Origin of the sequence: Arthrobacter endolithicus, from assembly GCF_026627425.1 — a bacterium.
Classification (GTDB): Bacteria; Actinomycetota; Actinomycetes; order Actinomycetales; family Micrococcaceae; genus Arthrobacter_M.
Genome location: NZ_JAPNLH010000011.1, coordinates 57,672 through 115,342 on the forward strand (window position 1 = coordinate 57,672; position 57,671 = coordinate 115,342).

A 57,671-nucleotide genomic window follows, 5' to 3' on the forward strand; every position below is an offset into this window, starting at 1 on the left:
CTTTGGCATAGTAGCGGCGGTGTTCTTTACTCTCGCCATGATGCGCATCATGGCGAAAAAGGCGTCGCACCTAGATGTTTTGGTTTTATGTGGTGCCGCCATCGCTATCACCTTATCTGGCTCCCGCACCGCTATAGTCGCGGCTGGCATCGCAGGGGTGATCCTACTCCTACGCGGAGGTCACCTTGGCAGAAAAGTTGCGGTACTGATGGCCGTTGGCGCAGCAGTTGTTGTGGTCATCGGCCTCCAGCCTGGGCTCTTCGCGCGTTACTCCGTGAATGACATCGCCTCCACGGGAGGTGCTGGACGGTCCACGATGTGGGATTTGGCCGAATCTCAGATGAGCGAGCTGGAGTTTGCTTTCGGAACTTCCACGTACCGGCTGACTGAGGGCTGGCTGGGAATTGTTATGCAAATAGGGATTCTCGGAATAGCCCTACTATGCGTCGCTGTGGTCCTAGTTGCAAGGAAGCGGCCAGCGATGAAACTCCCCCTACTGGTGCTCGTCGCCGGCGCCATCATCGACTCCACTTATCAGGTATTCCCGACCTGGTTCCTCGTTGCCGCGCTTGCCGCTGCCGAGCCATATGGTGGCAGCAAGCGTGAAGAAGCCGGCGTCCACATGCCTACGAGAACTCTTACTCCGAGCCGCAGAGCTTTAGTGCCTGATCCGTAAGGAGCGCCGACGTTACTGCAGTAGACATGTCGCCGTAGCCTATGACGTTGGGATGGGTGTTGTCCACAGTCAAGAACTCTAGGGCGTGCCCCGAGTAGCCCCACCGTTCCCTTAGGACGACGTAGGGCTTTCCCTTTGGCCTTGTAGGCTGGGTTGTAGCCGTCGAGGGTGGAGGACAGCAGGGCGGCTCGGCAATGCAGGAAGGTCCGTCCCCGCAACTATTCGAAAGTGGACCGATCGGCCAGACTTCCGAAGCAATACGGAAACCTGTCGAGTAGGCTGACTGTGGGCTTACGTCGAGCAGTACTTGGACCGTTCTGGGGTATGCGCCATCCATTCCAGCTGCGCCCGGGGGTTTCATCGAAGCTAAAGGGGTGTTGTTTTGCCAGTGTCGGCGGGATCGTAGAGCGTTACCGAGAACGCCTTAGCAACGTTTCCCGGGTGCGTCCGGCGCCTCGGCCATCTGCATGTCGAATGGGTGAGCGCCATAGTGCGGCCCTCTCAGGGGAAAGTGGTCAGTACTTGTTTTCGGGTGCCAGCCACGGCGCGTACCGCCGCAGCCAGACATTCACACCAGGGATGGCGAGGATGCGCGTGACGAGGGCAATGAGCACAGTCACGGCCCCCAGCGCCCCGTTGAGGGCCAGGAACACCCATCCCGGTACATACCCCTCATAGGGCTTCAGTGTCTCGATGATGATGGGCAGCACGCCATTCAGCAGTGGGACCAGGGCGACGACTGCAGCGGCGACGGCCAAGCGCCAGGATGGCAATGGCTGCTCTCATCGGAGCTGGATAACCTGGTCGGGATAGATCAGGTTCGGGTCGATGCCGGGATTCGCGGCTAGGAACGTTCCATCGGCACGCCGAACTGCTCGGAAATGCCGCTGAGCGTATCGCCCGATTCAACAATGCATGACGGCGGGCCCGCCGGGGCCGGCGCCGCTTGCTGGACGAGCAGTTCGTCGGGAATGTCGATGGACTGGCCCGGCACGATCCGATAAGGATCAATGCCCTGATTCACCGTCATAACCTGATCGACGGTCAGCCCGTAATGGCCGGCGATGTAGGTCAGAGTGTCGCCGGGGTCAACGATCCAGTATTAGCCGAGCGGTGTTTCCCGCGGTGCTGGACGTGGAGCAGGCGTCGCGGACTGAGGTACAACGGGCGTCGGGTCTACGCCCTTGAAGCGCTCCACGATGCCCCATGAGTCCTCAGTGTCATAGACGGCCGCCGGCACGCCGCAGTCGTCGCCCCAGTACAGGTCAACGATGCTGACGTCGATGTGGTCGCTGTGCGCGCTCGTGCCCGCTCAAGGCTGCCGCTGCCAGCCGGTAAGGTTCCCGGCGATCATTGGGCGCTGGCCCTCGGCTTCAGTGCCCATGTCATGGATGAGGTATTGGAACTTGCTACTAGCCTCGGTGCGCAGGTACTCGGCTAGGGCGCGGCCATCCGGCTCATTGATCGAACCATCAATGTAGGTGCCAATGTCGTAGCCCATGACGACGCCGGCCTGATTCGGGTTATGCCCGGTGAAGTTTGCGGACGGATAGCCGGTGATGAATCCCTTATCGGCCTGCCCGTTCGGCCATACCTTTATCTCACGCTGCAGCTCGAGCAGCGACTTCGCGGGCCGCTGGTAGGCGACGTTCATGTTGCCCATTACTGGTTCCTTCTTTCGGGCATAAGAAAAGCACCGATGATGGCAGGGCTTAGCCTGTATCCACCGATCGGGTTCGGGATTTGGCTGATGCCTAATTTTTGTTGAGTTTTTGATTTTGGGTAGGCGGTATCGGCTGGCCTCGCTGCCGTTCGTATTCCACTCTTTGGGTGCTGTGTTGCGCCGGAGTCGGCTGGATGGAGGGGGTCCTATGCTGCTCGCGGCGGGGCGTGGGTGGCGGTGAAGAGTTGCTGCCACGCGGTTTGCCAGGGCCATGAATCGGGCAGGTGGAGCTGGATTCTTCGAGCGCTGGAAGCGATGCGTGCCGGGACATTGATGAGTTTGGCCCGGATGGTCCCGGTCCGTGCCTTTTCGAACGAACCCTTGGCGAGGATCCCGGCGGTGCGGGTGAGGTTGTAGGCCATGACCGCTGAGACCAACCAGGCAGAGTTCGCCGCGAAGTTCCCGGAGGGTAGATGGGCTAGGGCGCTGTCCTTCATGTCGGCATTGACCCGCTCGATAATGGCATGTTTCCGGTGGGTTTTGTCCGCTGCGACCGTATTCAATGTGTCGGCTGTGGCCGTGGTGAAGAACGCGTGGAAGCGGTGCGTATCGAACAACGTGGGCTGGCCTTCGGCGGCTTTCGGGTTCAGCTCGGGGATACGCCGCACGACCAGGCGCCCGGTGATCCGTTCGGCTTTTTTGCGGGAGCTGAACGCGGTGAATCCGGTCTCAGCGACTTCCGCTGCGGATACCCAAGTGTCGGCGTCTTCGTCGTAGACGCGTTGGTGTACTCGATGGGTTTCCACGCGCTTTCGGTGATGGTGGTGATGGCGCGTTTGACGGCAGGATCCAGGCGTACGGTCACGGAGACCTCGGCCCCGCCAGCCAAGGCGGCGGCCACGGCGGCGTGGCCGTAGTAGGCCGAATCGAAGCGGCACAGCACCTTCCCGGCGGCGCCGGTGCCTTTGAGGGTGGCCAGGGCGTCGGTGACGAACCTCTTGGCGCCGCGGGCTGAGTTACCGGCGCCATCCTTACCCTGCCATCCAGCCGGTCCGGGAATAGTGGAGCCAGCGCCATTGATGCCCGGAGCGCCCTGGTCACCCTTCGGTCCCGCTAGCGGCTCGGTGGGATTCTGCTGGACTTGGGTAGCTTTCGCGCACAAGTGGCGGTCATCCACCAGTAAACTGCCGTTGGATGAACAGACCCGCTTGATGTCCTGCGCGAGCGTCTGCGAGTTCGCCTGAGCCGTGTTCTTGTCCTGAATGAACGTGAACTGCAGCCAAGCCCCGGCGAGCACGCCCAGCAGGACCAGGCAGACCATGAGGAACATCAGCCAGCGCGGCGGCAGTGCCTCGCGGGTACGTGGCTCGTCACTAAGATGCGTCATTCCGAACCGCCTTTGGGCTTGTTCCGTAGCCGATCGTTCTCTGTCTCGGCCTTGCGTAGATCCTCGCGGAGCTCCCGGACCTCATCGCGCAAGGTCTTGTTGTCCTCGCGGAGTGAGGCCCGCGTCTCGGCCTCGAACTTGCGGCAGAGCCGGTAGAAGCCGAGGGCGCTGCCGCCGGAGAGTACGGGGAATGCACGCCTTGCGGGTCCACATTGGTGTCCTCCAGGTTGGATAGTTTTTCAATTTGCCTGCAAAGCGCCAGCGGTGTCTGCGTAACCCTGCGCTGCAGTCCTTGGCGTAGACTTACGTTGTTTTGCTGGCATTGCACATTGGGGGATCTATGAGTGGGCATGGACGTGTTACGGGTAGGGAAGATCGCTCGTATTCCCTGGATGGGCTACGCGGTGTGGCGTCCCTTGTTGTTGTGCTTCATCATTCGCTTTTGGTGTTGCCTCAGTTCGCGAACGCGCACTTCGGCGGCGTGGTTCCGGCGTCGCTGGGCTGGTTTGTTTACTCGCCGATTCACGCTGTTTGGGCCGGTTCTGAAGCTGTGTATGTGTTCTTCATCCTTAGCGGGCTCGTACTTGCGCTCCCTGTAATCCGGGGTAGTGGGTTTGAGTGGCGCGCTTACTACCCGAGCCGCCTGCTTCGCCTTTATTTGCCGGTTTACGCGGCTCTTGGGCTGGCGGTTCTTGCGGCGGTCTTGTTGCCGCGGGAGATGACGCCTGCGGATAGCGCTTGGATGCGTATCCATGATGAGCCGCTGGGCGCGGGCCGTGTGCTGCTTGATTCGCTGCTTGTTGGCGGGACGTCTAATCTACTCACTCCGCTGTGGTCGCTCCAGTGGGAGGTTATTTTCTCACTGTTGTTGCCGGTCTACTTATGGGTCGCTGTCCGGTTTTCACGGTACTGGATGCTTCTTGGTGCCGGATCTTTGGCGCTCTCGTTTACTGGAGTCGCCTTGCATGTTGATGCTTTCCGCTTCTTGCCGATGTTTATGCTAGGTGCGTTGATAGCGGTGAAACTTCCCGACTTGCGCAACGGGTCGGCCAGAATTTCTACTCAGTTGTGGTGGGCGTTCCTTACCGGCGCTATTGTCTTACTCACGGCCCGTTGGACTTTGGGTGAAGTGCCCGCCGGTCTAATGTTTCTGCCGGCAATCCTAGGGGCCATTGGGATTGTGGTGACCGCCGCGAGCTGGCCGGATGCCGCAAGAATCCTTGAACGTCCTGCCGTCCTAATTCTTGGCCGCATATCATTCAGTCTCTACCTGATACACGAACCGGTTGTTCTGGCCGTCGCGCAACTATTGCCGCATGAGATGCTGGCCTGGACGCCGGTTCTGGCCGTGCCTGTATCCGTTGCGGTCGCGCATCTATTCTTCCGACTCATCGAAGCGCCATCTCACAAGCTTTCCCAGATGGTCAGGAACCGTCTGCGCCAGCAGCGGAGGAATTCGCAGCTGGCGCTATAGGCTGACCCATTTACGTTGCTGCTACAGAAGCGGCAGTGTTCGGGTCAATCGGGGAGCGGTTTTCCTCAGTGAGGCCGTAGTACCCGGACCCATAGGTTCCCCGCTATCGGATCACGGCTGCGGAGTTGTTCTTGATCCAGTTGTGCGAGGTATTGTAGCCGCCGATGTCGTCCAGAATGGACTGCACAAACCCGGTGATGCGGTTGTTCTGGACACGGTGAAAGTACGACGGCGGTAGGTGCCAAAGCGACCGGCGTTAGCAGGCGGAGGAGCCGGGGGGACTGACGATTCTGCCGAAGGGCTCCAGAATACATGGTCCAAGGCTACCGTTCGGTAGGACCTCGACCCCAATTGCGGAACGCCAGAGTCTTGAAACCCCGCCCGGTAGCCGCTACCCCAAAGGAGCCGTCGGCGCTCCAATGCGCGCTATCTTCCCGCGGAGTATTTCCGCGCATCATTGCATGACAGAATGGTTCGGTGACCCAGGGAAGCAGGAGTGTGAGCCGCGCCAACTCGGACAGCCGACTTCGGACGCGGGCAGTCGGCGCGGTCGTTGTGCTAGTTACGGCACTATTCGCCTCTGGGTGCGGCGTCGGAGGCGACGTGGTCCAGACGCAAGTCCCGCCTTCTGCAGCTTCGCCGTCACTCGCTCCTGCGGCGACCGTCCCAGCCATTGCGGTACCCCTCCCTGGTGCTGCAGGCACCAACGCACCTTCCACAAGTCCAGATACCGACGCTGCTTCTGCGATGCAACTGTCAGTAGAGAAGGCTTTAACAAAGCTGTCCGAGGTCTCTCCGCAGCCGGAAAGCGGGCAAGTGCAGGCCGCTCTTACTGGGGTAGGAATCTTGCCGGCGATGACAGAGGTCTCGGCGAGTCGAACGCCGACTGGTCTCAAAGCGGACGGGGTTGAAGCTGGCGTGCTCAGCGGTACGCAATGTGTCATGGCGAAAATTCGTGACGGCCAAGTCTCCGTCGCCGTCCTGCCGGTACTTCCCAGCGGCAAGTGCTTCGTCGGCAGCGCCCGCTAGTCCTTAACGAGCTGTCCCTTCAGCCGTCGCTATTTAGTCAGGAGAGCCCATGCCTCAGATGCTTCTATCCCGGAGCGCTGTTACTGGCAGCAGGCGCAAGGCCTCGCCACCGCGAACCCGTACTTCGGCTGTGCAGGTTATCGGCGAACTGATCCTGACCTTCGGTCTAATTGCCCTGCTTTTTGTTGGTTGGGAGTTGTGGTGGACCAATTTGACGGCGGGAGCGTCGCAGAGCGCGGCGGTTGAACAATTTGCCCGCCAGGCCCCGGTACCAACGCCGGTCAATCCCTCGGTCCCGCCGCTGAAGGTGGGCGCCCCGGATTACGGCACTCCTCCGGCCTTGCAGGAGCCAGCACACGGTAAGACTTTTGGCATCATTTACATTCCGCGATTCGGCGACAACTACAGCCGGCCCTTGGCAGAGGGCACCAGCACTGACGTCTTGGACACCCTTGGATTAGGACATTATGGGAATACTGCCATGCCGGGGGAAGCTGGTAATTTTGCCGTCGCCGGGCATCGACAGACGCACGGCGCGGTCCTGGACAACATCCATACACTGGCACCTGGAGACAAGATCTACATTCAAACCAAGGATGCGTTTTACACGTACGCTTTCCGCAATGAAGAAATAGTTCTGCCGTCCCGGACGGACGTGTTGCTGCCGGTACCAACCCAGCCGGGGGTCCAGCCGAAAGAGAGCTTGTTGACCATGACTAGTTGCAATCCGAGATTCGGCGCGCAGGAGCGGATAATTGCCTACTCCGTGCTGGAATCATGGCAGCCAATATCTGCGGGAGCACCGGCAGCGATTGCCGGGCAAGTGGCTGCTCTGGCGGGGAGGGGCTGAGGGTGTACGCGTGGTTGTTCCGTCAGCTGCCCGGACCGCTCTGGTTGCGGGTCTTTAGCTCATTCCTGCTGCTGGCCGGGGTCTTGGCACTACTACTCCAGGTCGTCTTCCCGTGGTTGTCCGGGGTCACTCATTTGACGGACTCGACAATCGGCAGCGAGACAGGAACTGGACAGTAAGCGGCTTGCCGTGGGTTTTGCGATCACCGCGCCATCAGTGAGGCTGGTTAAACAGAGGTGCCCGGGGCCATTTGGCCCCGGGCACCTCTGTTCGACTAGAGGGCTATGCAGCCACTTCGGTGCGGCTGCGGCGGCGGGAAACTACCACGGTGGCAGCACCCGCGGCGAGTGCACCGACACCAACGACCGACCAGATCAGCACGCCGCTGTCCATACCGGTGTAGGCCAAATCGGTGCCGTTGGCCGCGCCATTCACAGCGGAGGCCTTAGCCGCATCGGCTGAGGTGCCGACTGCAGTGACAACCTTTACGACCTGGCTGACAGTGACGCCCGACGTCCGACCCTTGGCAGTCAACGTGTAAGTGCCGGTCTGGTCCAGCGTGACATTGACGGCAAAGCTGCCATCCGCTGCTGCCGTGGCGGTCAGCGAAACGGGGGCGGCCTTGATGATCATCGGAACGGCCATCGACATGCCCCCGACGGATCCAATGGCGCCACCGGCTACCGGGCTGGACATAGTGACCGTTACGTCAACGATTTCACCGGGCGTGAAGCCGGTGCCGCTGAAAACGAAGGCCTGTCCAGGTGTAACGGTGCTCGCGGAGACCGTGGCACTGGGTGCTGAAGGATAGGTCGGAGCAGCCTGAGCGGCCATTGGTCCGGCAGAGAGAGTCAGGATGCCAGCAAGAGCTACTGCGGCAAGAGTTTTTTTCAAAGCTATTTCCCCGGTTCTATAAGTGATGTCGTCGCTAGTCCCCCCAGTGAGACCGCGATCTATAAGGACAGTATCAGGTGATTATGGTACTTTCCAACAGCTGTCCCCTTCTGTTACCAGAGTTTCATCCGTGAGACATGTTGGGCAGTGTTGTTCGCGGAAATTTGCGTCACTGGCAATTGGCGGCCTTCTCATCGGGCAGCACCACGTCGCTAAGTTTTTCGATGGTCGGCGTGACCTCCAGCTGAGCGTGATCCGTCTGCACCACCTTGGAGAAGTCGACCTCAATGGTCTTGGACTCACCCGGGGCCAGCTGCACCCGGACCACCGCGACTGGCCGCTCGGCGTGGCTGAACGACCCCAGACCCGCCGCTTGGCCGTCGATTCTGGCGGCCTGGGTCCGGGCCAGAGCCGGCCCGTAGGTGACCACATCGGTAGCAACACTGCCCAGTTCAACTCCGTAGAAGCCGTCGCCCGTCACATACTTCGGCAGGGACGTGGCCGCATCCAGCGGCGCTGTATTGGTCATCTTGATCCGCGCTGTGTACTGCGCATACCCGTTCGCGGAGCAGCGCTGTACCAGCTGCACTGTGCGCTTGACGTAGTAATCCATCTTGGCGCCCGTGCCGTCGTTGAAGTAGACACCGAAGCCAGCCGCCGGAACGCTGGGGCCGGAAACTGCTCCGCTGATGGTCTGTCCGTCGATCAACTGCTGCTCATCGCTCGAAGCAGACCACAGCAGCACGCGTCCCTCGGTCACCGAGGTGGCGAGAACTTTCGCAAGGTCCTCGGCGGAACCGTTGCCTGCCGAGAAGGCGTCAAAGACCTGCTTGGCCACGATGGAAAAGTAAACGTCCTGCTGGGCAGGATCGGCTATTTTCGCGTACACATCGGACAACATTGTTTTGACGAGGTTCTCGCTGGTGATGCGGGAGGGCAGGCCGGAGACGCCAACCTTGGCAGGCAACTCCGCGGCCACGTCCACTGGACCCGTCACCGAGAGGACCTGTGACAGGGCGACTGGATCAACCGAGATCACACCGTCAATTTCCTGCCCCGGAAAACGCTGCTCCCACATGGCCTTCGCCGCCTTGGCGGACGTCGGGAAATCCGGCGTTAGATTAACATCCTGGATGAACGAGCCGAGCCGGTTCGTGTAGATGCTCTCCTGGGCCGGATCCACGGCGATGGGAGGCTCGAATGCACCCAGTGTGGAGGCCGAACCCTGCCCTGCCAGTTCGATCTTGCCGTGATCAGCCCGAATAATGGCCAGCGCGCCGGGGATCCCGCCGGTGGCCCTGATCTCCGCGCTGTTCTGAATGAGTAATAGGTAATTCCGCGGGCCGTCTGCCCCCATCATGGGCGGAATCAACGTGGCGGCGCTCGAAGCAACATTTAGAGCCTTGCGGACCTCGTCAAGCTGCGTCTTGGCACCGGCCAAGGGCCCGGATAGCTGGGGGAGCAGGGCCGTGCCATCGATGCTGGCCAAACGGTCGTAGGAGAGCTGGACAGTGTTGGCGGCAGAAACGACGCTGGGAGCGGCTTTCTTCAGCGGCTCCAGGCTGACGGCGCCGTTCACAGGTGTCAGGGACTTCCGGTCCAGGGAGGCGAAGGCGTCCACCATGGGAGCGCCGGCCAGCCGAATGACGTCATCCGCCGTAACAGCCACCTCGGAAGCGGCGGAAAAGTTTGCCCCTAGCCAGGGGAGCCCGCTAGCGGCCTTCCAGAGCGGGTCGGTACCGGCCGCCCGGGCCGCGGCAGTATGGGTTTCGAGCTCCCCGATGGTTGCTGCTGCGGCCGTTTGATCCTGGTTCATGAGTTCCGTCTTCAACTGCGGCAGCAGCTGGGCCGTGGCTTGAAGATTGTCCTTGAGCTGACCCGCCCGGAAACCCAGCCACGCGCCAGCGCCACCGACCACCACGACAAGGACGACGACGACGATGCCTACTCGCAGCTGCTTCTTGCGGCGGCGCCGCCGCTGGCCAGCAGCCGGCCGCGTCCCATGTCTGCTGGGACCAGTTTCCTCCGGGGACGATTCTGATTGGCCGTCCAGCACCGGTGAATCCGCCACGTTACAGCCTTCCCACGCCACAGTAAGTCCAGCCGGCGGCGTGCACGGCGCCGAGGTGTTCGCATTCGATAACTGAGACGGGCATGCGTGAGACCTTTCAGGGCTTACTTCGAGAGTTTATGGGCCTTGGGCCGCGAAAATCGGCTGGGCTGTAGCTCGAGGGTTCACACAGCGCCGGTGCCGGCGAATACGGCCTTGAAGGTCTTGAAGAGAATGACCAGATCAGACATCAGAGACCAATTCTCCACATAGTACAGGTCAAGCCGGATGCTTTCTTCCCAAGTGAGGTTGGACCGTCCGCTGACTTGCCAGAGGCCACTCATACCTGGTTGAACATAGAGCCGGCGGCGGGCGTCATCATCGTAGAGGGCCACCTCGCCATCGCGTTGGGGCCGCGGACCCACAAGACTCATACTTCCTGTGAGCACATTTATCAACTGTGGAAGCTCATCCAGCGAGTATTTGCGCAGAACGCGGCCAAGGGGCGTTATCCGTGGATCGTTTTCGACCTTGAACAAGGGCTTGGCTGCTGAACCTTGTGCCAGAAGGAGACCGCTGAGCTGAAGGTCAGCGTCCATAACCATAGACCGGAATTTGACCATATGGAAAGTGGTGGCTCGAAGGCCTACGCGCTCCTGTGTATAAAAAATTGGTCCGGGACTCGACATTTTGGTCAGCACAGCCACTACGGCAAATGCTGGTGACGCGAGGAGTAAGAGGAATCCGGCTCCCGTTATGTCGAAGGCGCGCTTGGCAACCTTTTTTCCGCCGGTAAGTTTCGGCGTGGACACATGTATTAGTGGGAGCCCGGCTACCGGCTGCGTATGGATCCGGGGTCCGGCAATGTCGGTGAGTGCCGGAGCCAGAATCATGGATACGTTCAGCGCCGCGAGTTCCCAGCCCAACCGTCTCAAATCCAAGGGGCTTAGGTTTACGCCAGCAGAGATAGCGACTGCGTCGACGCCAGTTCTTCTGATGGCCGCGACTATGGACGTAACTGTAGCTTCGTGGCCAGCTAGAGGAATGTCGAGGCCACCAGGCAGTTGCACAGTTTCCGAGGGTCCGGGCAGATACGCGGCAACGGGAGAATACCCGGCAGAAGGCCTGCTATTCAGCGAACGGGCCAAATGTTCGGCCGCGTATGGACCCCCTATCACCAGGACCTTCGAGCTGCTGGCACCCCTGCCTCGCTCCAGGCTGAGATGCTGACGAATGAACCAGCGGCAGAGCAGGAGACCTCCAAGTCCAGCAGGCAGGGCAAGACCCACGAATCCCCGTGCAGTATCAACCTTGAAAGTGTAGGAAAAAACAGCAATAAGACCGAAGAGCCACAACGAAGCCGATGCAATTCGTTTGTATTCATCCGATCCCGAGCCAAGAATCGTTGGGTTTCGGCTACCCCAAGCACCCAGCATTACCCACCACACCACGGCCAGCGCTATGGCGAAGACCGCATAGTTCCAGGTGGTGTCCTTCGTGGCGAACCCGTCACCGATACCGAAGCGGATCAGGAATGCACCCATTACAGCCCAAACGGCTACACATGCATCAACGATTGTGAGGCGCCGAGTATATTTTCGTCGCCAGTCCAGCTTTTCCCCCACTACTTACCCTTCTATTCGTAGGCGGGCCCAGTTGCCCCACTTGTACAGATTTATAATTCAAATCTCCCGCCACCGCTGTACGCAATGATGCTGTCAATGGCCGGTAGCAACTGGTCGGCCATCCGCTGCCAAGCCGCTTCGTTCTTTCGGTACGGATCCACGACGTCGCTGTCACCGGTATTCTTCGAAACGAGCTTTGCCCTTACTGCGGTGGCATGTTCCGCGGCCCGGCGAAGCCGGTCCAAAGCGTTGCCCTCTGGCAGGCCGGCGGACGGCGGCGGCACGTGGCTTCCGCTGCCAGATTCAAAGTTCCGCAGAACGTCGGGCGCACTTTGACCGGAGAGGACTGCCCGTGCTGCCCGCCGTAGTTCTGGGGTCATGCCTTGGAAAGGCGTCGGCTGTCTCTGTGGAGAATGAAGCTCGGCAGTAATCCTGGAGAACTCACGAATCGTAAAGGTTCTACGCAACATGGCCGGGTCGATGTCCAGGACCAGCCCGCGATGGTGAACTGCCATGGTCAGTACCAGATCCACCCCCGCCAAAGTGGCCGGTGTCAGCTGGCGGGCAGCAAACTCATCCGCACGCCCACCCATTCGGCTTATTAGGGCAGCGGATTCAGGCTGCATTGGCTCTCCGACCAGAGCCCCCGTTCCGGCGCTGCGAACGGAGAAGGCTCCGGGTTGCAGCGCATCAAGTCCGGACTGTAACAGGCGTTCTGCTACCGGAGACCTGCAGATATTGCCGGTGCAAACGGTGAGGATGCGCAAGGGCTTGGACACAGCAGCATCAGTTCCCGCGGCGCAGGCTGGAAGCCAGATCTCGGTCGCTTGACTTTCGAGTCACCTGTTTTTTACTGCTTACGACGTGGTCCGGCCGGTAATCATAGTAGGAGTAGGTGCCGTGCTTTATTTCCTCGCGGTTTAGCGCCAGGCCCAAAAGTTTAGCGTCCACGGCATTAATGTTGCTGATGGCCTGACTCAACTGTTCCTTGTGGACATGCCCATCGGTACTGATGACCAGCAGAATGCCGCTGACAGCCGCGCCCAACACGGCAGGATCTGTCACGGGCAGCAGCGGTGGCGAATCAATGATGATGACGTCATACTGCTGTTCCATTTGCCGGATCAGGGCGTGCATGTTGGGTGATCCCAGCAGCTCGCTGGGGTTGGGTGGAGTGCGACCGGATGTGAGTACGTGCAGAGATTCTTCCGCACCCCAGGTCTGCAGCGCGTCTTCGGCTGTGACCCGACCGCTCAGTACAGTCGTGAGACCTACCGAACTTTCCAAGCCGAGCATATTTGCTATCCGCGGGCGCCGGAGGTCGGCATCCACCAATAGCACTTTGCTGCCGCTTTCGGCGAGCATGATGGCGAGGTTGACGGCGGTGGTGGATTTCCCCTCACCCGGAATCGTTGAAGTTACGACGATCGACTGTGACCCGCCTGAGATGTTGGTGAATTGCAGGTGCGTGCGCAGCTGGCGGAAGCTCTCGGCGCGGGGGCTATAGGGGTCCTGCTGAGTGACGAGCGGAGCCGCAGCAATGCCATCCTCGGCGGCAAAGCGCCCCAGCACCGCGGCGGTAGTTATCCGCTCGATGTCTTCGACCGTCCGAACCCGGGTGTCCAAGACCTGGCGGAGAACTGCGACACTCAAACCAAGAAGGAGGCCGACGACGAGACCGAGCGCCAGATTGAGCGGCACCTTGGGAGACGAGGGGGATATCGGCTCGGTTGCCGGCTCTATTGTGCTGAGCTTGACGACGGAGCCTTCCTCAACCTGCTGGACGGCCTGCGTGAGGCTGTCCGCCGTCGAGTTCGCTATGGCTGCAGCCAACTTGGGGGTCGTATTGGTGACTTTGATGTCTATCAGTACGGTTTGTGGGGGAGCGCTGGCCGTGACCTGGCTTTTTAGACCTTCTGCAGTTAGGTCCAAGTGCAATTTATCGATGACCGGCTGCAGTACGCGCGGACTGGTGGCCAAGTTGACGTAGGAGGTAACTCGCTTTTCCGAGAAACTGCTGCCCTGGATCAGATCCGTCGGCGAGTCCGTGGACTTCACCGAGACGAACAACTGCGTCTTGGCGTCGTACTTAGGCGTTTGAAAAGCTGTATAAGCGCCTGCGACGGCCAGTCCGAGTAGTGCCACGGCGAGGATCGAAATCCACCGTTTCCGGATCAACCGTATGTAATCGCTAAGCTCCACGTCAAAAAACTCTCAGTTAGTGTCTTCAGGCATGGCAAATTGAGACAGGATGTATCCATCAAATGCAGTGAGCCCCCGGTATGCAAAAGATATCACCCTGAGCCCATGGTCCTTGACCACGCAGCATCCAGGTCGCGTAGGCCGCGCAGCCATGATATTTACAGTTGAACCAGTTTGAGTGCCTATAGGCCGACGGGTCACAGTTCGGTATCCATCTCAGCTTCGTCCGCTGGGCTTTCAAAATTCCTCAACATTCTCCACTCTTTGCAGCAGGTAGCCAGGGGGCCCTGGGCCCCCTGGCTACCTGGGGGCCCTGGGCCCCTGGCCAGGGCCCACCGCAAAATCGGAATTCGCGGGGTCAAATCGAGGATCCGTCGTCATATCTGTTTCAAATGACAGGCCCATGAGCCCGTCTGGCGTGGAAGTCCCCAGCGCCTGGTCCGTCACCGTCACAGAAATGGACGTGATCGGGTTCGTCGCCGCCGCAGCGGCCCGATGTGATTCGATCCGACGCCAAAAGGCCTCCGGACTTAATTCGTCGGCACCGCGGTCTCATCGGCGGCACCGAGGCACTTGCGCTGCGCTGGAATCTTCGCCGCGGCGCTGGAGAGCTGGGCTAAGACCGTGCTGGACGGGATCTTGTCCGGATCCAGGACCACCTCGGTGGCGGGCGTGCGTCCGTACGTGGTCAGCGTCCATGCCGACGCATCCTGCTTAATGATCCAGTCCACGCCATTGACGCCCACGCAACGGTCCGTCGTCGGCCCCGGGACAGCAACGCCGCAGCGCAGGACCACCAGTGACGGGTCTCCCCAGGCCGCGGTGGCCTGCGTCGTCGTCGGGCGAAGGGCGGCGTCGCCCAACACATCCGGCAGCGCAACCATCATCGGTGCGCAGGCCGGGTTCGCCGAGTCTTGTGCCGCCGACACTTCCACTGCCGGAGTACAGCTGGAGAGGGCGACGACGGCGCCCGCGGCCATCGCCGTCAGCGTCAGCAGCCGGGGGAGCCGGAAGGACGGAAAGTAGGCGTGCCGGTGACCGGTGCGGACGAGCTGGAGCATTCTTCAAGGCTACCGCCCGCCGGACGGGTCAAAATGCGGTCGGGGCTAGAGGGCCGGCACCAGCTACTGCTACCGGCCGTACGTCTCGGCGGAGCTGGGCTGGCTGGGTGTTCGCCGCTTCGTCCGCCTCACCAGCCAGGCGATGACTGCCCCGATCGCTGCCCCCAAGGTATTAACGGCGACGTCCGCCACGCTGGCGGTGCGGCCGCTGAGGAAAAGCAACTGGGCCAGTTCAATGCAACATGACGCGGCACATCCGATGATGACGGCGGCCCACCAACGGCGCGGCGGGAGCATGGATGCGATGAGGAAGCCAAACGGAATGAACAGTACGACGTTGGACGCCGATTCCACGAAGACGTAGTCGACCCAGCCGGGGATGCCGTGCTCATGCAGGAACTGCAGCGTGTCGTCGAGCCAGCCGTCGAGGGGTTTGTCCACGTGGCTGGGCCAAAAGACAATCAGAGCCAGGACGAGGAGATACACCCCGAGGACTAGGTGGGGGGTCCGGGTGCGCGCGGGAAGGGTTGATTTGGCCACAGGATTAAATGTAGTGCTCAGGAGGAAAGTCAGTGGGCCGTTATACGGTTGCCTCATGACGTTACGAGTAGGGGAGCTCTCCGAATCCGGGCTGTTGGCGCGCATTTTTCCGCTGCTGGAGGGCAGCGCGTCGGTGCTGTTGGGGCCCGGCGATGATGCGGCGGTGGTGGCGGCCCCGGATGGCCGAGTGGTGGTCTCCATCGACACGCAAGTCCAGGACCGGGATTTCCGGCTGCAGTGGCCTAACGGTTACGCCTCCACCGGGTACGACGTGGGCTGGAAGGCCGCGGCACAGAACCTCAGCGACATCAACGCGATGGGCGCCGTTCCCAGTTCACTGGTGGTCAGCCTGACGCTGCCGGAGACCACGCCGGTGTCCTGGGCGGAAGGGCTCGCGGAGGGGCTGAGTGCGGCCATCCGGGACCTGGGGGCCGCCGATTGTTCGGTGGCCGGCGGGGACCTTTCCGGGGGCAGCGAAATTGTGGTGACGGTGGCGGTGCTGGGCTCGCTGCAGGGCAGGAAGCCGGTGCTGCGCTCCGGGGCGCAGCCCGGCGATACGGTGGCGCTGGCCGGGACCGTGGGGCATGCGGCGGCGGGTTGGGCCGTGCTGGAAAGCGAGGCCGACGGCGGCAACCCTCCCGGGGCGCTCGCCGAACAGTTCGGCGGCCGGCAGTTCGACGCGGACGGCGGCCGGTTCGACGCCCCCAGGTTCGACGGCCCCAAGTTCGACGGCCCCAAGTTCGACGACGACGGCGCCCATCCCGATGTCGTCGCCCTCTTTTGCCGTCCCCGGCCGCCACTGGCTGCCGGCCCGGCAGCGGCCCTCGCCGGAGCTACCGCCATGCTGGACATTTCCGACGGGCTGATCCGCGACGCCGGGCGGCTGGCCGGAGCGAGCGGCGTGTCGCTGGACCTGGACCGGACCGCCCTGGCCGAGCTGGCGCGCCCGTTGGCCGGGACCGCGGAGTTGCTCGGCGCTGATCCGATGGACTGGGTGCTCGGCGGCGGAGAAGACCATGGACTTTTGGCCACATTTCCGCCCGGCGTAACGCTCCCGGAGGGCTTCACTGCGATAGGCTCGGTAATGCCCGGCGGGCAGACAATCGAGTCCGCACCGTCGGTGACAATCGCAGGGATAGCTGCGGATACCGTGGGATGGGATCATTTTGCAGTCTAAAATTGCCGCCAACGCAGCTGCCGTCCGGCGCTGGCTGGCCAAGGCCGAAGAGACGCTGGGCAACCACAGCGACCGGCTGAACGCAATTAACATTTTCCCGGTGGCGGACGGGGACACCGGGACCAACCTCTACCTGACCGTGCGCGCTGCGTCGGCCGCCATCCATGACTTGGAGCTGGCAGATGTGGGCGCGGTGCTTGCCGTGGCCGGGCGTGCAGCAATGGAGAGCGCCCGCGGCAATTCCGGGACGTTGTTCTCGGTGTTTCTCGCAGCCCTGGCGGAGCCGCTGATCGGGTCTACCCGGCTCAGCGCGCCGCTGCTGGCGGCCGGTCTGCAGCGTGCGCAGATCCGGGCGTGGTCCGCCCTCAGCGAGCCATTGCCGGGCACCATGCTCTCGGTGCTGGAGGCCAGCGCCGATGCGGCATCAGCGGCGGAAGCGGCGCAGCACGGCGATGACAGCAACCATGCCCTGGCCTTGGCCCTTGATGCTGCGGTGCAGGCCGCGTTGAATGCGGTGGTGCAGACGGAGAGCCAGCTGGTTCCACTGCGGGAAGCAAAAGTGGTCGACGCCGGCGGAGTAGGCCTGCTACTGGTGTTGGATTGCCTGCGCTCGGCGGTGCTGGGGCAGGAACTGGACGCCGAGCTGGTGGACGGGCTGTCCGGTTATGACGTGCAGGATCCGCACATCCACGCGAACATGCCCGAAATCCGGGGCGTTGAGATTATGTGCACCATTAGTCTTTCGCCGTTAGCGGCCGCCGGGTTGCGGATGCAGCTCGACGAGCTGGGGGATTCGGTGATCATGAGCGCACTGTCTGCGGTGGGCGAGCTCGACGGCGGTTACCGCTGGCGGCTGCACGTGCACGTACCCGAATCCGGTCCCGCGCTGGAGCTGATCCACGCGGCCGGGGATCCGATCAACGTCTCCGTGATACAGCTGAGCGCCATCGACCGGGACGCCGAGGAGGCAGCCCGGAGTGCCACGGAAGGTACGGAATTTCCGGCAAGGCCTGCCAGCTCTGTCCTGTTGCCCGAATCCGTTTTAAGTCCCGATACCCATGAGCTCGGCTGACCCGCTGCCGCCGTCGTCGTCCCCGACCGGAGCGCAGCCGACCGGTCCGGCAGAGTTTGCCCTGCCGCTGGACCGGCTGATCGGCAAGGCCTCCGCCACCAGCCTGGAGAAGCACCTGGGGCTGACCACCGTAGGTGAGCTGTTGAACTACTTCCCACGGCGCTACCTCAACCGTGGCGAGCTGACGCCGATTGACAAGATTCCGGTCAATGAGGACGTCACCATCATGGCCCGGGTGCTCTCCGTGACCAAGCGCAGAATGCGCGAGCGCAAGGGCTTCATTACTGACGTGGTGGTGACCGACGACACGGGCGCGCTGGCCGGCCTGAAAATCAGCTTCTTTAATGGATTCAAGGCCGAAAAGGAGCTGCGGCCCCGTGCGCTGGCGCTGTTTTCCGGCAAGGTCACCGTTTACAACCACGCGCGCACTCTGACCAACCCGCTCTTCGAGCTGCTCCCCGATGATGAGCTGGCCGGGCACGAGGCGGAATTCCATGCCCAGCGGCCCCTGCCGGTCTATTCCGCCACGGCAAAGCTGCCGAGCTGGAAAATTCAGCGTGTGGTGGAGACGGTGCTGGCCACGGTGGACTTCAGCCGGCTGCGCGACCCGTTGCCGCTGGAGATTGTGCGCCGGGAGAAGTTCATGGATCTGGAGGATGCGTTCCGCCAGATCCATTCGCCGTCCGAGCCCGGGGACTGGCAGCGGGCCCGGGACAGGTTCCGCTACCAGGAGGCCCTGGTGCTGCAGACCGCCCTGGTGCGGCGTAGGGCGCAGACGGCCGCGGAGGAGGCCACCGCGAGGCGGGGAGCGGCGGACGGGCTGCTCGCGGCCTTTGATGCCGCACTGCCCTTCACCCTGACCCCGGGGCAGCAGTCCGTGGGCGATGTGCTGGCTGCGGAACTGTCGGTGGACCATCCGATGAACCGGCTGCTGCAGGGCGAGGTGGGTTCCGGCAAGACGGTGGTGGCCCTGCGTGCCATGCTTCAGGTCATCGATTCCGGCGGCCAAGCTGCCCTGCTGGCTCCCACCGAGGTCCTTGCCGCGCAGCATTACCAATCGATCCGGGCCATTTTAGGTCCACTGGCCGCCGACGGCATCCTCGGCGGCCTGCTGGGCGGGGCTACCGGCGATGCCATTGGGGATGCGAACGGTGATGTGCCAGCCGGAACGCAGGTCACGTTACTGACCGGCTCAATGCCGGCCGCAGCACGCAAACGGGCCCTGCTGCATGCCGCGTCCGGCACCGCGGGAATCATCATCGGCACCCACGCACTGCTGTCGGATAACGTGCGGTTCTTTGACCTTGGCCTGATCGTGGTGGACGAGCAACACCGCTTCGGTGTGGAGCAGCGCGACGTCCTGCGCAACAAGGCACACAAGCCCCCACACCTTTTGGTTATGACCGCCACACCGATTCCGCGGACCGTTGCGATGACGGTCTTCGGCGATCTGGAAATGTCCGTGCTGCGCGAACTCCCGGCCGGCCGCGCACCAATTTCCACCCATCAGGTGGGGCTGGTGGAAAATCCCGGCTGGGTGCGCCGGATCTGGAGCCGCGCGCGGGAGGAGATCGACGCCGGCCACCAGGTGTACGTGGTCTGTCCCAAAATCGGTGACGACAGCGACGGCGGTGACGACGGCGGCGGCGATGCCGACTACGAGCGCGGTGACGACGCCGGCTACAAGGGCGGCTATGACCGCGACGGCGATGCGGAACCGCTGTTGTCCGGGGTCCCGACCGGGCGGCAGGCGGCCTCCATCGACGGACGAAATTCAGCGGGACGCCCGGTTAACGCGTCGCGACCGGACCTCGCCGAGGTGACCGCCGTCGTCGAACAACTCCGCACCGAGGCCGCCCTGGCTGGCACCCGGATCGAAGCCCTGCACGGCCGGCTGGACACCGAGGAAAAGGCCGACACCATGGCCGCGTTCGTCGCCGGCGACGTCGATGTCCTGGTCTCGACCACCGTGATCGAGGTGGGCGTGGACGTGCACAACGCGACGATGATGGTCATCCTGGACGCAGACCGGTTCGGCATTTCCCAACTGCATCAGCTCCGGGGCCGCGTAGGCCGCGGGGGACTGCCGGGAACCTGCCTGCTGGTGACCGCGCTGGAACCGCCGCACCCCAGCCGCCGCCGACTGGACGCCGTCGCCGCCACCACCGATGGCTTCGTTCTCTCGCAGGAAGACCTCAAGCTCCGCCGCGAAGGAGACATCCTGGGCGCCTCGCAGTCAGGCGGCCGCTCCACCCTGCGGCTGCTGCGCGTGCTGGCGCACGAGGACATCATCGCCCAGGCCCGCGAGGACGCGGCGGAGATTGTGCGCAAGGACCCGCAGCTGCGTGAGTATTCGGCATTGGAAGCTGCCATTGAGGCCTATCTAAACCCCGAGAAAGAGGCCTTCCTTGAACGCGGTTAAGCCAGCCGTCCGGGTCGGACCGGTGACCATGGCGAGCCGCGGTATCGAGCACGCTCCTGTAACAAGGAAAACCGGCGGCCCCCTGATGACCAGCGCGAAAGGAAACCTGCAGTGACGCGGATAATTGCCGGCGTGGCCGGGGGCACGCCGCTCGCCTCCGTGCCTGGCACGCTGACCCGTCCCACCACGGACCGGGTCAAGGAGGCGATGTTCTCCCGGCTGGAATCCATGGACGCCCTGGCCGGGGCGCACGTGCTGGATCTGTTCGCCGGATCCGGTTCCTTGGGCGTGGAAAGCGCCAGCCGCGGAGCCGCCAGCGTGGAACTCGTCGAGTACGACGGCGGTGCTGCGGCCATCTGCCAGCGCAACGCCGCCACCATCAACGACGTTCTGGGACGCAAGGTGGTATCCGTGCAGCGGTCCAAAGTCGAGTCGTTTCTGGGGCGCATAAGGGACGCCGGCGTGGACCAGTGGGACCTGGTCTTCATGGACCCGCCCTACCCCCTTGGCGAAGTTGAGCTCACCACCGCTCTGGCCGCGCTGGCACCCAACCTCTCGCCCGCCGCCGTCGTGGTGCTGGAACGCTCCACCCGGTCGCCGGAACCAACCTGGCCCGCCGCCGTCGAACGTTTCGCAGAGAAGAAGTACGGCGAAACCCGGCTCTGGTTCGCCGAGCCAGCCGACTAAATCGACGCTGCAGAAGGCTTCCTCCGCAAAGGACTGACCTGAGGTGGGTGTTACCCGCCCGGCCGACGGTCCAAAACCACCCGGAGCTTCGCCGCCGCTGCTTCGTGAACCTCCCGCTCGGCTCAGAATTTGCACGCCTCGGAGGGACTGCGGGTCTGGTTAGGGACGTCTGCCAGGTCATTGAGAGAACTTGCCTGCAGTGCATGCATTGATTGCACTGCCGGCACTGCAGGCAACATTTCGAACGAGGCAACGTGCCGGTCGGTCGCAGGGACTAAAATCCTTCGCGCAGTTGACGCTGGGTGAGTCACCACTCGCCTGCTGGCGCGAAACTTGCCGCGCGCACGTCGTCGTTCAGTTGTCGTTGAAGTCCGGGAGTCGGCTGCCTACGTTGAGGAGTTGGGCTATGGCGGCGAGGCAACGGGCAGCGGCGTGTCCGTCCCCGTAGGGGTTCACGGCGTTGGCCATCGCCGAATAGGCTGCCGCGTCATCGAGCAGCGTCGCGACCTCTGTGACGATGACGGATTCGTCCGTGCCGATCAGCTTTACGGTGCCGGCGGAGACAGCTTCGGGGCGTTCTGTGTTGTTCCGCATTACCAGCACGGGCTTGCCAAGGCTAGGGGCTTGTTCCTGGACACCGCGGGAATCGGTGAGGACGATGTGGGCCAGCGACAGCAGCCGGGTGAACGCACCGTAGCCAAGGGGTTCGGTGATGATCACGTTTGGTTTGCCGGTGATGGCCGGGAGGACGGCTTCGCGGACGGCTGGGTTTTTATGCACCGGCAGGACGATGGTTAGGTCCGGGTAGGCGTCGGCGATGCGGGCCAGGGCGCGTCCGATGCCGTCCATGGTGTTGCCCTGGTTTTCCCTCCGATGCGTGGTCACCAACAGGATTTCCTTTCCGGTCTCGGCTAGATCCTGCAGGGCCCGATCCTGGAAGGGGACGTTCTTGTCGACTGTTTCCAGAAGCGCGTCGATGACGGTGTTGCCCGTAAGGACGATGTCCTCGGGGTTGATGTTTTCCCGGAGCAGGTTGGCTTTGCTGACCGAGGTCGAGGCCAGATGGAGGCTGGAAATGTGGCTGGAGATTTTCCGGTTGCCCTCTTCGGGGAACGGGGAGAAAAGGTCCCCGCTGCGCAGTCCTGCTTCCACGTGGACGACTGGGATACCCCGGTAGAATGCGGCGATGGCTGCCGCCGTCGATGTGGTGGTGTCACCTTGGACAATGACGGCGTCGGGTGCACCGGCTTCAAACAGGGCGTCCAGTCCGGTGACGGTTTTAGCCATGATCGAGTTCAGTGTCTGCCGGGGCGCGATGATGTTCAAGTCGTGGTCCGGGGCGATGCCGAAGAGTTCGTTGACCTGGTCCAGCATTTCCCGGTGCTGACCGGTTACCGTGACCACGCAGTCGAAATCCGGTGACGCCTGAATGGCTTTGATGATCGGAGCCATTTTGATCGCTTCCGGACGCGTGCCATAGATCGGCATCAGCTTAAGCATGTAGTTCCCCCGGAAGTTGGTGTCGATAAAGCCTTCAGGAGTCTACCTATCTTTTCGCGTCCTCCATTGGCGGGTGGGATCTTCGACCCTCTGTTCCTGCACAGGCTCCATCCGGCGTTCACGCATTCACATTCGCCCGGTGAGCGCTGATAGTAGCCATGCATTTGCCTAGTGTTGTTGTTATGGGAACAGAAGGAGAAATGGCGGCCCGTGCCGGTGTCGCCGGTGTGGTGGGTATCGCGGACGCACAGGTCGCTCTGACCGTGCTCGCGGCATTTACCACCTCCTTCGCAGCAGCCGCACCACTGATGAACAAAGCGCCCTTGCTGGCCGCGGCAGAACTAATCGAGCAATTCTCTCGCCTGGTCGAGCTCAATCAGGTCACGGCGGCACACGCCATTGATACGCAAAATCTGGCCGCGACAGGCGGTATCGACACAAAATTCGTCTGGGATGCCCCGGTGGGACGGAAATCGCCGTATCGGAGGGTCCAGGACCTGCTGATCGACCGGTTGCGGATTTCCCGGGCAGCCGCAAATCGACGAGTTCTTCTGGGCCGGGATCTCCTGCCGGGCTGGTCACCTGACGGTATAACGGAAGCTCCGGTATACCGTGCTCTTGCCGATGCTGCGGCTGACGGTGCAGTATCCCAAGAGACAATGAATATGGCTGTGCGGGCGCTCAACACCGTTCGGGTCAAGGCAACCCCGGAGCAGATGGCCGGGATGGAGACGGCTCTGGCTGCTCGGGCCCGGATCACCGACCCGGACACCTTGGCTCGGGACGCCAGAGAACGGGAACTGCAGATTGACCAGCAGGCCGGCGAACCAACCGCCGAAGAAATAGCAATCAGGCAAGGCGTCCACGACCACGGAATGTACCGGGGCCTGCACCACCTGGAGATCTTCGCGACCCAGCCACAGTATGAGGTCTTGCTGACAACAATGAACACCGGTACGAACCCACGCACGCAGTCCCTTGAACAAAGGGCCATGGACCAACGGACCCGTCCGCAAAAACTCCTTGATGCGCTGACCGGCGCGTGCGGGATCGCGCTGCGGGGCGGGGAACTGCCGGAGACGGGTGGTAACCGGCCCCAGGTCCTGGTCACAGTCGATTACCAGGAGCTCTTCGACAAACTGGTCTTTGGACGACGTGCCGGACAGTTCATGTTCTCCGGTGCAGTGTCGGCCGAAAATGTGCGGGAGCTGGCCTGCAACGCGGATCTGATCCCAGTCGTTCTCGGCGGGGCAGGGGAAGTCCTCGAGCAGGGACGGGCACGACGGCTTCATACCAGAGCGCAGCGGCTGGCTTTGATTGCGCGGGACAAAGGGTGCAGTAGACCGGGCTGTACGATGCCGGCGGCCTGGTGCGAATGTCATCATGTGAAATTCTGGGAAAACAATGGCGTCACCAATGTCCGGAATGGAGCGTTGGTGTGTACTTACGATCACCACCTCCTTCACGAAGATTTTTGGAAAATCCTAATGAAACAAGGCATCCCGTATTGGCTCGCGCCGCCGGAAATAGATCCTTCCCGAACGCCCCGGCGCAACACCTACTTCAACCCGCCCGGGCCTGGAGCGCCGGAGACCCTGCCGCCCATCGCAGCCGGTCCGGGCTCCGAAGCCAGCGCCAATGCCGGAGCCGATATCCGGACAGGTTCCGCTGCCAGCTCCCAGGCGCAGCCGGACAGCAGCACCGAAGCAGCCGAGGTGCTGTGCAAGGCGCAGCGGGCGGCCGCAATCTAGTCGTGATCTAGCCGTTGATCTAGCCGTTGAGTGGAGCTCCACCTGCGATGGGGTCGAGCTCGACTCCGGTGAGAACAGTTGCGGGGTGAGGCCCTCGAGCTGTTAGTTCAGCAGTCCAGGTGGAAGGCCATCGGCCGGTAGTTCCGATGAGAATGATGTTTCCGGGGTAGCGCCCGGCAAACATTCCCGTCTCGGCAAAGGCCGCTACATTGCCAACGGGGGAGTCCTGCGGGCTCATCCGTGTGTCCGCCAATGCGCGGCGCAAGGCACTGACCTGACTGCGCACCAAGGTCAGCGCAGGTTCGTCACCGACGTTGACAACCAGCACCCCACTGGGCCTGAGTCGGGCGATCGCTTCCTGATAGAACTCGGTGCAGGCGATGTGCTCCGGGGCTTCCGGGCCGGAAAAAATATCCAGGATGATGACGTCGAAGGAAAGGTCCGGTGCCAGCTGTTTCATTACTTCCCGCGCGTCGCCGATGTGCGTGGTCAGTGTGCTGCCAGCGGGGAGCGGGAGCTGCTGCAGAACGTAGTCAAGGAGCTCGCGCTCCAGTTCGACGGCGTGCTGCACTGACCCGGGCCTGGTGGCCTGGATGTAGCGGGCCAGCGTGAGGGCGCCGGCGCCCAGATGCAAAGCAGCGATGGGCTGGCCTGTTGGGGCAACCAAGTCGACCAAGTGCCCGATCCGGCGCAGGTACTCGTAAAAGATTTCTTCCGGCCTGGCCAGGTCAACGTGCGACTGCTCCGCCCCTCCGATGCTCAAAATAAACGCTCCCTGAGTCCATCCGTCGGGTGTGATCGTGGCGTGCTGTCCCGAAGTGCGCAGATACCGTGAATTGCCCGCCACGCCTTAGAGCCGCTCCTGCAACGTGGACAGCCTGGCCGCCGCTTCTTCCAGCACCGGAAGTCTCTTGCAGTAGGCAAAACGGAGGAGCGACTTGGTGCGTTCTGCGCCCTCGGCATGGCAGAAAACCGGAACCGGGATGGCCGCGACGCCGACCAACGATGGAAGCCGCCTCGCCAGGGCAATGGCATCGGTGATGCCAAGGGCAGCGGTATCCGCGACGACGAAGTAGGTGCCCTGCGACGGCAGGACTTTGAGCCCTGCCGTCTGCAGACCGTTGCTAAGGACGTCGCGTTTATGGGCCAAATCGGTAGCAATACCCCGGTAGAAATCGTCCCCGAGGCCCAATCCGCCGGCTATCGCGTTTTGGAAGGGTGTTCCGGAGCTGTAGCTGAGGAACTGTTTGACGGTGCGTACCGCGGAGACCAGCTGGGCCGGTCCGCTGAGCCAGCCGACTTTCCAGCCGGTAAAGGAAAAGGTTTTGCCGGCGGACGAGATAGTCAGCGTGCGTTCCGCTGCTCCGGGCAGTGTGGCGACGGGGATGTGCCTGGCGCCGAAGGTGAGGTGCTCGTAGACCTCATCGGTGACGATGACGGCGTCGAACTTCGCCGCCAGCGCCACGATCTTGCTCAGCACCTCACGCGGGAAGACGGCTCCTGTGGGGTTGTGCGGGTTGTTGACCAGAACTACTCTGGTCCGCTCGGAGAAGGCCGCTTCCAAGGTGGCAAGATCCGGCTGAAAATCCGGCGCCAGCAGGGGAACCGTGGTGTGTACTGCGCCGGAAAGTCCGATGACCGCACCGTACGAGTCGTAGAAGGGCTCGAACGTCAGCACCTCATCTCCCGGTCCTGTCAGCGCCAGCAAGGTGGCCGCGATGGCTTCCGTAGCCCCGGTGGTGACAATAATATCCGTCTCCGGATCCGGCAGGAGGCCATAAAAGCGCTCCTGATGAGCGGCTATTGCGGTCCGCAGCTCTAACGTTCCTTTGCCCGGGGCGTACTGATTTTCTCCGGCAGCGATGGCAGCACGGGCGGCCTCTTTAATGGATGCCGGGCCGTCTTCGTCCGGAAAGCCCTGACCGAGGTTAATGGCGCCGGTTTGTTGTGCCAGAGCCGTGATTTCCTCGAAGATGGTCACGCCCAGGGACCCGTCGGCTCCCAGCAGGTTGGCGCCCTGTGCCGTCCGTTGCCACGGTGCGTTCATGCTTGGTCCTCGAATTCATTGTGCCGGGCTTACGTTGTGGGCCGTAACGTACGGTCCCTGCCGTGTCATTCAATCGTATCGCTGCGCGCTAGCATGTTCCCGAAGCGGTGATGGGCTAGATTCGAGGGTATGCGACGCGCAGTATGTCCAGGTTCCTTTGACCCCATCCATAACGGTCATCTTGAGGTTATTGCCCGTGCCTCGGGTCTTTTTGACGAGATTATTGTCGCGGTTTCCACCAACTACGCCAAGAAATATCTCTTTACGCTGGACGAGCGGCTGAAGATGGCCAGCGAGACGTTCGCCGCGATTCGCGGCATCATTATCGAACCGATGGGTGAGGGGCTGCTGGCGCAATACTGCCGCGATCGCGGAGCCTCTGCCATCGTCAAGGGTCTGCGCTCGTCGTCAGACTTCGACTATGAACTGCCGATGGCGACCATGAACCGGCAGCTCAACGGCGTGGAAACGGTGTTCCTGCCGGGAGACAGCCGATACCTGCATTTGTCTTCCACTCTGATCAAGGAAGTGGCAAAGCTCGGTGGAGACGTCTCCGACTATGTGCCCAAGTCCGTATATCGGCGGCTGCTCACGGGCGCGCCTGACAACGGTACGGCCCCCGGGCAGTAAGCTGGTGAGGGCCGCTTGGCCGGATTCCTACGTTTCCTGGACCATCTTTTGGGTCCGGCGCCGGTTTCAGGCTAAGATGATACGTCGGTCATATGTTCTACAGGAGTTCTCATTAGCGCAACCAAGTTGGGCAATCGCCTGGACCCGGGCTCGTCTTTAGTCGTTATGGTTAAGGACATCGGGCGTGCAGGCAGCATGCGGACCCTGCAGGAAAGCGTGGCCACACCGAAGGATTTCGGGGTGCCGATCATTGGCGTTCAGGAAGGGTCCTCAATGGATCTGGATCTGAGGCTGGAGGGCGTACACGAAGGAATTCTGGTATCCGGTACCGCATCCGTCGAAGTGACGGGTGAATGTGCCCGCTGCCTGGATCCCCTTGCGTATGGCCTTGAGGTCAATGTGCAGGAACTTTTCTCCTATGGGGAGCCGTCCAACAACGGTGCCCCCGCAGGGGAGGACGAAGAAGAGCAACGTTGGATCGAGCACGATGCGATCGATCTCGAACCGGTGTTGCGGGACGCAGTGGTAACAGCGCTGCCGTTCCAGCCGGTGTGCCGGGAAGACTGCCAGGGATTGTGTTCCGAATGCGGAATCCATCTGGTGGATGAGCCGGGGCACCACCACGAGGTCCTGGACCCTCGCTGGGCCGCCCTACAAGGCTTAACCGGCAAAGACAGTTAGATCACGAACTGAATTAGAACCTGGGGAAAACCCCGGTTCGTCGAGAGAGAAAAGAGTTAGCCGTGGCTGTTCCCAAGCGGAAAATGTCCCGCTCGAATACACATGCCCGCCGGTCTCAGTGGAAAGCCACTGCTCCCGCCCTGGTCAAGACCGTTGAAAACGGTCGCGTGACCTACAGCATGCCGCACCAGGCCAAGGTCGTCACCGACTCAGCCGGAACCGCGCTGTACCTTGAGTACAAGGGTCGCAAGGTCGCTGACGTCTAAGACTCAGGCGATGAAGTATCCTGCCGGTGATGCGGCGGGCAAGCAAATTCAGGCCCTGCCTGAGCTGCAGGCCGCGCACCAACTGCTGCTGAAGCGTCTCGGCGTCGATATCGACGCCGAGACGCTTTGTCTTGCCCTGACGCACCGCTCCTATTCATATGAAAACGGCGGGATTCCCACGAACGAGCGTCTGGAGTTTCTCGGCGATTCCATTCTGGGTTTCTCGGTGACGGACGCTTTGTACAGGGATAATCCGGGTCTGCCCGAGGGGGATTTGGCCAAGCGGCGTTCGGCTGTGGTCAGTACCAGGGCACTGGCTGGGCTGGGCCGTAAACTCGGTATTGGCGAATTCATCTACCTCGGTGCGGGCGAGCGCCTGACCAATGGCAAGGACAAGTCGTCAATTCTGGCGGACACCATGGAAGCCCTGATCGGTGCAACTTACCTGTCCAACGATCTCGAGACCGCTCGGCAGTTGGTGATGAGACTGGTGGGTCCACTCCTGTTGGATGCCGGCGCTCTCGGCGCCGGTACGGATTGGAAGACCAACATCCAGGAGATCGCCGCGAGTAGGCATCTGGGTCCGGTGCAGTACGTGGTCACCGGCTCGGGCCCGGATCATGCGCGGTCTTTTGTCGCCGTCCTCCAGATCGGCGGCCTCGACTACGGCACCGGCACGGGGAATTCGAAGAAGGAAGCGGAGCAGGAAGCCGCGGCCGACGCCTGGAAAGTCCTTGCAGCGCGCTTCCCCACCAGCCACCCTGCGGGCTCCGTCTAGGCGTGCCGGAGCTTCCCGAAGTTGAGGTGGTCCGGCGGGGACTTGAACGCTGGGTCACCGGCCGGACCATCACGGCCGTTCAGGTCCCGGATCCACGGTCGATTCGCCGCCATGCCCTCGGCGTGGAGGATTTCCGCGGCAACCTGATCGGTGCGAGGGTGCTGGATGTGGTGCGCCGCGGCAAGTTCCTGTGGCTTCCGCTCAGTGACAGGGCGAAGGGCGACGGCGCGGACGACGACAGGGTGGACGACGACAGGGTGCCCCACACTGCGCTGATGGCGCACTTGGGCATGAGCGGACAGCTGCTTATGCAGGACCCTTCGCAGCCGGACGAGAAGCACCTAAAAGTCCGTCTGACTCTTTCCAGCGTCGAGGATGCGCCGGAGGAACTCCGATTTGTGGATCAGCGGATTTTCGGCGGGTTGTTCGTCACTGCACTGATTCCGACGGCGGACGGGCTCCCGGGCGGGCAATCGGCGCTCTCCCTGCCGCTGATCGCTGCGGAGGCTGCCCACATTGGCCGTGATCCGTTGGACCCGGCCTTCTCCCAGGAGGCTTTCTACCAGAGGATTCGATCGCGCAAGACGGGATTGAAGCGTGCTCTTTTGGACCAGAGCCTGATCTCCGGGATTGGCAATATATATGCCGATGAAGCCCTGTGGCTGGCCAAGGTGCATTTTGCCCGTCCCACGGAGACCCTGCGCCGGTCCGATGCCCAGCGGGTAGTGGATGCAGCCCGGGATGTGATGAGGCTGGCGCTGGACGCCGGAGGCACGAGCTTCGACTCCTTATATGTCAATGTCAATGGTGCGTCCGGATATTTTGCCCGGTCGCTGAACGCCTACGGACAGGAGGGCGAGCCGTGCGCACGCTGCGCAGCGCTGGGCCTGCAGACCCGGATCCGCCGGGACTCCTTCATGAACAGGTCATCCTTTAGCTGTCCAGTGTGCCAGCCCCGTCCACGGAACGGGCGCTGGTAGCCACGGGTCGCGACACGAATACCGTCGGCCCCACAAATCTATCGGTGCCTGTGGCAGTCATCCTGGCTGCTTACCCCGTCAGAGCCTCGGGGAAGCGTTCCGTTCTCCACCCCGACCGTAGTAGGCCTTTAGGCGCTCCATCCCCTCGGCCACGCTGACCTGCGGCACCCAGTCCAGCACCTCGCGTGTGTGCCGCTGGTCGAACCAGTGCGCGGTGGAGAGCTGCTCGGCCATAAAGCGCGTCATCGGCGGTTCATCGTGGACCCAGCCGCGCTGCCCGGCGGCGGTCCAGGCTTTTTCGATTCCGGACCCGGCGCCTCTTGCCAGCCAGCCCGGTACGGACCAGCCCGGTACGGCTACCCCGGCCGCGGTACAGATGCCGGCAATAAGTTCGGCAATGGGGCGCGGCTGGCCGTTCGTAATGACCAGCGCCTGGCCGTGTGCGTGGTCCATCCGTTCAAGTCCGCGGACGATCGCAGCCGCTGCATTGTCGATGTAAGTGGTGTCAATCAGCGCCGTTCCGTGGTCCAGCAATGGCAGCCGCCGGGCCCTGGCGCGTTCAATCACTCGTTCCACCAGTTGGGTATCTCCCGGGCCCCAGACAATGTGCGGCCGGATGGCAGCCACGCGGAACGCTGCAGAATCCTCGGCCAGGGCCAGCAGCTCGGCGGCAGCCTTGGACCGTGCATAGTGTCCCCGTGCGTGCTCGGGATCTGCGATGCCGGCCGGGGAGCCGACGATCGAGCTGCCCAAGTGTGCCACGGAGGGCGAGGAGACGAAAACGAAGTCGCGGGCACCGGCGCGCCTGGCCGCCACGAGGAGATTGCCCGTACCGTCGATGTTGATGGCGGCGAACTCGCTCCAGCTACCGGTGAAAGAGACCTTGGCCGCGAGGTGAATCACCGCGTCAACGCCTTCCACGGCACGGTCGACAGCTTCCGGGTCCGTGACGGAGCCTTGCACAAACTCCAGCTGGTCGGCAGCCGGACGGCGTTGGAAGGTTCGTACCGCGTAGCCGGTGTCCAGCAGCAACTGTGCCACGGCCCCGCCAAGCAATCCGCTGGCGCCGGTGACGAGCACTGTGGGTTTGGTGCTCACGGCGTGCGCATTCTCCCACCGGCCAGCGCAGTGCCGGCCCAGGCCGCCAGAGCTGTGCGGTCGACTTTGGAGTTATGCCGGATGTCCGTAGGCACGGCAGGGACTACCAGCACTGCGGCCAGGTCCAGCCCCGACCCGGCTCCATCCGAAGACACGGCTGCGCCCGAAGACACGGCTGCGTCCGAAGATACAGCGTCGCGGACGTGCCGGGCGAGTTCGGCGGAGGCCAGGGCGCTGGTCTTGGCACGCGGAACTGTTTCGATGACGGCCACGGCCACCTGTGCTCCCGCAGGACCGATGCCGACGACGGCGGCCCTTTTGACGCTGTCGACCGTTTCGGCCCGCTGTTCTGCGGCTACCGGAGTGCGAATTCCAGCGGCGGTGGTCAGAATATGGCCAAGCCGGCCTTCGACCCAGAGCCGGCCAACGCTGTCCAGATGGCCGACGTCTCCGGTGCGGTGCCAGCCGGGAACGGACGCGCTGTGCTCCTGAGTGATCCAGAGCCTGTCGTACCTGTCCTTGACGTGTGCGCCGCGGACGATGATTTCGCCGGTAATGTCGGGGGCCGCGGTTACTTCGTCGGAGACGGTCCCGCTTGCCTGCAGGACAGTGATGGCCACCTCTGAGCCGAAGACCGCGGTGCCAACGCATACGCCGTTGCCGGGACCGGCGGCACGGATTTCGGCCAGGCTGATGTCCGTGACCGGTAAGGCTTCGGTCATGCCATACGGCGTGTGCAGCGTGGCGTCGGGAACGAGTTTCTGGACCTGCGCCAGCAGCGGTTCGGGGATCGGGGCCCCGGCGGAAAGCAACAGCGTCACATGGGCCAACGACCGGCGTTGCCCCGCGGTAAGCTCCGGTGCCGTTGCCAGGACGTTGACCAAGGCGGCGGGGGAGGCAAACACCGCGGTGGCCTGCACCGCGGCAGCAGCATCGGCGAGAGCAGCGGCCGTGAGTGTGGCGGGAGCCGTAACGTCCATGTCCGGGGTGACGGAGGTAGCGCCCAGGGCCGGTCCGAGCAGTGCAAACGGGGCAAAGCCGGCCACTAGGGCGGTTCCAGCGTGCAGGTTATAGGTGTTTTTCAACGTGTCCCGCATGGCCGAGAGCTGGCGTTGTGTATAGACGACTCCCTTGGCCGGCCCGGTGGAACCGGAGGTGAAGAGCACAGCCGCGGCGGCATCTGGATCGGTCTCGGCTGGTTCACTCCTGGCTGACTCGACCCCCGCTGACTCGACCCCCGCTGACGCGACCCTCGCTGACGCGACCTCCGCTGACTCGACCCAGGCCGCGGCGGCGCTACCCCCGGCGAGGAGTTCCGGCACGGTGTGTGCGACGCCGAGCAGCCGCCGCTTGGCCGCGCTCAGCTCGGTGGCGCTGATCCGGATCCCCGGCCAGCCGTACAGACGGGCACCAAGCAAGGCGCGCTCGATGCCGATCAGGAAGGCCGGCCCGGCACCCTTGATGGCCCGGCTCATGCCCGCTGTGCCGAGTCCTGCATCGGCGACGACGACCACGGCACCCAGCCGAAGGCAGGCATAGATCAGCGAGGTCAGTTCAATGCCCGGCGGTACCAGCAGGCTCACGCGGTCCGAAGGGCGTACTCCAATGGAACGCAGCCCGGCGGCCAGGTGATCGACACGTTCGGCCAGTTCCGCCCAGGAAAGGGTGCGCGGACCGGCTCCCGGCCGGCCCCCAAGCGGCGCCATGTCCACGACGGCGGCGGAGGAGTCCGCCCGGCGGCCGTCAAGCTCGGCGAGCATCGGGCGGAACGGGGCGGCCGGTGGGCTGGACTCGGGGTGGCCCGGAGATCTCACGTTGCCGGCGTGCAGGTTGCCGTGCTGATTGCCCTGTTGGTCCCCGTGCAGGTTCTGATCGAGCCAGCCGAGAATCGGCGTTGCCACGTCCCGGTCTTCGGGCAGCAGATGCCCGGCTCCCTCAAAGCGGTGTACGTCCGCCTGCGGCAACCGGTCCAGCAGATCACGCAGGTATTGGTCGGAAAACACCGGATCCTTGGGACCCCAGAGAAGCAGCGCCGGGACGTCGAGGGCACGGATGCCCTCGGAGACCTCGGCGAGTGTGGCCCAGCTTGGGTGGGACGGCGCAGCGGGGATATCCGCGACAAAGTTTCCGACGCCCTGCCGGCGTGCGGCGGTCCGGTAAGGCGCCATGAACGCTGCCTTGACGTCCTTGGCCAGGGCCGGATGCGCCAGGGCATGCGTCATGCGCAGGAACGCCGCCGTCGTCGTGGTGCCCCAGCGGTGCACCAACGGGTGCAGCGCCAACTGCAGCGGCGCGGGGACGGTGAAGCCGGCCGGGTGCACGGCAGTGTTATTGAGTACGACGGCGGCCAGCTGGCTGCGGTGCCGGGTGGCCCAGCCGAGGGAAATAATGCCGCCCCAGTCATGGCCGACAGTGATCACGGGCCCGGTGATCCCAAGCTCCGCGGTCACGTCGCCGAGGTCCGTGATCCGGTCCTCGAGGCGACGGAAGACTCCCGTCCGGGCGGAAAATCCCATCTCCAGTTGGTCGACGGCGACGACGCGCCACGGCCGGTCCGCGACGGACGCCGCTGCCAGCATTCTCCGCCACAGGTAGGCCCACGTCGGGTTCCCATGCACGCACAGCAAAGTCCCGGCGGGTTCCGCACCGCGTGCCGCTAATTGCGGGCCGTTGTCCAGCAGGTGCCAGCGATGGCTGCTGCCGGCCGGATCCACCGCTGCGGTGGAGGGCACGTCAATGAATCGGGACCAGGCAGGATCTACCCCGGGCCAGGGTTCTGCTACCACGCAATTTCCATCATGGTCGTATTCAGTCCGGAGCCGACTCCCATACACAGCACGCGGTCTCCCTGCGTGAGCGTCTGGGCTTCCTGGGCCAGGGTCATCGGCAGCGAGGCCGGGCCCACGTTGCCCCAGTGCGGAAACGTGATCGGTACCCTGTCCCGGACCAGATTCACGGCCTTGATGATGGCATTGGTGTAGGAGGTGGAGACCTGGTGGGTTACATACCGATCCATCGCGGTCCAATTCCATCCGTTGGAATGCGCCTCGTCCCAGGCATTGACCACCAATTCCAGGCCGCCGTCCAGCAGCCCCTTGGTGTCCGTGTACATTCCATCCACGCCGCCTACACACAGTCCGTGGTGCTCAGTGCCGGCGCGCGAAACCCCGCCAAGGATCCGATGCGAGCCCGGGTGGTCATCCGCGGGGCCGATGACCGCAGCTGCGGCGCCGGACCCCAGCGTGAGCGTGGCGAATTCACGCAGGTAATCCTCGCGGGTGGAATCCGGGCGGTTGAGCCGGGCGAAGGTCGCCTCCTGCGTCCCCTGGGCATCTTCACCGGCCACGATCAGGGCGTACTTGATTTGGCCGGAATCGATCATATTGGCGGCAAGCGTGATCCCATTGACGAATCCGAGGCAGGCGTTGGCCAGGTCAAAGTTCATGGCCGAGGAGGGCAGCCCCAATCCGTGGTGAATCTTGACGGCCACGGACGGTTCCAGGTTCTTGCGTGTCACAGACGTATTGATCAGCAGGCCGATTTGCCCTGGTTCGATGCCGGATTCGGCCAGCGCCTTTGCGCCCGCCTCGATCGCGGCGTCGTCGAACGCGGTTCCCGGAGACCACCAACGGCGCTCGGTGACGCCGGCGACCCGTTCCAGCAGACGCTTGGACAGGCGCAGCCGTTTGAGGCTGGGCGCCAGACGTTCGTCGAAATCCGCAGAACTGACGACTACCGGGGCCTCCACACTTGTGACGGCCAGCAGCGCCGTGTTGTCATGTCGAAACGTCGCGTTGCCGATCAATATCCAGCCTTTATCCGTATGTGGTCGGTAGGGGTTCACTTGCGGGTTCGATCCGCGGGCCCATGTCGTGGACCCGTAGGTGTGTACAACGGGGATCCGCGGTTTGCCCGGAATGTTAACTATGCACCCAATACTATGGTTCCCGCACATGCAGCCGATGGCATACTTCCCGCAGCTGACCATCATATATCCGCAGAGCATCCCGCTGCAGACGGTAGATTTAGGGGCCGGACATACTTATTGCCACCGTTAGACCGAGCAGCCAGACCAACCTGTGAGAGCCGAAATACCTTGCACCTGAAAAGCCTGACCGTCAGAGGATTCAAATCGTTTGCCTCGGCGACCACCTTCGACTTCGAACCCGGCGTCACTGCTGTGGTGGGTCCGAACGGGTCAGGAAAGTCCAATGTCGTGGACGCGCTGGCGTGGGTGATGGGGGAGCAGGGCGTCAAGACTCTGCGCGGCGGAAAGATGGAAGACGTCATCTTCGCCGGTACGTCCGGCCGGCCACCGCTGGGTCGCGCCCAGGTGTCCCTCACGATAGATAATGCCGACGGCGCCCTGCCGATTGACTACAGCGAAGTCACCATCTCCCGGACGCTGTTCCGCACCGGCGGATCCGAGTACGCCATTAACGGCACCAGCTGCCGATTGCTGGACATCCAGGAACTGCTCTCGGACACGGGACTGGGCCGTGAAATGCACGTGATCGTGGGACAGGGGCAGCTGGACAGAGTTCTCCATGCCACCGCCGAGGAACGCCGCGGTTTTATCGAAGAAGCTGCCGGCGTGCTTAAACACCGCCGGCGCAAGGAAAGGACGCTGCGCAAACTCGAGGCGATGGCAGCGAACCTGGCCCGGCTGACGGATCTGGGCACGGAACTGCGCCGTCAGCTCACCCCACTGGGGCGCCAGGCCGAAGTGGCCCGCCGCGCGCAGACTGTGCAGTTCGAGGTCCGCGACGCCAGGGCCCGGTTGCTCGCCGATGATCTGGTCCGGCTGCAAACAACTCTGGCGCGGGAAGTTGCGGACGAAACCGCGCTGAAGGCCCGTCGGATCGAGGTTGAGCAGAGCCTGGACGCCGGTCGCCAGCGACAGGCGGAGCGCGAACAGCTCGCAGCCGCCGCGACTCCGGCACTTAACGCTGCACGGGATTCGTGGTACCAGCTCTCTGCCGCACGCGAGAGGCTGCGCTCCCTGGGCGCCCTGGCCGATGACCGGCGCAGGCTGTTGAGCGCGGCGGACGCTGTCCCGGATTCATCCCGCGATCCGGAGAAATTGGAGCGACAGGCCAGCAGGGTCCGTGCGGAGCAGGCCGGTCTGGAGGGCTCCGTTCAGCAGCGGCGCAGTGGCCTCGAAGCGGCGGTTGCTGCCAAGACGGCGGCCGAGAGTGCGGCCGCGGCGGAAGACAAACGCCTGGCGACGATACTGCGCGCTGCGGCGGATCGCCGCGAAGGGCTGGCAAAACTGGCCGGTCAGGTTGGTGCGGCGCGGTCCCGGGTGGAGTCGGCGGAGGCAGAGCTCGGGCGCCTGCGCGCCTCCATGACGGCGGGGGAAGAGCGCCGGCGAAAGGCCCAGGAGGAGTTCACGGCACTCGAATCCCAGGTGGCCGGGGTGGAGGAGGGCGAGGAAACCCTCGACGCGGATTATGAGCTGGCTGTCGAGGAACTGGACTCTGTTCAGGCACAGATCGAGGACCTCACCGGTCGCCAGCGCACCGCGGAGCGGGACAGGGACTCGCTCACCGCGCGCCGCGATGCTCTGGCGGTGGGCCTGCGCCGCAAGGACGGCTCGCAGCTGTTGCTCGCCTCGGACCAGAACGGGGTCCTCAGCGCCATCACGGATCTGCTCACCATCCGACCGGGCTATCAGACGGCCGTGGCTGCCGCCCTCGGATCGGCCGCCGACGGCGTGGCAGTGAGCGACTTGGCCGCCGCGGTGACTGCAGTGCAGCTGCTAAAGAACGACGACGGCGGTCGGGTCGAGCTGATCATCGCCGCCCCCCCGGCGGAGGGCTCCGCTGCGCCGGATGGCGGCTCCGCCATGCCGGAGGCAGGTTCTGCCCCGTGGGAGGGAGACCAAGCTGGCTTAGCGGCCGCGGGAACGTGCACGAAACCGGCGCACCTATGCGCTATGGATCTCATTACGGTGGACCAGTCGAGCAAGGCGCCTGGCTTGTCCGCGGCCCTGGGTGCCCTGCTGGCGGGCTTCGTGGTGGTCGATGACCTTGAGACTGCTGCTGCTCTGATGGGGGCCCATCCCACCTTGCGGGCCGTCACTCGGGACGGGGATGTTTTCACAGCATTCAGTGTTCGCGGCGGGTCCTCAGCTGCCCCGTCCACGCTAGAACTGCAGGCAGACGTCGACGAGACGGTTGCTCGTCTGGAAACCGCGACAGCGCACGCCGAACAGCTGCGCTTTGCCCTCGCTTCGGCAACGGCGCGGCGCGATGACACGCGCGGTCGGATGAACGCCGCCTTGGAACGGCTGCACGAATCCGACGCCCGGTTCGCGGCGGTGGCCGAACGGCTGGGCCAGCTGGGGTCATCTCTGCGGTCGGCTGTGGGGGAGAGCGAACGGTTGGCGGTCCTGCTGTCAGCGGCAGAGGCCAACATCAATGGCGAGCAGCAGGCCTTGGAGGCAATCTCGAACCGGTTGGCTGCTGCCCAACTGGCACCGGCGCAGGACGAGCCCTCGACGCAAACGCGGGACGAACTAGTCGCCGCCGCCGTGGCTGCCCGTGCCGCGGAGATGGAGGTCAGACTGGGGCTGCGCAGCGCGGAGGAGCAGCTAAAGGCCATCGCCAACCGGGCCGCATCGCTGGAGCGGGCGGCCGTCATCGAGCGGCAGGCGAGGGCGCTGGCAGCCGAGCGTGCCCGCCGTCGTGCTGCCCAATCGCGCCGGGCCGCAGCTGTGTCCGCGGCGGTTGCGCAGGCCCTGGCTTTTGCCGAGGTTTCCCTCGACGCCGCCGGTCGGGAGCGGGACCGGGCCGAGGCCTCCCGCGCCGCTCTGGACCGTGAACTGGCGGACATCCGGACCGGCAACGATACCGCGGCAATGGAACTTGCGAGGCTGACAGACTCCGTGCACCGGGACGAATTGGCACGGACGCAACAGTCGCTGCGGATCGAGGCGCTTGAAAACCGGGCCATTGACGAACTCGGGCTCACCACAGACCACCTGGTCGGCGAATACGGGCCTGCGACGCTGGTGCCGACTGCTCCGGGCAAGGTCACGGACAAATGGGCGGCACTGCGCGCACCGGTGGACGCAGACGGCAACGAGGTCCGGGCCGGTGTTCCTTTTGTCCGGGTAGAGCAGGAAAAGCGGCTGCGGCGCGCGGAGCGGGACTTGGCCTCGCTGGGACGGGTGAACCCCCTGGCCTTGGAGGAATTCGCTGCCTTGGAGGAACGTCACCAGTTCCTGAGCAGCCAGCTGGAGGACCTGAAGGCCAGCCGCAAGGACCTCTTGGACATTATTCGCGAAGTGGATGAGCGGGTCGTCCAGGTTTTCACCGCTGCCTATCTGGATACCGCGCGGCATTTCGAATCGGTCTTTGCCACGCTGTTCCCGGGCGGGGAGGGAAAACTCGTGCTCACCGACCCGTCCGACATGCTCAACACCGGCATTGAGGTCCAGGCGCGCCCGGCGGGAAAGAAAATCAAGCGGCTGTCGCTGCTGTCCGGCGGCGAGCGCTCGCTGACAGCCGTGGCACTGCTCGTAGCCATCTTTAAGGCTCGTCCATCACCGTTTTACGTCATGGATGAGGTCGAGGCCGCCCTGGACGACACCAATCTGGGACGGCTGATCACTATCTTCGAGGAGCTGCGGCAATCCAGCCAGCTGATCATCATCACCCACCAGAAGCGGACGATGGAAGTCGCCGACGCCCTCTATGGCGTCACGATGCGCGGCGACGGCGTGTCTACTGTGATCAGCCAGCGCCTCCGCGCCGAGGCTTGACCGCGTCTGCGCCCGGCGCCCTGCCGCGTGCCTGTGGTGCTTCCACAATCTGCCTATAGCGCTTCCAGAAACCTGCCTGCAGTGCTGGCAGTGCATGCAGTGCCTGCATTGCAGGCAAGTTTCTTAACCGATAGGGCGCTGGAGCCGGCAGAGCTTTCTTAGCCGGTAGAGCGCTGGAGGGTTTCGCTGGCCTTCAACCAGGCAAGGATCGCGATGGCGCCGACAGCGGCCGCCATACCGAAAGCCGCGCCGTAAGAGAACGCATCGACAATCACACCGGCGGCAATCGGGCCCAGAATGGTGCCCAAGTCCTGGCTCATTTGGAAGGTGGCGAGCACCTTACCGCCGGAGCGGTCGGATCCGATGATGTCCGCGACGGATGACTGCTGTGCCGGCCCGAAGAGGCCGCTGCCCACCCCTGCTATCGCTGAGACGACGAAGAAGATCGGCACGTTGGTCGTGAAGCCGAGGACGGCCATCGCGGCGGTGTTGACGGCAAGGCCTGTGACGACCATGGGTTTGCGGCCCCGGGTATCGGCAAGTCTGCCGGAAAACGTTAGAGCGGCGCCGGTTCCGATGGCGAAGACGGCCAGTGAAATACCCGCCACGGCCGTCCCGCCGTGCAGCACAACGGTGGCAAACAGCGGGACCAGCGCCATGCGAATACCGAAGGCAGACCACCCATTGGCAAAGGCAGAGACCAAGGCTGCGCGGTAGCTGGGGTTGTCCAGGGCCTCACGCAATTGCATCGGCGGTTTCTTCGCAGGGGGAGGCAGGGGAGGCAAAGGTGACGCGGCCGCCGTCGTCGAGCCTGCCGTTGTGGAAGCAGCCATCGAGCCTGCCGCCGTCGAACCTGCAGCTGCCAATGCCGCGGCGGCCGCAAGACGTGCCAGCCGTGCAGGTCGGAGCGAGGTTGCCACCACCGTGGCCGCCACGAGCAGTGTGCCAGCGTAGATCAGGAACGGGAGCTTCAGTCCCAAACCCGCCATCAGAGCCCCTGCGGCAGGGCCGGCGATGTTGCCGAGCAAAAAGGATCCGGCATAGGCGCTGTTGACCCGGCCGCGGGCGCCCGCGGGAGTGAGCCTGACCAGCAGTCCCATTGCGGCAACGGTGAACATCGTGGAGCCGACTCCGCCAAGGCCGCGGAAAATCAGCAATTGCCAGTAGTCCCCTGCGAACGCGCACGCCGCGGAGGACAGCGCCACGATCAGGATGCCGGTGATGTAGATCCAGCGCTCGCCGAAGCGTTCCACGAGCTGCCCGCTGAAAGGAGCAAACACCAGCCGGGCAAAGGCAAAGGCGCTGACCACCACGGCCGCAGCGCTGACGGAGACATCGAAACTGCGGGCAAATTGCGGAAGGACGGGCGCCACGAGGCCGAAGCCGAGTGCAATGACAAAGGCTGCGGCAATCAGGACGCTGATTTCGTGCGGCAAGGCTGGTCTGGCGCTCTGCGCGACGAGGGATCGGGACTTGCTGGTCATAGTGATTCGAGTCTTTCACAGTGCCCGGCCTGGCGGCACGTAAGCGCGGCATCGCGCCTGCCGTAGAAGCCGGGTCAGCGGGAAATGCCTGCTGTGAGAAGCTAGAGGCGTGAACGAGACTCTGCTGATCATCCTGTACATCGTGATTGCCCTGGCCGTTATTGGCTTGCTGATCCCGGTCTTCCTCAAGGGACGCCGCAACAAGGACATCTACACCTCCACGCGGGATGCCAACGATCCTCCGGCGACCGGTGCTGGTGGGTCCACAGCGTTGCAGGACCGCCCGGACGCACCAGCGTCGGCTGGGACTGCCGCCTCGTCGGAGGCGCCCGTGGCCTCCGACACCGAGCTTTTGGATGATCTGGCGGGCCTGGAAACGCTGCCCGCTGTTGAAACTCCGGCCGCTGTGGAGGGTCGCCTGGTTCGGCTCCGCGCACGATTGGCCAGATCAAACAATGCCTTGGGCAAGGGTTTATTGGCGCTGCTGTCACGGGACACGATTGACGAAAATGTTTGGGATGAGATCGAGGAAACCCTGCTGCTGGCGGACGTCGGCACGGCTCCTACGCTGGAATTGGTGGATTCACTGCGCGCCCGGGTCAAGATCCTGGGCAGCCGCACGCCCGAGCAGGTCCAGCAGATGCTCCGCGAGGAACTGATTAAATTGGTTGATCCCACCATGGATCGGTCGCTGAACGTGGCACGCCATGACAACCGGCCGGCGGTAATGATGGTGGTGGGGGTGAACGGCGTGGGTAAGACGACCACAGTCGGGAAGCTCGCGCGGGTCTTGGTCGCTGAGGACAAGGATGTGCTCCTCGGGGCGGCGGATACCTTCCGGGCTGCCGCCGCGGAGCAGCTGGCCACTTGGGGACAGCGCGTGGGCGTTCCCACGGTGAAGTCCGACGTCGACGGAGCAGATCCGGCATCCGTCGCCTATGAGGCCGTCAAAGTCGGGATCGAACAGGAAGTCGATGTTGTGATGATTGACACCGCCGGCCGCCTGCAGAACAAGATCGGCCTGATGGACGAGCTGGGCAAAGTCAAGCGAGTGATCGAAAAGCAGGCCAGCGTCGACGAGGTGCTGTTGGTTCTGGACGCGACCACGGGACAGAACGGGCTCACGCAGGCCAAGGTATTTGCCGACGTCGTCAATATCACCGGCATTGTGCTGACCAAACTGGACGGAACTGCCAAGGGTGGGATCGTCGTCGCTATTCAAAAGACGCTGGGCGTTCCGGTGAAGCTGGTGGGCCTGGGCGAGGGGGCCGATGATCTGGCACCCTTTGATGCCGAAGATTTTGTAGACGCCCTGCTCAACTAACGCTTCAGCGACGCTGCGCGGGCTAATTCACCGCCGGCCTGCTGTTACCTGCCGGAAACACGGCGGCCGCGCATTGTTTACGCGGCCGCCGTTGTTGTAACACGGTGGCAATCTGTGGCCCGTCCGGCTGTAACACCGGACGGCCAATCTTGTAGAGACACGATGCACCGCCAGTCGCCTCCCAGCGCCAGCGGCCGCGATACCGCTCTACAGGAAAGGCCAGAGGCCATGAACACAGGTGACACGGCGTGGGTCCTAGCCTCCGCCGCTCTAGTTCTGCTGATGACGCCCGGCCTGGCGTTCTTTTACGGCGGTATGACCCGGGCCAAGGGCGTGCTGAACATGATGATGATGAGCTTCGGAGCCATCGCTGTCGTGGGCGTGCTCTGGATTCTGTTCGGCTATTCCGCGACCTTTGGAACAGATATGGTCGGCGGGCTGCTGGGTAATCCGCTGCAGAAATTCGGTCTGGAAGGCGTCCTGGACACCGGGACGAGCGCGCCTTTGGTCGGGACGATCCCGGAAATCGCCTTCGTGGGGTTTCAGGCGACGTTTGCCATTATTGCCGTGGCGCTGGTTTCGGGCTCCATTGCGGACCGGGCCAAGTTCGGCGCGTGGCTGCTCTTTGCCGCCATCTGGGTCACGCTGGTCTACTTCCCGGTGGCACACTGGGTCTTCGACTTCAACAAGGATGCGTCAGGCAAGCCAATCGGAGGCTGGTTGGGCCAGGGGCTGGGAGTTATTGACTTCGCCGGGGGTACTGCAGTCCATATCAATGCCGGCGCTGCCGCACTTGCCCTGGCGCTGGTGCTGGGCAAGCGAAACGGCTTCGGCAAGGACCCGAGCCACCGTCCGCACAACCTGCCGCTGGTAATGCTCGGCTCCGGGCTGCTGTGGTTTGGCTGGTTCGGTTTTAACGCCGGCTCTGCCCTAGGGGCGAATGCCGTGGCCGGTTACGCCTGGATCAACACGCTTGCTGCGCCCGCCGCTGCCACGCTTGGCTGGCTTTTTGTGGAGCGACTGCGGGATGGTCATGCAACCTCCCTGGGTGCCGCTTCGGGTGCGGTCGCCGGGCTGGTGGCCATAACCCCGGCGTGTTCGGCGCTGACGCCCATGTGGTCATTGGTGCTGGGTGTGCTGGCCGGTGTTGTCTGCGCCCTGGCGGTGAGCTTGAAATTCAGGTTCGGCTATGACGATTCCCTCGACGTGGTGGGCGTGCACCTGGTGGGCGGTCTCGTCGGTACGCTTTTCATCGGACTGGCGGCGAGTCCCGCTGCGCCGGCGGCCGGTACCGGTCTGCTGTACGGCGGCGGCTTGGAGCTATTGGGCAAGCAGGCCATTGGGTCGTTCGCCGTGCTGCTGTACTCCTTCGTGCTGGCCTTTATCATCGGCTGGACTATCAACAAGACCATGGGTTTCCGAGTTCCGCCGGAACATGAACTTGAAGGCGTCGACGTGAGCGTGCACGCGGAATCGGCCTATGATTTCGGCGGCCGGGTCGGAGGAACCTTTCAGCCCATCGAGGAAGTCTTGGCCCTGCAGCCGACGGCTCCCGGCGTCGCACAGGCAGGGCAGGCCAGTACACGTGGGAATACTAAGGTGGAGGCATGAAACTCATCACCGCGATCATCCGGCCGGACAAGCTCGACGACGTCCGCGGCGGCCTGGAGAGCTACGGTGTGCAGGGGCTGACGATCAGCGGGGCCCATGGCTACGGACGGCAGCGCGGCCACACCGAGGTCTACCGCGGAGCCGAGTACACCGTGGATCTGCATCCGAAGGTCCGGATCGAGGTGCTGGCCACGGACGAGCAGGTGGATGATCTGGTGGATGTGATCGTGGCCAATTCCAACACTGGCCGTGCGGGGGACGGGAAGGTATGGACGGTTGATGTCCATGAAGTGGTGCGCGTCCGTACCGGGGAACGTGGAGCGGCAGCGGTCTAATCGGAGAACGTCGGGACGTGGAGCGGCAGCGGTCTAATCGGAGAACGTCTGGACACTTCGAATCTCTGGACCGCTCTCCGGCTAGCCGGCTGCGGGGCGCCCGCGGCCGGCGCGTCAGCGTGAAGTATCCCAGTCCTCGGGCCCGTTGGACCCGGCGGGATACTCCTGCAGCGGCACCTTATTGGCCCGCCACGCCTGCAGCGTCGGGTCGACAATCCGCCAGCACTGTTCGGCGGTGTCCCCGCGAACGGAGAGCAGCGGGTCGCCGTTGAGAACGCCGTCCAGCACCTCGCCGTAGGGAAGGAGGTCATCGCCGGCAAGCTCGGCATCCAGACTGACACGGTCCAGCGTGAAGAGGTCCCCCGGGCCATTGACGTCGATGTCAAGCTTGAGGTTGTCCGGCCCGAAGCCAATGTGCAGCCGAGTGGGCATATCCACGCCCTTAAATCCGACGGGCAGGTGCGGCACCGGCTTGAAGGTGATGACGGCCTCCTTGCGGGGCTTACCCATCGCCTTGCCGGAGCGCAGGATGAACGGCACCGAGGCCCAGCGCCAGCTGTCCACCCCTATCTGAAGTTCCGCGAGCGTCTCGGTCTCCTTGGCCGGATCTATCCCTTCTTCCTGCGCATAGCCCGGGACCTTCCGGGAGCCGATTTTCCCGGCGGTGTAACGGGCCCGCCGGGTGCTGGCCGCAAAATCTGAACTCACCGAACTGGCGCGCAGCACAGCAGCGATGCCGTCACGTACATCGCGTTCACCCAATGTGGCTGGCGGTTCCATTGCGATGACGGCCATGACCTGCAGCAGATGGCTTTGAATCATGTCCCGCAGTGCGCCGGCGCGGTCGTAGTAGCGGGCACGGTTTTCCAAGGCCAGATCCTCATCAAAAATGATTTCGACCTTCTCGACGTTGTTGCTGTTCCACAGCGGCTCCAGCAACCGGTTAGCGAAGCGCAGGCCTAAAATGTTCAAAACCGTGGATTTACCGAGAAAGTGATCCACCCGGTGAATATGCTCCTCGGGCACCAACCGGGCCAGCGTCCCGTTGAGGGCGCGCGCGGACGCCGCATCCGACCCGAAGGGCTTCTCCATCACCAACCGGGTTCCGGCGGGGAGGTCGTCAGCATCGAGCACACTGCACGCCTTTTGGCTGACGGCGGGCGGCAGCGCGAAGTAGACGGCAATGGGAGCGGTCAGGGTGCCAAGAAGTTTGGCTAGCTCCCCCTTGGCCGTCACATCCACCAGGTGGTAGGAGCTGGATTTTCGTGCGGCAGTTAAAGCCTGTTTGCCCCCGGGAACGGCTGCCGTCGCCGCATCATCGAATGCCTCCGACACCCGGCTCTGCCATTGTTCCTGGGACCAGTCGTCGCTGCCCGCTCCGATTACGGTGATCCCGTCCGCCCGTCCGGCGGCAATGAGCCGGGCTACGCCGGGCAGCAGCAGCCGGCCGGTGAGGTCCCCGGAAGCGCCGAGGATCAGCAGGGTCCTGATAGCGCCGTCGTCCTGGGATACTTTGCCTGCCCGGCCGGCGGATGCTTTGCCTGCCCGGCTGGCGGTTGCTTTGCCGGCGCGGCTGGCGGTTGTTCCGGCCGGGGCAGCGGATGAGGTCGCAGTCTTGGCAGCAGTCATTTTTTCAGCATGCCATTGAATGCCGTAAATTTCAGCCCGGACCACCGAAACGCGTGTGCTAACCGGAGCGCGGGGTGCGCCTTGGTATCCTAGATAGTTGAGTCCGCGAGATGCGGACCCACAGACTTTGTGAACCCGAAGTTACCGCAACTGAGAAAGAAGTACCCGCCGCGTGTTCAACTCCTTATCTGACCGGCTGACAGCGACTTTCAAGAACCTGCGCGGCAAGGGACGCCTGACCGAGGCCGATGTTGACGCCACCGTGCGGGAAATCCGCCGCGCCCTCCTCGATGCGGACGTCGCAGTTCCGGTGGTGCGCGAATTCACCGCCAAGGTCCGCGAGCGGGCGCTTGGGGCGGAGGTCAATGCGGCGCTGAATCCGGGTCAGCAGATCGTGAAGATCGTCAACGAGGAACTCGTGGTGATCCTGGGCGGGCAGACGCGCCGGATCCGGCTGGCCAAGAACCCGCCGACGGTGATCATGCTGGCCGGTCTGCAGGGTGCGGGAAAGACGACGCTGGCCGGGAAGCTGTCCAAGTGGCTCAAGGGGCAGGGCCACAGCCCGCTCTTGGTCGCTGCGGATCTGCAGCGGCCCAATGCCGTCAAGCAGCTGCAGGTCAATGGCGAGCGGGCCGGCGTTCCGGTGTTCGCCCCGCATCCGGGCGTCAGCTCCGAATTTGAGTCCGCCACCGGTGACCCGGTCGCCGTCGCCCGCGCCGGTGTTGCCGAGGCGCGCGCCAAGCTGCACGACGTCGTCATTGTGGACACTGCTGGCCGGTTGGGCGTCGATGCCGAGCTGATGCAGCAGGCGTCCGATATCCGTGCGGCCATTTCGCCGGACGAAGTCCTGTTCGTGATCGACGCCATGATCGGACAGGATGCAGTGGCCACCGCACGGGCGTTCGATGAGGGCGTGAACTTTACCGGCGTTGTCCTTACCAAGCTCGACGGCGACGCCCGGGGAGGTGCCGCACTGTCCGTTGCGTCGGTCACCGGGAAACCCGTGATGTTCGCCTCCACCGGCGAGGGCCTGGAGGACTTCGAACTCTTCCACCCGGACCGGATGGCCGGGCGCATCCTGGATATGGGTGACGTTCTCACCCTGATCGAGCAGGCCGAGAAGAACTGGGACAAGGACGAAGCGGCCCGGATGGCGCAGAAGTTCGCCGACCAGGAAGACTTCACCCTGGACGATTTCCTGGCCCAGATGCAGCAGATCCGCAACATGGGTTCGATGAAGAAAATGCTGATGATGATGCCAGGCGCGGCCAGCATGCGCCAGCAGCTGGAGAACTTCGACGAACGCGAAATTGACCGGGTGGAGGCCATTGTCCGCTCGATGACACCGCATGAGCGGCTGGCGCCGAAGATCATTAACGGCTCCCGCAGGGCCCGGATCGCCCGCGGTTCCGGCGTCCAGGTCTCCGAAGTCAACGGATTGCTGGAGCGGTTTGGCCAGGCGCAGAAGATGATGAAGAAAATGGCGCAGGGCGGCGGCATCCCGGGGATGCCCGGGATGGCAGGCGCCGGTGGTGGTGCGCGCAAGAGCGGGAAGAACGCACCGAAGAAGAAAGCGCGCTCGGGCAACCCGGCAAAAGCGGCCCAGCAGCTGCGCGAGGCGGAAGAGAAACGCGCCAGCACGGCGAAGTCCCTCCCCGCCGGTGCGGCGTTTGGCCAGCAGGGTGCGGAGGGCTTTGACCCGTCGTCGCTGAATCTGCCCAAGGGCTTCGATAAGTTCCTGAAATAACTAGGACTGATGCGCAAAGAACGGATCGTTTTTGTCCATGGCTCCGACACGTTTGGTGCGGCCGCGTGGCCACGCCAGCACGGCCTGGCCCTTGATTACGACGCACTCTTCGTCAAGCGGCTCGGCTTTGACGCCACGGCCCAGCCGGTTCCGTCGGATTTCCTCACGGACCGGGACATTGTGCTGGATGCCTTGGGCGACGGCGGACATGTCGTGGCCCATGCCCAGGGTGCCATAGCGGCCATGCTGGCAGCCGTGCAAAATCCCGCGTTGGTCCGGTCGCTGGTGCTGGTGGAACCGGACTCGTCGTCCCTGACAGCGGATCTGCCCGCCACGGCGGCCCACCGTAGCCTGCTGGAACCGCTGTACTCGCGTCGCCTGGAGATGACGGACGAGGAGTTCGGCCGCGAATTCGCCCGGCTGGCGCACGCGTCGCAAGGGCGCCCGGACAAGGACGAATCCCGACTGCAGGCCAGTAGGCGGCGGCTTCAGGCGCCATCCTGGGAGGCTCCACTGCAGATAGTCCCCGGTGTCCCTACCCTGGTGCTGACCGGCGGATGGGAACCGCTGTACGAGGAAATCGCCGAATACCTTGCCGCTACCGGCGCCGTGCACCGGCAGGCTCCCGGCGGCCACCGTCCGCAGGATTCCGACGACGGCGACAAGCTGATCCGGGACTTCCTTGCGGATCACCGCGTCGTCTGACTCTCCGCGGCGTTGCGGATCTCCGTGGCGTCTGACCACCGTGGCGTCTGACCACCGTGGCGTCTGACCAACGGCTTTCCCGGGCCTGATTCGTCGCTCGTGGCGGGCCGCTCCGGGACGCCGAAATGGCGGCGTCCCGGAGTTCAGGGTGGCTGGATTTCACATCATGGTGCGGGTCCCGCTGCCTTACCTGTGCCCAGCAGGCTGGGAACGGCACCGACTCAGCCGGACAGCTCCGCGGCTGACTTTCGTAGTTCGATTTTTGGCAGGTAGACCTTGCCGCCAGCCTCGCGGAACTCTGCAGACTTTTGATTCATACCCGCAATAACTTCCTGCTCGCTCATCGAGCCGTATTTATCCCGGATGTCCTGGCTGATTCGCATGGAACAGAATTTGGGGCCGCACATCGAACAGAAATGCGCAGTCTTGGCCGGCTCGGCCGGAAGCGTCTCGTCGTGGAACGCCTCCGCCGTCGCCGGGTCCAACGAAAGCGCAAACTGATCGCGCCAGCGAAACTCAAAACGCGCCTTGGACAAGGCGTCATCGCGCAGATGAGCTCCCGGATGACCCTTGGCCAGGTCCGCGGCGTGCGCCGCAATCTTGTAGGTGATAACGCCGGTCTTCACATCGTCCTTGTTCGGAAGGCCGAGATGCTCCTTAGGCGTGACGTAGCACAGCATCGCTGTTCCATAGCGGGCAATTTCGGTCGCGCCGATGGCCGAAGTGATGTGGTCATAACCGGGTGCCACGTCCGTGACCAACGGACCAAGAGTGTAGAACGGAGCGCCGTCGCACAGGCGCTGTTGCCGCTCCACATTTTCGCGCACCAGATGAAAGGGGATGTGTCCCGGACCCTCCACCATGACCTGGACGTCAAACTTCCAGGCGCGCTTAGTCAGCTCAGCCAGGGTATCCAGCTCGGCGAACTGTGCTGCGTCGTTGGCATCCGCCGTCGAACCCGGACGCAGTCCGTCACCGAGCGAAAACGCAACGTCGTAGCGCGCAAAGATTTCACACAGCTCGTCAAAGTGCGTGTAAAGAAAATTTTCCCGGTGCTGCGACAAACACCAGCCGGCCATGATGGAGCCGCCGCGGGAGACGATACCGGTGACCCGGTCCGCGGTCAGCGGCACGTACCGAAGCAGCACACCGGCGTGGATTGTCATGTAGTCAACGCCCTGCTCACACTGCTCGATCACCGTGTCGCGAAAGATGTCCCAGGTCAGGGCGTTGGCATCGCCGTTGACCTTTTCCAACGCTTGATAGATCGGCACCGTCCCGATCGGGACGGGGGAATTGCGGATCAGCCACTCGCGGGTGGTATGGATATCATCGCCGGTGGACAGGTCCATCACCGTGTCGGCCCCCCATTGCGTGGCCCACTGCAGCTTATCCACCTCCTCGGCGATGGAGCTGGTCACGGCGGAGTTCCCGATATTGGCATTGATTTTCACCAAAAACGCCTTGCCGATGATCATCGGCTCGGACTCGGGATGGTTGACGTTGTTCGGGATGATGGCGCGGCCGGCGGCTACCTCGGCACGCACCAGTTCCACCTCGCAGTTCTCGCGCAGCGCCACAAAGCGCATTTCATCTGTAATAAGGCCCTGCCGGGCATAATGCATCTGCGTGACGGTTCGGTTGACGAGGGCGCGCCGCGGCTCAATGGCAGCACCGCGCCATTCCGCCGAGGCAGCGCCCCGGCGCTGGGCGGTTTTGCCGTCGTCGAGGAGGGTCCGTCCGCGCCCGGAATAGGCCTCGGTGTCCTGGCGGTCCCGGATCCAGGGGGCCCGGAACGGCGCTAGCCCGACCACCGGATTGCTGCCCGGCCCGGCGGTCCGGTAAATCCGAAACGGCGTATTCGGCACCCCGCCGGGCGAGTCCTGCAGGGTAATTTCGGTTACCGGTACCCGCAGTCCGGACGAGGCATCCTCAATGAATTTCAGTGCGCGGGACCTCAGGGATTGGGTCTCCACTGGTTTATTTTCCAGTGCCGGGGGAATCCGGGTCGCGGCGTGTGACGGCATGGACAATTCCGGCGCTGGCCCCGTTGGCAGTTCTGGAAAGGGGTGGGCGGTCAGATCTTCAGTGGAGGCATTTTCGGCAGAGCCGAACGGCAAAATACTCATTTCTGGTACTCACTTCCTTCGCCGGCATTACCCGGACAGGTTCAACGGTCGCAGACTGCATCAGTCCGATCTCAGCCCCTGCACTAGGGCTCCCGTGTGGTCGTAACCGAACATACACGCGAACACTGTCGGTGGCCAGTCGTAGGCTCAAAGCATGCTTGAATTACGTCCCGCCGCCTTGGCTGAGTTTTCCCTGTTGCCGGCCATCGAAGCTGCGTCGGATACCCTCCTGATCGACATTCTTGGCCGGCGCCTGACGCACTCTATGCCCAGTGGGGCCGGCGCAGCGGAGTTTGCCGCGGCCTTGCACATCATGGTCGCCGGCAGACCTGCGGTGGCCTTTGTCCGGCTGGAGGAAGTCGATGGCCAGGCCCATCTGGAACAGCTCTCCGTGCAGCCGGATTTTGCCCGACACGGGATAGGCCGCGCGCTGATCCACGCCGCGGTCGCTTGGGCCAGGGAGTGTGGATACCACTCGATGACGCTCACTACCTTCGCCGAGGTGCCGTTTAACGCGCCGTTCTATACCAGCTGCGGCTTCACCGTGGACAATTCACCGGGCCCGGAACTGCTCCGCCGCCGCGATCACGAACGCGAGCTCGGGCTGGATGCGCTCGGCGATCGTGTGGTGATGCGGATCGGCCTCGGCGGCAGATACACCCCGGCGTAAAGCACCCGCAACCCTAGGTTTCGCCGACATGGAATAAATTGAAGCTTCAAGTAATTGAGATGGATAAGAGCCATGAACAGCACGTCGGCCAGCAGCCGGATCCGCCGCACACACCATAGCGGCCAAGGCTCCCGCATCACTCACCGACACCGTCAGGAGCATGACATGACCCGTTCGCCTTCTTCCCAGGACCTGTTGCCGGCGGACCTCGCCATGGGCACCGTGCTGCTCAAGGTGGGGGACATGAAAACCATGTCCGCCTACTACCAGCAGGCGCTGGGCTTGGATATCGTTGCCGAAGCCGACGGCGGTCTCTACCTGGGCAGGGGAAGGACGCCGTTGGTGCAACTGGTTCCGGCGCCGGGCCTGCGGACCGCCGGCGGCGGCGAGGCCGGCCTGTTCCACACGGCGCTGCTTTTTCAGGACCAGGCCTCTCTGGCGGCAACCGTGGCCAGCGCCGCACAGTTTGAACCGCAGGCGTTTGTCGGCAGCGCCGATCATCTGGTCAGCGAGGCGTTTTACTTCACCGACCCCGAAGGCAACGGCATCGAGTTGTACCACGATCGCCCCCGGACCCACTGGCAGTGGGAGGACGGCCACGTCGCCATGGACTCGCTGGCCCTTTCCCCGCAGCAGTATCTCAACGAGCACCTCACCGAAGCGGTACTGGCCGGCCAGCGGCAGCAGCACGCCGCCGTCGGCCATGTCCACCTGCAGGTCGGCGAGGTACGGCTGGCCCGGGAATTCTACGTGGAAACGCTGGGATTTGAGCAGACCGCACTGCTGGGAGACCAGGCGCTGTTTGTCTCCGCCGGCGGCTATCACCATCACCTGGCGATGAACGTGTGGAACAGTCGGGGCGCAGGTCCGCGCAAGGACACCCTTGGCCTCGGTGAAGTCCTAATCCGCCTCCCCGGGGCGGACGACGTCGGCGCGCTGGCACAGCGGCTGGCTCACCGCGGTGTTGCGGTGGCAAATACGGGTGCTGAACTGGTCTTCCCGGATCCGTGGAACAACCGGATCCGCGTTATTGTGGACACTGAGCCGGCCGCCTGAGAAATGCATCAGGGCCGCAACATCGATGATGGAGGCCGTAGTCTTGTCCACCCTTTCGGAATTCTTTATAGCTGATCACCGCAGCGCCGTGGCCCATGCAAAGGCACTCGACGCGCGGACGGCGCCGCCGACGCAGCTGGCCCGGCTGGAGGTGCCGGATCTGACTGACCTTGACGTGGAGATCCTGGCCGAACTGGCCGTGAAAACCGTCCACGCCACCGGGACCGAGTGCGAGCTTGGCCTGGTGGACATTGAGCTGGACACGTTGTTGGTGGTTCCGGAGGCCTTAACGGCCGTTTTCGCGGAGCTGAAGGATCTCGAAGACCAGGAGGAGGTAGCCGCGCTGGCTGCCGACTGGGCGCGGACCGAGGAAATGGCGACGACGGCCGAGGTCACCGAGCCGTTAGTGCGCGCCCTCTCCGAGCTGGCCTCCAAGGCGGATGAGGATGCCATGATCAACCTGTACTTCTGGGCCGAGTAGCCCGGCGTCCTGTTCCGCCCGGACATGGCGGCGGCACAGATGCAAGGGGACGTGCGTTGGCTTTAGGGGAGGGAATGATCTGGCATAATGGGAAGGTACTCGATCCGCGCGGCCCCTCTCTCCGCGTGCCGATCCTGTCCTTTGAACCCTAATGATCGGCCCGCCCCACGGGAGCGTGACACAGGGTTTGCCCTCTTTAGAACCAGGAGTGACCACAAAAGTGGCCGTAAAGATTCGCCTTAAGCGCTTTGGTAAAATGCGCGCACCGTACTACCGCATCGTCGTCATGGACGCACGCGCCAAGCGTGACGGCCGTGCGATCGAAGAGATCGGCAAGTACCACCCGACCGAAGACCCCTCGTACATCGAGGTTGTTTCAGAGCGCGCCCAGTACTGGCTCGGAGTAGGCGCACAGCCGTCCGAGCAGGTTGCCGCGATCCTGAAGATCACCGGTGACTGGCAGAAATTCAAGAACCTGCCCGGCCAGGAAGGCACCCTGCGTGTCAAGGCCGAAAAGGTTCCCTTCGTAGCTCCCGAGAAGTCTTCGGTCATCGTCAAGGAGGCCATCACCGCGAAGGCCAAGAAGGACGATGCTCCGGAAGCAACCGCGGAAACGACTGAGGCGTAGTCACGATGCTTTCCGAGGCGCTCGAGCACTTGGTCCGGGGGATCGTTGACAGTCCCGATGATGTCAAGGTCAGTGTCAAGAACAACCGCCGCGGGGAGTCCCTCGAGGTGCGCGTTCACCAGGACGATCTGGGCCGGGTGATCGGACGTCAGGGACGCACGGCACGCGCACTTCGCACCGTCATCGCAGCTCTGGCCAACGGCGAGCCGGTAAGGGTCGACGTCGTCGATACCGACCGCCGCCGCTAAGCGTTAGCGCAGCGTAAAGCTCACGCCCCGGCACCATAATGGTGCCGGGGCCGTTTGCTGTTAAGAGTTTGTCCGGTCAAGCGTCTGGCCCGTTAGAAAGCCTGGCCTGTTAAGAGTTTGGCAAGAGTACAGAGGAGTTTTCATGCAGGTTCAGATCGCGCGGATCGGTAAACCGCACGGCATCAAAGGTGAGGTTACCGTCCAAGTGCTCACGGATGCGCCTGGCAACCGCTTTGTCCCCGGTGTCGAGTTGACCGTCGAGCCGGCCACTCTTGGCCCCCTGACGGTAGTGAGCGCACGCTGGAACAAGGACATCTTGTTGCTCGCCTTCGAAGGGGTCTCCACGCGTAACCGTGCGGAGGAACTCCGCGGCGGGAAGTTGTTTGTCGACTCGGACGAGGTGGAGGACGACGACGAGGGCTGGTACGAACATGAGCTCGTTGGCCTTCAGGCGCGGGTTGGGTCTGAGGTCGTAGGGATCGTGAGCGCGCTGAACACCATGCCGGTGCAGGATCTGCTGATCATTACAAATGGCGCGGGCGAGGAGATCCTGGTGCCTTTCGTTGACGAAATTGTTCCCGAGGTCAACGTTGCGAATGGATACGTACTGCTGACACCCCCGGAGGGACTGTTCACCGTGAATTCCGACCCGGCCGCCAACGTGCCGGAAGAGCAAGGCGCGGAATAAGTGCGCATCGACGTTTTCAGTATCTTCCCGGAATACCTGGCGCCGCTGGAGCTGAGCCTGATCGGCAAGGCCAGGCAGGACGGCATCCTGGACCTGCAGGTGCACAACCTGCGGGACTTCACCACTGACCGGCACCGTACCGTCGATGACTCGCCCTACGGCGGGGGAGCCGGCATGGTGATGAAGCCTGAGCCGTGGGCGCTTGCCCTCCAGTCCGTCGTCGACGTGATCGATGCCGGCCACGCGCCCACCAAACCGACCCTCATAGTGCCCTCACCGGCCGGGGAGGTCTTCGATCAGGCCCTGGCCTATGAATTGGCGGAAGAGAAGCATCTGGTGTTTGCCTGCGGACGCTACGAAGGCATCGACGAACGGGTGTTGGAATGGGCAGCCGGCCCCGGCTCCGGCGGCAACGGCTCCGGCGGCACCGGCACCGGCACTGGCTCAGACGGCACCGGCTTCGACGGCACCAACTCCGACAGCAACGGCTCCGGCGGCACCGGCACCGGCACTGGCTCCGGCACTGGCTCCGATGGTCCGTTCCGGGTCCGCCCCATCAGCCTCGGGGACTATGTGCTCAACGGCGGAGAGGTCGCGGTGCTCGCCATGGTGGAGGCCATCGGCCGGCTGCTCCCGGGAGTGGTGGGCAACCCCGAATCGCTCGTTGAAGAATCCCATGCGGACGGCCTGCTGGAGTACCCTGTCTACACCAAGCCCTCGTCCTGGCGCGGACGGGACATCCCCGCTGTTCTGCTGAGCGGCAATCACGCAAAAATTGCCAGCTTCCGCCGGGAGGAGCAGCTGCGCCGCACCGCGGAGCGCCGGCCGGACCTGATCGACGCGCTTGACACCGCGATCTTGACCAAAGCGGAACGGGCTACGCTCGGCCAACTTGGGTTCGCCGTCGTGGACGGCCGGCTGCGCCGCGCCTACTAGCGCTCCGCCGCCGGTAGGCTGGCCGCGCCGCGTCGACCAGCGCACCGCCGCCGGTAGGCCCGGACTGGAGGAGCTCCCGGCGCCGTCCATCGACGGCACGCCAAACGACGTCACTTCGGACGCCCGTCACGGCGCAGATTACGGGAAACGCCGTGCCTATGGCAGAATTGACCCTTGTGTCTACTGGGTCCGCACCTGCCACAGGGGGAGCACGACCAATGCAGCAGCACACCGGAGTTCCCCCAGCGGAACAGTCGGTCTAAACCTAACTTTCGGCAGCAACATCTGCAGGTCTTTGGACTTCAGCGCTGCAGCCGCGACACAAAGTGAATGACCCGTGGCGTTCACCAGGAGTGACAGAATGCACATCCTCGATTCAGTCGATGCAGCCAGCCTGCGTACGGACGTCCCCGACTTCCGCGCCGGTGACACCCTCAAGGTTCACGTGAACATCATTGAAGGTAACCGTTCCCGTGTCCAGGTTTTCCAGGGCTTCGTGCTCGGACGCCACGGCGACGGTCTGCGCGAAACCTTCTCCGTCCGCAAGGTTTCCTTCGGTGTCGGCGTTGAGCGTAAGTTCCCGGTCCATTCCCCGATCATTGAAAAGATCGAGGTTGTTTCCAAGGGTGACGTGCGCCGCGCCAAGCTGTACTACATGCGTAATCTGCGCGGCAAGGCTGCGAAGATCAAGGAAAAGCGCGATACCGTTCCCGCTAAATAAGGGATCCGCACTTTGAACCACACGGAACGCCGGTCCAGGAAACTGGGCTGGCGTTTCGTTGTGCTGGCCGTGGTGCTGGTCATCGCCGGCAGCGCCATCATCCGCAGCTGCTGGCTGGACGTATATTACATCCCGTCCGAATCGATGGAGCCATACCTGCTGACCGGGGACCGCGTGTTGGTGTCCCGGACGGACTACTCCTCCACTGCCATTGTGCGTGGCGACGTTGTAGTTTTTGACGGCAGGGGCTCATTTGCTCCCTTGAACAGCGGTCAGGGACCCATTGCTGACGCCCTCCATACCGTCGGTGTGTGGTTGGGCGTGGCGGGAAGCGACACCGTCTATGTCAAGCGTGTCATCGGCGTCGGCGGTGACCACGTCAAATGCTGTTCCGCGGGCGGCCAGCTGGAAATTAACGGTCTCGCCCGCGATGAGCCATATCTATACCCTGGGGATGCGGCCAGCACCTCGGCTTTTGATGTGGTGGTTCCAGAGGGTAAATTGTGGCTGATGGGTGATCACCGCTCCGTCTCAGCTGACTCGCGATCGCTGCTTGGTGCTCCGGGCGGCGGTATGGTTTCCGTGGATAAGGTCATCGGCCGTCCTCTGCGGATCCTCTGGCCGTTGGAGAGATTCGGACCCCTTGATCGTTTAACGGCTTCGGCAATCCTGCCGGCTCCGCCGGCTATACAGAAGGACGCACAGTAAATGCCGCAGGATACCCCGGGCGTCCCCGATGAGGCCGAGCCGAACGGCACGCCAGAGCCTGCGGCGGATCAGCATAGGCACGCGGCCCACGCCAAATCTGCACATTCTGCCGCTTCTCACCACACAGTCCACGGAGCCCATTCCTCCTCGGCGTCGCCCGATCACGAAGAAACTTCCGGTGAGAGGATGCGACGCGGCGCGCGCGCCTGGCTCAAAGAGATCGGCACCATAATTGTCATCGCCTTGGTGCTGTCCTTTCTGATCAAAACATTTCTGTTCCGGGCCTACTGGATCCCGTCCGGGTCGATGGAGAACACGCTGGAGCAAAACGACCGCATCTTCGTTAATCTACTGGTTCCGCGTCCCTTCGCCCTGGAGCGCGGGGACGTTGTGGTCTTCAAGGACAGCCAGCAGTGGCTCCCGCCTGCCGGAGCCCAGCCGGCCGGGCCACTGAGCTGGGCGAAGGATGCCATGATGTTCGTTGGACTGGCACCCGACGAATCCCAGCAGCACCTGGTCAAACGCGTCATTGGGCTGCCGGGAGACAGGGTCATCTGCTGCGACGCCGGGGGGAAACTCACAGTCAACGGTCAGCCGCTAACCGAGCCGTACTTGTATCCCGGCGCCGCGCCCTCCACCACAGCCTTCGATGTGACCGTTCCCGCGGGCGAACTGTGGGTGATGGGGGACCACCGCAATGACTCCGCTGATTCGCGTGCGCATATGGACACCCCTGGTAAGGGATTTGTCCCCGTCGCGGATGTCGAGGGACGCGCCACGGTCATCGCCTGGCCGTTCAGCCGACTGGCAATTCTGGGCAACTACCCCGATGTCTTCCGGGACGTTCCGGCTCCGGTGAAGGCCGCCCCCAGCTCCCTCGCGCCCACCTCCGGTCACTAACCGTGAGCGCCCCTGCACCGGCGTCCGGACTTGGCCGCAAAACGCCGCCAAAGAAGCGCGCTGCTGCCAAGACCGCCGGCAAACCCGCCGCGCCGAACTTGTCCTATGAACGCTCCTTCCTGACAAAAGGGCACCGACTGATCGCCGGCTGCGACGAAGTGGGGCGCGGTGCCCTCGCCGGGCCGGTCAGCGTCGGCATGGTGGTCATCGATGTCGCATCCCAGCTGGAGCTGGCAAAGGTGCGGGACAGCAAGCTGCTGACCCCAGCGGCGCGGGTGGAGCTGGTGCCGCAGATCCGCGAATGGGCCGTTGCCTACTCCGTGGGGCACGCCTCAGCCGCCGAGGTCGATGCCGTCGGCCTGATTTCCGCCCTGCGGCTGGCCGGAACTCGGGCATGGCACCAGCTCGTGGCCTCAGGGGTGACGCCCGATGCTGTTATATTGGACGGCAATCACAACTGGCTATCCCCGCAGTCGGAACCAGCACCGGAAGACGCAGTCCCGACGGAGGCGCAATCTCAGCCGCAGTTCGAGGTTTTCGGTGAAGGGCCGGCGACTGTAGCGGCTACCCAGCCGGAACCGCCCACAGAAGCGGGCGACGTCGTCGTCCTCTCCTGCGACGCACCGGTTTACACCAAGATCAAGGCGGATATGGCGTGCCTGAGCGTCGCGGCTGCCAGCGTACTTGCGAAGGTGGAGCGGGACGGGATGCTGATCGAGCTCGACGCCATCCATCCGGACTTTGGCTGGGCGGTGAACAAAGGCTACGCAACTGCTTCGCACCGGGCGGCCATCGCTGCCCACGGGCCCTCTGCTTACCACCGGTTGAGCTGGCGGCTGACGGCGGACGTCGAGCCCGGCGCCCAGGAAGCTGCGGGTAAGGGATGATGGAACGATGAGTGCCGAAGATCTGGAAAACTACGAGACCGACATGGAGCTCCAGCTCTACCGCGAATACCGGGACGTCGTGGGGCTGTTCAACTATGTCGTGGAGACAGAGCGGCGGTTCTATCTGGCAAACCACGTCGATCTTCAGGCACGCTCGGCCGACGGCGAGGTCTACTTTGACCTGACACTGCAGGACGCCTGGGTTTGGGACGTCTACCGCTCGGCCCGGTTTGTGAAAAATGTCCGCGTTATCACCTTCAAAGACGTCAATGTCGAAGAGCTGGTCAAATCGGATGACTTGACGATCCCCAAGGACGGATCGCTGGGAAACTAGCGGCCGCTGCGCTGGCGGCTGCTGCGGCTGCTGTGGCTAGCCCCTGCTGCCACTAGTCCTCAACACGGAGCCTGAGCGGCGGCCCTGCCCACTATCTTGTCTGGTCCCCTTCCGGCTTGCCAACTCCCGCCACGATGGGGGT

General features: G+C 63.4%; 50 protein-coding genes, 3 pseudogenes and 1 riboswitch (1 of these 54 only partly in view). Of the genes and pseudogenes, 33 read left to right on the plus strand and 20 right to left on the minus strand.

Annotated features, from left to right (window positions below):
* On the plus strand, nucleotides 1-676 hold the 3' portion of the coding sequence (locus OS914_RS11260) for a hypothetical protein (protein ID WP_267546155.1). Its footprint begins 662 nt before the window's first position; 676 of the gene's 1,338 nt are visible here — the last part of the coding sequence; its start codon lies beyond the left edge, outside the window; its stop codon occupies nucleotides 674-676.
* A gap of 515 nt (nucleotides 677-1,191) precedes the next feature.
* Here OS914_RS11260 and OS914_RS11265 read toward each other — a convergent pair.
* The 4 genes and pseudogenes from OS914_RS11265 to OS914_RS11280 all read right to left on the minus strand — a co-directional run.
* On the minus strand, nucleotides 1,192-1,449 hold the full coding sequence (locus tag OS914_RS11265; RefSeq protein ID WP_267546156.1) for a hypothetical protein: 258 nt from the start codon (nucleotides 1,447-1,449) through the stop codon (nucleotides 1,192-1,194).
* A gap of 71 nt (nucleotides 1,450-1,520) precedes the next feature.
* Nucleotides 1,521-1,706, minus strand: coding sequence for a LysM peptidoglycan-binding domain-containing protein (locus OS914_RS11270; protein WP_420713937.1), 186 nt, complete (start codon nucleotides 1,704-1,706; stop codon nucleotides 1,521-1,523).
* A 282-nt stretch (nucleotides 1,707-1,988) separates the two neighbouring features.
* A complete protein-coding gene (locus tag OS914_RS11275; RefSeq protein WP_267546157.1) occupies nucleotides 1,989-2,339 on the minus strand; it encodes a hypothetical protein in 351 nt (116 codons plus the stop codon).
* Nucleotides 2,340-2,545: 206 nt separating this feature from the next.
* Nucleotides 2,546-3,441: pseudogene (locus tag OS914_RS11280) on the minus strand (IS1380 family transposase); the annotation flags it as partial.
* A gap of 625 nt (nucleotides 3,442-4,066) precedes the next feature.
* Here OS914_RS11280 and OS914_RS11285 point away from each other — a divergent pair.
* From OS914_RS11285 to OS914_RS11295, 3 genes are all read left to right on the plus strand, one after another.
* Nucleotides 4,067-5,200 (plus strand): acyltransferase family protein, encoded by a 1,134-nt coding sequence (locus tag OS914_RS11285; RefSeq protein ID WP_267546232.1) that lies wholly within the window; start codon nucleotides 4,067-4,069, stop codon nucleotides 5,198-5,200.
* Between the two features lie 747 nt (nucleotides 5,201-5,947).
* The gene (locus OS914_RS18230; protein ID WP_420713938.1) at nucleotides 5,948-6,229 is read left to right on the plus strand and encodes a DUF6993 domain-containing protein; all 282 of its coding nucleotides are present in this window, start codon (nucleotides 5,948-5,950) and stop codon (nucleotides 6,227-6,229) included.
* A gap of 49 nt (nucleotides 6,230-6,278) precedes the next feature.
* Entirely contained in the window at nucleotides 6,279-7,079 is an 801-nt protein-coding gene (locus tag OS914_RS11295) for a class E sortase (protein WP_267546159.1), read from the plus strand.
* Between the two features lie 282 nt (nucleotides 7,080-7,361).
* On the opposite strand, the gene OS914_RS11300 is transcribed toward OS914_RS11295, so the two are convergent.
* From OS914_RS11300 to OS914_RS11330, 7 genes are all read right to left on the minus strand, one after another.
* Nucleotides 7,362-7,973 (minus strand): peptidase, encoded by a 612-nt coding sequence (locus tag OS914_RS11300; protein WP_267546160.1) that lies wholly within the window; start codon nucleotides 7,971-7,973, stop codon nucleotides 7,362-7,364.
* Nucleotides 7,974-8,142: 169 nt separating this feature from the next.
* On the minus strand, nucleotides 8,143-10,044 hold the full coding sequence (locus OS914_RS11305; RefSeq protein ID WP_267546161.1) for a DUF4012 domain-containing protein: 1,902 nt from the start codon (nucleotides 10,042-10,044) through the stop codon (nucleotides 8,143-8,145).
* Nucleotides 10,045-10,208: 164 nt separating this feature from the next.
* Nucleotides 10,209-11,648, minus strand: coding sequence for a sugar transferase (locus tag OS914_RS11310; protein ID WP_267546162.1), 1,440 nt, complete (start codon nucleotides 11,646-11,648; stop codon nucleotides 10,209-10,211).
* 50 nt (nucleotides 11,649-11,698) lie between these two features.
* Nucleotides 11,699-12,427 (minus strand): arsenate reductase/protein-tyrosine-phosphatase family protein, encoded by a 729-nt coding sequence (locus OS914_RS11315; protein ID WP_267546163.1) that lies wholly within the window; start codon nucleotides 12,425-12,427, stop codon nucleotides 11,699-11,701.
* A gap of 7 nt (nucleotides 12,428-12,434) precedes the next feature.
* Nucleotides 12,435-13,850, minus strand: coding sequence for a tyrosine-protein kinase domain-containing protein (locus OS914_RS11320; RefSeq protein ID WP_267546164.1), 1,416 nt, complete (start codon nucleotides 13,848-13,850; stop codon nucleotides 12,435-12,437).
* A gap of 530 nt (nucleotides 13,851-14,380) precedes the next feature.
* Complete coding sequence (locus OS914_RS11325) at nucleotides 14,381-14,911, minus strand: DUF3515 domain-containing protein (RefSeq protein ID WP_420713939.1); 531 nt, start codon at nucleotides 14,909-14,911, stop codon at nucleotides 14,381-14,383.
* 69 nt (nucleotides 14,912-14,980) lie between these two features.
* Nucleotides 14,981-15,451 carry a VanZ family protein gene (locus tag OS914_RS11330; protein ID WP_267546165.1) on the minus strand — a complete coding sequence of 157 codons (471 nt, stop codon included), beginning with the start codon at nucleotides 15,449-15,451 and terminating at the stop codon, nucleotides 14,981-14,983.
* 55 nt (nucleotides 15,452-15,506) lie between these two features.
* On the opposite strand from OS914_RS11330, the gene OS914_RS11335 reads away from it, so the two are divergent.
* The 4 genes from OS914_RS11335 (at nucleotide 15,507) to rsmD (ending at nucleotide 20,809) form a co-directional block, all read left to right on the plus strand.
* Nucleotides 15,507-16,628: a thiamine-phosphate kinase gene (locus OS914_RS11335; RefSeq protein ID WP_267546166.1), complete on the plus strand. Its 1,122-nt coding sequence runs from the start codon at nucleotides 15,507-15,509 to the stop codon at nucleotides 16,626-16,628.
* A complete protein-coding gene (locus OS914_RS11340) occupies nucleotides 16,618-17,700 on the plus strand; it encodes a DAK2 domain-containing protein (RefSeq protein WP_267546167.1) in 1,083 nt (360 codons plus the stop codon). The genes OS914_RS11335 and OS914_RS11340 overlap by 11 nt, the downstream gene beginning before the upstream one ends.
* Nucleotides 17,687-20,122, plus strand: coding sequence for an ATP-dependent DNA helicase RecG (locus OS914_RS11345; protein ID WP_267546168.1), 2,436 nt, complete (start codon nucleotides 17,687-17,689; stop codon nucleotides 20,120-20,122). The genes OS914_RS11340 and OS914_RS11345 overlap by 14 nt, the downstream gene beginning before the upstream one ends.
* 111 nt (nucleotides 20,123-20,233) lie before the next feature.
* Nucleotides 20,234-20,809 (plus strand): 16S rRNA (guanine(966)-N(2))-methyltransferase RsmD, encoded by a 576-nt coding sequence (gene rsmD / locus OS914_RS11350; protein ID WP_267546169.1) that lies wholly within the window; start codon nucleotides 20,234-20,236, stop codon nucleotides 20,807-20,809.
* A 354-nt stretch (nucleotides 20,810-21,163) separates the two neighbouring features.
* Here the strand turns inward: rsmD and wecB are convergent, their stop codons facing one another.
* Entirely contained in the window at nucleotides 21,164-22,309 is a 1,146-nt protein-coding gene (gene wecB, locus OS914_RS11355; RefSeq protein WP_267546170.1) for a non-hydrolyzing UDP-N-acetylglucosamine 2-epimerase, read from the minus strand.
* A gap of 182 nt (nucleotides 22,310-22,491) precedes the next feature.
* Here wecB and OS914_RS11360 point away from each other — a divergent pair, with 182 nt between their 5' ends.
* On the plus strand, nucleotides 22,492-24,060 hold the full coding sequence (locus tag OS914_RS11360; RefSeq protein ID WP_267546171.1) for an HNH endonuclease signature motif containing protein: 1,569 nt from the start codon (nucleotides 22,492-22,494) through the stop codon (nucleotides 24,058-24,060).
* A 19-nt stretch (nucleotides 24,061-24,079) separates the two neighbouring features.
* Here OS914_RS11360 and OS914_RS11365 read toward each other — a convergent pair whose 3' ends face one another.
* Nucleotides 24,080-24,907 carry a spermidine synthase gene (locus OS914_RS11365; protein WP_267546172.1) on the minus strand — a complete coding sequence of 276 codons (828 nt, stop codon included), beginning with the start codon at nucleotides 24,905-24,907 and terminating at the stop codon, nucleotides 24,080-24,082.
* 3 nt (nucleotides 24,908-24,910) lie between these two features.
* Nucleotides 24,911-26,107, minus strand: coding sequence for an aminotransferase class I/II-fold pyridoxal phosphate-dependent enzyme (locus OS914_RS11370; protein WP_267546173.1), 1,197 nt, complete (start codon nucleotides 26,105-26,107; stop codon nucleotides 24,911-24,913).
* Nucleotides 26,108-26,236: 129 nt separating this feature from the next.
* On the opposite strand from OS914_RS11370, the gene coaD reads away from it, so the two are divergent.
* The 5 genes from coaD (at nucleotide 26,237) to mutM (ending at nucleotide 29,442) form a co-directional block, all read left to right on the plus strand.
* Complete coding sequence (coaD, locus tag OS914_RS11375) at nucleotides 26,237-26,737, plus strand: pantetheine-phosphate adenylyltransferase (RefSeq protein ID WP_267546174.1); 501 nt, start codon at nucleotides 26,237-26,239, stop codon at nucleotides 26,735-26,737.
* Between the two features lie 165 nt (nucleotides 26,738-26,902).
* On the plus strand, nucleotides 26,903-27,418 hold the full coding sequence (locus OS914_RS11380; protein ID WP_267546175.1) for a YceD family protein: 516 nt from the start codon (nucleotides 26,903-26,905) through the stop codon (nucleotides 27,416-27,418).
* Nucleotides 27,419-27,480: 62 nt separating this feature from the next.
* Entirely contained in the window at nucleotides 27,481-27,684 is a 204-nt protein-coding gene (gene rpmF / locus OS914_RS11385; RefSeq protein ID WP_196396088.1) for a 50S ribosomal protein L32, read from the plus strand.
* Nucleotides 27,685-27,694: 10 nt separating this feature from the next.
* On the plus strand, nucleotides 27,695-28,462 hold the full coding sequence (gene rnc, locus OS914_RS11390; protein ID WP_267546176.1) for a ribonuclease III: 768 nt from the start codon (nucleotides 27,695-27,697) through the stop codon (nucleotides 28,460-28,462).
* Between the two features lie 2 nt (nucleotides 28,463-28,464).
* Nucleotides 28,465-29,442, plus strand: a complete 978-nt coding sequence (gene mutM, locus OS914_RS11395; protein ID WP_267546177.1) for a bifunctional DNA-formamidopyrimidine glycosylase/DNA-(apurinic or apyrimidinic site) lyase — start codon at nucleotides 28,465-28,467, stop codon at nucleotides 29,440-29,442.
* Between the two features lie 78 nt (nucleotides 29,443-29,520).
* On the opposite strand, the gene OS914_RS11400 is transcribed toward mutM, so the two are convergent.
* Genes OS914_RS11400 through OS914_RS11410 form a run of 3 tightly spaced genes read right to left on the minus strand, consistent with a single transcriptional unit; the run spans nucleotide 29,521 to nucleotide 34,345 of the window.
* Nucleotides 29,521-30,540, minus strand: a complete 1,020-nt coding sequence (locus tag OS914_RS11400) for an NAD-dependent epimerase/dehydratase family protein (protein WP_267546178.1) — start codon at nucleotides 30,538-30,540, stop codon at nucleotides 29,521-29,523.
* Complete coding sequence (locus OS914_RS11405; protein WP_267546179.1) at nucleotides 30,537-33,326, minus strand: alpha/beta fold hydrolase; 2,790 nt, start codon at nucleotides 33,324-33,326, stop codon at nucleotides 30,537-30,539. The genes OS914_RS11400 and OS914_RS11405 overlap by 4 nt, the downstream gene beginning before the upstream one ends.
* A complete protein-coding gene (locus OS914_RS11410; protein WP_267546234.1) occupies nucleotides 33,320-34,345 on the minus strand; it encodes a 3-oxoacyl-ACP synthase III in 1,026 nt (341 codons plus the stop codon). Before OS914_RS11410 ends, OS914_RS11405 begins: the two co-directional genes overlap by 7 nt.
* Nucleotides 34,346-34,636: 291 nt before the next feature.
* Between OS914_RS11410 and OS914_RS11415 the strand changes: the two genes are divergently transcribed.
* A complete protein-coding gene (locus tag OS914_RS11415) occupies nucleotides 34,637-38,308 on the plus strand; it encodes an AAA family ATPase (protein ID WP_267546180.1) in 3,672 nt (1,223 codons plus the stop codon).
* Between the two features lie 158 nt (nucleotides 38,309-38,466).
* Here OS914_RS11415 and OS914_RS11420 read toward each other — a convergent pair whose 3' ends face one another.
* Nucleotides 38,467-39,792, minus strand: coding sequence for an MFS transporter (locus OS914_RS11420; RefSeq protein WP_267546181.1), 1,326 nt, complete (start codon nucleotides 39,790-39,792; stop codon nucleotides 38,467-38,469).
* A gap of 109 nt (nucleotides 39,793-39,901) precedes the next feature.
* Between OS914_RS11420 and ftsY the strand changes: the two genes are divergently transcribed.
* The 3 genes from ftsY (at nucleotide 39,902) to OS914_RS11435 (ending at nucleotide 43,062) form a co-directional block, all read left to right on the plus strand.
* Entirely contained in the window at nucleotides 39,902-41,116 is a 1,215-nt protein-coding gene (gene ftsY / locus OS914_RS11425; protein ID WP_267546182.1) for a signal recognition particle-docking protein FtsY, read from the plus strand.
* Between the two features lie 228 nt (nucleotides 41,117-41,344).
* On the plus strand, nucleotides 41,345-42,727 hold the full coding sequence (locus tag OS914_RS11430; RefSeq protein ID WP_267546183.1) for an ammonium transporter: 1,383 nt from the start codon (nucleotides 41,345-41,347) through the stop codon (nucleotides 42,725-42,727).
* A complete protein-coding gene (locus OS914_RS11435; protein ID WP_267546184.1) occupies nucleotides 42,724-43,062 on the plus strand; it encodes a P-II family nitrogen regulator in 339 nt (112 codons plus the stop codon). Before OS914_RS11430 ends, OS914_RS11435 begins: the two co-directional genes overlap by 4 nt.
* 114 nt (nucleotides 43,063-43,176) lie before the next feature.
* Here OS914_RS11435 and OS914_RS11440 read toward each other — a convergent pair whose 3' ends face one another.
* The gene (locus tag OS914_RS11440; RefSeq protein ID WP_267546185.1) at nucleotides 43,177-44,691 is read right to left on the minus strand and encodes a glucose-6-phosphate dehydrogenase; all 1,515 of its coding nucleotides are present in this window, start codon (nucleotides 44,689-44,691) and stop codon (nucleotides 43,177-43,179) included.
* A 172-nt stretch (nucleotides 44,692-44,863) separates the two neighbouring features.
* Between OS914_RS11440 and ffh the strand changes: the two genes are divergently transcribed.
* Both ffh and OS914_RS11450 read left to right on the plus strand, forming a co-directional pair.
* On the plus strand, nucleotides 44,864-46,438 hold the full coding sequence (ffh, locus tag OS914_RS11445; RefSeq protein ID WP_267546186.1) for a signal recognition particle protein: 1,575 nt from the start codon (nucleotides 44,864-44,866) through the stop codon (nucleotides 46,436-46,438).
* Nucleotides 46,439-46,447: 9 nt separating this feature from the next.
* Nucleotides 46,448-47,143, plus strand: coding sequence for an alpha/beta fold hydrolase (locus OS914_RS11450; RefSeq protein WP_267546187.1), 696 nt, complete (start codon nucleotides 46,448-46,450; stop codon nucleotides 47,141-47,143).
* Between the two features lie 221 nt (nucleotides 47,144-47,364).
* Here OS914_RS11450 and thiC read toward each other — a convergent pair whose 3' ends face one another.
* Nucleotides 47,365-49,170: a phosphomethylpyrimidine synthase ThiC gene (gene thiC / locus OS914_RS11455; RefSeq protein WP_267546235.1), complete on the minus strand. Its 1,806-nt coding sequence runs from the start codon at nucleotides 49,168-49,170 to the stop codon at nucleotides 47,365-47,367.
* A gap of 98 nt (nucleotides 49,171-49,268) precedes the next feature.
* Nucleotides 49,269-49,378: riboswitch (TPP riboswitch) on the minus strand.
* Between the two features lie 48 nt (nucleotides 49,379-49,426).
* On the opposite strand from thiC, the gene OS914_RS11460 reads away from it, so the two are divergent.
* From OS914_RS11460 to OS914_RS11515, 13 genes and pseudogenes are all read left to right on the plus strand, one after another.
* Nucleotides 49,427-49,942 (plus strand): GNAT family N-acetyltransferase, encoded by a 516-nt coding sequence (locus OS914_RS11460; protein WP_267546188.1) that lies wholly within the window; start codon nucleotides 49,427-49,429, stop codon nucleotides 49,940-49,942.
* Nucleotides 49,943-50,107: 165 nt separating this feature from the next.
* Nucleotides 50,108-50,998 carry a VOC family protein gene (locus OS914_RS11465; RefSeq protein WP_267546189.1) on the plus strand — a complete coding sequence of 297 codons (891 nt, stop codon included), beginning with the start codon at nucleotides 50,108-50,110 and terminating at the stop codon, nucleotides 50,996-50,998.
* 43 nt (nucleotides 50,999-51,041) lie between these two features.
* Complete coding sequence (locus tag OS914_RS11470) at nucleotides 51,042-51,479, plus strand: hypothetical protein (RefSeq protein WP_267546190.1); 438 nt, start codon at nucleotides 51,042-51,044, stop codon at nucleotides 51,477-51,479.
* 220 nt (nucleotides 51,480-51,699) lie between these two features.
* The gene (rpsP, locus tag OS914_RS11475; protein ID WP_267546191.1) at nucleotides 51,700-52,107 is read left to right on the plus strand and encodes a 30S ribosomal protein S16; all 408 of its coding nucleotides are present in this window, start codon (nucleotides 51,700-51,702) and stop codon (nucleotides 52,105-52,107) included.
* Between the two features lie 5 nt (nucleotides 52,108-52,112).
* Nucleotides 52,113-52,355, plus strand: a complete 243-nt coding sequence (locus OS914_RS11480; protein WP_196396074.1) for an RNA-binding protein — start codon at nucleotides 52,113-52,115, stop codon at nucleotides 52,353-52,355.
* Nucleotides 52,356-52,497: 142 nt separating this feature from the next.
* A complete protein-coding gene (gene rimM / locus OS914_RS11485) occupies nucleotides 52,498-53,043 on the plus strand; it encodes a ribosome maturation factor RimM (protein WP_267546192.1) in 546 nt (181 codons plus the stop codon).
* Nucleotides 53,044-53,433: pseudogene (locus tag OS914_RS18095) on the plus strand (tRNA (guanosine(37)-N1)-methyltransferase TrmD); the annotation flags it as partial.
* Nucleotides 53,434-53,574: 141 nt separating this feature from the next.
* Nucleotides 53,575-53,979, plus strand: a pseudogene (locus tag OS914_RS18100) (tRNA (guanosine(37)-N1)-methyltransferase TrmD); the annotation flags it as partial.
* Between the two features lie 361 nt (nucleotides 53,980-54,340).
* Nucleotides 54,341-54,700, plus strand: a complete 360-nt coding sequence (gene rplS, locus OS914_RS11495; protein ID WP_267546194.1) for a 50S ribosomal protein L19 — start codon at nucleotides 54,341-54,343, stop codon at nucleotides 54,698-54,700.
* A gap of 12 nt (nucleotides 54,701-54,712) precedes the next feature.
* Complete coding sequence (lepB, locus tag OS914_RS11500) at nucleotides 54,713-55,408, plus strand: signal peptidase I (protein WP_267546195.1); 696 nt, start codon at nucleotides 54,713-54,715, stop codon at nucleotides 55,406-55,408.
* Nucleotides 55,409-56,308, plus strand: coding sequence for a signal peptidase I (gene lepB / locus OS914_RS11505; protein ID WP_267546196.1), 900 nt, complete (start codon nucleotides 55,409-55,411; stop codon nucleotides 56,306-56,308).
* Nucleotides 56,309-56,310: 2 nt separating this feature from the next.
* Nucleotides 56,311-57,195: a ribonuclease HII gene (locus OS914_RS11510; protein ID WP_420713940.1), complete on the plus strand. Its 885-nt coding sequence runs from the start codon at nucleotides 56,311-56,313 to the stop codon at nucleotides 57,193-57,195.
* A gap of 7 nt (nucleotides 57,196-57,202) precedes the next feature.
* Complete coding sequence (locus tag OS914_RS11515; protein WP_267546197.1) at nucleotides 57,203-57,529, plus strand: DUF2469 domain-containing protein; 327 nt, start codon at nucleotides 57,203-57,205, stop codon at nucleotides 57,527-57,529.
* Nucleotides 57,530-57,671 lie beyond the last annotated feature (142 nt).

Excerpts from the sequence above, each read along its gene's own strand:
- OS914_RS11285 (WP_267546232.1), top strand. The coding sequence starts at position 4,067 with ATGAGTGGGCATGGACGTGTTACGGGTAGGGAAGATCGCTCGTATTCC.
- OS914_RS11295 (WP_267546159.1), top strand. The coding sequence starts at position 6,279 with ATGCCTCAGATGCTTCTATCCCGGAGCGCTGTTACTGGCAGCAGGCGC.
- OS914_RS11480 (WP_196396074.1), top strand. The coding sequence starts at position 52,113 with ATGCTTTCCGAGGCGCTCGAGCACTTGGTCCGGGGGATCGTTGACAGT.
- OS914_RS11335 (WP_267546166.1), top strand. The coding sequence starts at position 15,507 with ATGACGTTACGAGTAGGGGAGCTCTCCGAATCCGGGCTGTTGGCGCGC.
- OS914_RS11345 (WP_267546168.1), top strand. The coding sequence starts at position 17,687 with ATGAGCTCGGCTGACCCGCTGCCGCCGTCGTCGTCCCCGACCGGAGCG.
- OS914_RS11420 (WP_267546181.1), bottom strand. The coding sequence starts at position 39,792 with ATGACCAGCAAGTCCCGATCCCTCGTCGCGCAGAGCGCCAGACCAGCC.
- OS914_RS11450 (WP_267546187.1), top strand. The coding sequence starts at position 46,448 with ATGCGCAAAGAACGGATCGTTTTTGTCCATGGCTCCGACACGTTTGGT.
- OS914_RS11325 (WP_420713939.1), bottom strand. The coding sequence starts at position 14,911 with ATGCTCCAGCTCGTCCGCACCGGTCACCGGCACGCCTACTTTCCGTCC.
- OS914_RS11275 (WP_267546157.1), bottom strand. The coding sequence starts at position 2,339 with ATGGGCAACATGAACGTCGCCTACCAGCGGCCCGCGAAGTCGCTGCTC.
- OS914_RS11460 (WP_267546188.1), top strand. The coding sequence starts at position 49,427 with ATGCTTGAATTACGTCCCGCCGCCTTGGCTGAGTTTTCCCTGTTGCCG.
- OS914_RS11370 (WP_267546173.1), bottom strand. The coding sequence starts at position 26,107 with ATGAACGCACCGTGGCAACGGACGGCACAGGGCGCCAACCTGCTGGGA.
- OS914_RS11440 (WP_267546185.1), bottom strand. The coding sequence starts at position 44,691 with ATGACTGCTGCCAAGACTGCGACCTCATCCGCTGCCCCGGCCGGAACA.
- lepB (WP_267546196.1), top strand. The coding sequence starts at position 55,409 with ATGCCGCAGGATACCCCGGGCGTCCCCGATGAGGCCGAGCCGAACGGC.
- OS914_RS11380 (WP_267546175.1), top strand. The coding sequence starts at position 26,903 with ATGGTTAAGGACATCGGGCGTGCAGGCAGCATGCGGACCCTGCAGGAA.
- wecB (WP_267546170.1), bottom strand. The coding sequence starts at position 22,309 with ATGCTTAAGCTGATGCCGATCTATGGCACGCGTCCGGAAGCGATCAAA.
- coaD (WP_267546174.1), top strand. The coding sequence starts at position 26,237 with ATGCGACGCGCAGTATGTCCAGGTTCCTTTGACCCCATCCATAACGGT.
- rplS (WP_267546194.1), top strand. The coding sequence starts at position 54,341 with ATGCACATCCTCGATTCAGTCGATGCAGCCAGCCTGCGTACGGACGTC.
- OS914_RS11435 (WP_267546184.1), top strand. The coding sequence starts at position 42,724 with ATGAAACTCATCACCGCGATCATCCGGCCGGACAAGCTCGACGACGTC.
- OS914_RS11270 (WP_420713937.1), bottom strand. The coding sequence starts at position 1,706 with ATGACGGTGAATCAGGGCATTGATCCTTATCGGATCGTGCCGGGCCAG.
- OS914_RS18230 (WP_420713938.1), top strand. The coding sequence starts at position 5,948 with ATGCAACTGTCAGTAGAGAAGGCTTTAACAAAGCTGTCCGAGGTCTCT.
- rnc (WP_267546176.1), top strand. The coding sequence starts at position 27,695 with ATGAAGTATCCTGCCGGTGATGCGGCGGGCAAGCAAATTCAGGCCCTG.
- OS914_RS11430 (WP_267546183.1), top strand. The coding sequence starts at position 41,345 with ATGAACACAGGTGACACGGCGTGGGTCCTAGCCTCCGCCGCTCTAGTT.
- OS914_RS11515 (WP_267546197.1), top strand. The coding sequence starts at position 57,203 with ATGAGTGCCGAAGATCTGGAAAACTACGAGACCGACATGGAGCTCCAG.
- thiC (WP_267546235.1), bottom strand. The coding sequence starts at position 49,170 with ATGCCGTCACACGCCGCGACCCGGATTCCCCCGGCACTGGAAAATAAA.
- OS914_RS11360 (WP_267546171.1), top strand. The coding sequence starts at position 22,492 with ATGGGAACAGAAGGAGAAATGGCGGCCCGTGCCGGTGTCGCCGGTGTG.
- rimM (WP_267546192.1), top strand. The coding sequence starts at position 52,498 with ATGCAGGTTCAGATCGCGCGGATCGGTAAACCGCACGGCATCAAAGGT.
- OS914_RS11465 (WP_267546189.1), top strand. The coding sequence starts at position 50,108 with ATGACCCGTTCGCCTTCTTCCCAGGACCTGTTGCCGGCGGACCTCGCC.